Genomic DNA, 57671 nt, shown 5'->3' with positions numbered 1-57671 from the left:
TTTAACTAATCCGGTAAGGGTTGAAGTGGCTCCCGTATCTTCTACAGCCAATACCATTACACAATCACTTTACCTGGTTGATAAAAAAGATAAACGCAAATTACTGCAACACGTATTGACTGAGCTTTCTATCAAGCGTGCACTTGTCTTTACACGTACTAAGCACGGAGCTGATAAAGTGGTAAAAGAACTAAATCAGGCCGGTGTGAGTGCTGAAGCTATTCACGGTAACAAATCACAAAATGCGAGACAACGGGCGCTTACTAATTTTAAAGCCTCTGCTATTCGTGTTTTAGTGGCTACCGATATAGCAGCACGTGGTATTGATGTAGATGATTTAACACACGTGATCAATTACGAAATTCCTAATATTCCGGAAACTTATGTTCATAGAATAGGCAGAACAGGAAGAGCAGGTGCCAGCGGTATCTCTATTTCTTTTTGTGATGCTGAAGAGCAGGAGTTTATTACAGACATTCAAAAGCTGATTGGCAAGCCTATCCCCATGGCTGCGTCCAATCCATACGCTATGGTTCGCGATGGATTTACTTCACGTGCACCAAAGCCACAACGACAAAGCCCTAAGAAAACAAGTCGCAACGGAGAACAAAGATCGAATCGACCAAAAACCGGAGAGGCCAAAAAAAAGAAATGGTTCGGAGCCAAGAAAACGAACAGTAATTTTAAAAAGAGCACTTAGTGCTCTTTTTTTATTTCCGGTAGCATAAGGATTTGTAATCGCAATAATTGCAATTATTCAGGTTCTTGGTCTGCTCAAAAGAGATAGCGGGGTCAAAAAGCTCGTTCAACATTCCCTTCAAGTGGTTCTTAAAATCAGGCATCAGGGGCTGTGCATTTTGCACAAGTTCTTTTTGCATGTGTAAGCCAAATTGAAATGATCTGTCGAATAAGTTTTTGCGATTGATTAATCCGGGGACCACTTTTACTGAATTTCCTTCTGGTAACGACTCTGTGTACAACAGTGCGTACAATAAAGTTTGGAAGGCAGCCTTATTACGTTTGCCTTCTCTGTCGAATAAACTTTCAATGGTATTAAAAGTCAATTCATCACGACCTGTCTTATAATCGACAATCCGCACTACATCTTCTTTTCTATCAATTCTGTCGATAATACCTGTAATGTTAATCGAGTGTGGTGCATGATCAATCTGTGCAGTATACACAAGACCTTCGCGCTCTAAAGCTTCTATGTGAAAAGGTGCATAGGTTTTGTCTAATTCTAAAATCCTTTCGGCAAAGCGCTTAACTATTTCACGAACTACCAGTCGCTGACCTTTATACACAACTTCCCTTTTATTGCTTAGACTATAGGCTTCTCTGAAAACATCGTCAATAATGGTTAAGAGTTCAACTTCATACTTTTCAAAGTCCTTCGCTTCAACGATGGTTGATTTTTTCTTTTGCTGCAAGCGCACATAAAAACGTTCTACCACTTTATGCAGAAAATCTCCCAACACCCTATTGTCCAAATCCTCTTCAATCTCATCGGCTACTTTAATACCTGCTACATATCGAAAGTAAAACCGCAATTGACATTCGATATAAGCATTTAAAGCAGAGGGCGACAATCCCATGCGTTTACCCTGAGGCATAGTGAGCTTTATTAGCTGCTGTATGATTTCTTCATTCTTATGAATGAGAATTTCCTGCCAGGGTTTAGGTTGAATGGTATTGTGTAAGACCTGCTCTTGTATGGTAAGTCCCGATTCAAAAATAAGTTGTTGCAGGTAACGACTCATTTCTCCCTGACCTAATACATCCGTTTCAGTATTATAAAAAAGATTGACAGACTCAGCTCTTTGTATGGCCCTGTAAAAAAGATAAGCATACATGGCATCCTGGTGTGCCGCTGTGGGTAATCCGTATGCCCTTCTTACATTATGCGGAATGTAGGAACCCTTACTGCTTCCTGAAGGCAAAGAACCTTCGTTGAGTGATAGGATCATCACATGCTTATAATCAAGATTACGTGTTTCCAGTACACCCATAATCTGCAACCCCTCCAAAGGCTCGCCAGCAAACGGAATGCGTTCGGCTCTTACCAATTGTGCAAATAACCGCTGAAAGGATTTCAATTCTTTCTTTCGGTTCACCTGATCGATTATATTATCTTCAATAATCAATTGCAGACGATTGATAAAAGAATAGTAATGAAAAGCATATTCTTTATCGAGATCATTGATGGCAGCATTAGACCCAACAGCTTCTATAATTTGCTGAAAGTAAGTCAGGATATTATTCGCATCAACTTCTACAAAAATCTGTTTACAGATTGGCGGTAGATCTATAAGCCGTTCAACCGGAATAGCAACAAGATTATCCTTTATTAAAGTTTTTCTGAATGTATTGGTTTGATCATTAGTAATTGCCAGCAGATAAGGATGCTGTAATAGTGCCATCACCGGACGAAAGTGAAATGCTTCTACTTCCAAACTGAGTTGCAAATCAAAAAGTAGTTCAACAAAATTATACATGGGCGAACTAGATAAAGGAAAGCCCATAGTAATATTCAACTTACCCGCTTCTTCCGGTATACTGTTCAATACTGGCAAGAGCATTTTTTCATCTGGCAATACAATGAGGGTTTCTTCTGCTTTCCAGCCATTTTGTAAATTCTCATTAAGCAACTGTGCCATTACTTTTACCTGGCCAATGGGTTGCGCGGCACCGATAACCTGTATTGTTGTTTTATTGGTAATCTTCTCCTGAATACCTGCATGAAACTGATCCGGAAATGTTTTACCCAGTACACCGTGCTTTTTGTATTCTCTGAAAAAAGTGCCAGCCTCCTGGGCATTATTATTAACATAGTAAGTATCTGCATCCCAGAAAACTTTTGCATTAAAGTGCTCTACAAAATGTGTGAGTACTTTCTCCTCAGCAAGCGTAAGCGCATTAAAGCCGGCAAAGATCAGTTCTCTTTCTTTTACTTTATCCGATACTTCAGATTCCTCGTTGCGCATGAAAGCCTCAGCCACTTTGCGGTGTACCAGACCCTGGTAGGCGAAGCCCTGGTTTAAGAGTTGTTCTGAAAAATTAGTATAAACCGATTCTAACGATCTCCATATGCGCAAAAACTGTTCTTTATTGGCTGAAGGATGTTCATCAAAATTTCCCCAAAACTCTTTTAAGAAGTTAACCTGCTCTTCACTTAAAAATTCAAAAATGGTTTCAATCTCTTTCTGGTTACTCAGGTCCACAAAAAGCTGAGAAGCCTCCACCATATACTTGTCTACCTCCTCAAAATCACGAAGTAACATTTCTCCCCAGAAATAGAAATCACTAAAGGATTGAAGCTTATCCTCTCCTGCCCCATTATGTTCACGCATCACAGCGCTATACACAAGATGCAATTCCTTGATCAGTTTCAATTTATCAGGAACCTGATAAGGAGAGAAGCGCGCTATAAATTCCTCGATGGTCAACATCTCAGGTGCAAAGCCTGGTTGTTGCAATAAAGTCGTCAGGTGTTTTCGGAAATAGAGAATAGCTCTTCGGTTAGGAAAGACAAGCGTAACCTTATCAAGCACTTTGTGATGTGCCTGTACATGTTCAGCCAAGTCTTGTAAAAAAGTTTTCATTTTTTTATATCCCTAAACCCAATTGATTTTGTCCCTTCTTTGATGTTTCAGCTTTTACCGGAGTTACCTCACCCGTGTTTAAATACAGCACAAAGCCCTCTACTTTAATAAAATTCATGCTGAATAAAATACGCATATACGTATGCACCTGTTCCTTATCCTCTTCTCTGGGTTCGCCTGTTTTGTAATCAATTACAATGGCCTGATCATCTTTTATCATGATACGATCAATGCGTACATCACGGCTATTTGGAATTAAAATAGGTGCTTCTGTTTTTACCTCCCAGCCTTCTTCAAACCAGGCTGCTATTTGTTGATTCTCTAATAATCTATAAAACTGATTTGAGATAGCAGCCTGTTCTACCCTATTTATTAAGCCACGCTGTAAAGCCTGATTAAAAACCTGTTCAGCTTCAGACTTATACTTAATCTGTGCGAATAAAGTATGCATCAACACGCCTTTCTTTCTGCTCGCTTCATCTATGAACTTATCTGTCTTAAAGGGTGATTCAGATGAAAGACGTAAAGAAAGTCGCTGACGCCAAGCACTTACCTCATAACTTTCCAGTGAGAGAATATGATCATCCTTAGGAGCAACACTTTCATAAGACTTTTCCAGAGTACCTTCAATCCAGAGCAAAGATCCTTCGTCCCAATACTTAGATAAAGTATCATCAACAGATAACGCTTTGAATAAAAGTGCAGCTACTGTTTTTTCTTTCGCACCCTTCGGTTCAGGAGCGAAAATAATCAGTGCTTTCTCGGCTCTTGTAAAAGCTACATACAGAAGATTCAAATTATCCAAATAAGATCTCGTCCGCTCCTCTCTGTAAGCATCTGCAAAAACAGTGTCCTCAAGTTTGGAAGCGTACTTTACTGGAACAACAATACTTTTATCATCAATTTCATAATGCGCCCATAAGGTTGGTGCCATCATGCTTTTGTGATCGATATCCCATGAGCAAAAAGGAATGAACACATATTTAAACTGCAAGCCTTTCGATTTATGTATAGTGTAGATTTGCATGGCATCCACATCACCGGAAACCTGAATGGATTTTTTCTCCTTATTGTCTTCCCACCATTCTAAAAAAGATCTTATGTCGTTTCGTTCCTGTGTATAAAATTCCAACACCAGGTTTTGAAAAGTATGCAGGTAAACCAGTTCACCTTTAAATCTGCCTAAATCAAAAATTTTGATGAGCATTTCAGTAACCTCGAACAAAGGCATTTTCTTCAGTCGTGTCATCTCTTTGGTAAAGGCGACAGGAAGCTTTTTCAGAAAGACTGATTTATCACCAATAGAGAATACGTTGTGAAGGTCAATGTTCTCTTGGTGTAACCTGGCATAATCGTAACTCAGTTGTGCCCTGGCAATACTATCCTCTGAATTAATCAGAAACTGTAAAGCACTTACCAATACCGATACCGTTGGCACAGCATCCAATCGCAGCGATTCGCTGGATATGACATCATAGCGATAGGTATTTTTATCAGTCGTATTTTTATAGTTCATCAAAAACTCAGCAACCTCTACTCCTTCTCTGTTATTTCTAACTAGTAAAGCCATGTCACGAAGCGGCACACTGAGATCTTGCAAATCTTCAATTTGTTTCACCAAAGCCATCAAGGCTTCCTGTTTCCAGGTAGTATCGTCCTCAGGTTTTCTGATGAACTGCGTCTTTACATATCCGACATCATTTTTTGATGTCAACTGGGCCACATCCCGATAGGTTTCTGACAATAGCGCTTCGCCCGTTTCTGCTTTGGCATATTCGGCTATGGCCTTAAAAAAATTATTATTGAAATTGACAATAATTGGAGCACTTCTATAGTTACTGGAAAGTTCTTTTACCTTTACGCGTTCAGATCCAATATGCTGTTCAACATCTTGTTGTAGTAACTGTAAGTCGCCTCCACGCCAACGGTAAATAGATTGCTTAACATCACCAACCACCATGGCCGGGTAACCTTGATCCAGACTATTAATAAGAAGAGGCTTGAAGTTACTCCACTGCATACGTGAAGTATCCTGAAACTCATCGATTAGATAGTTTTTGTAAAACGAACCCACTTTTTCGTAGATAAAGGGTGTGTCACTATCCTGAATAATGCCTTGCAAAAATTTGGGTGCATCAGCGAGCAACATCATGTTGTTCTCCTCCTTGTACTCACGCAGCTTTCGAGAGAGATCAGCGAGTAAACCAAAAGCATAAAAATTCGCTAACACAACTTCTGCGGACAAAGCCTCCCGATAATGCTTATCGCGAAAATCAAGTAAGGAATTTAGAATGGGTATAAGTGTACTTTCAGCTTTGTCAAAAATTGATTTTGCATATACTGAATCTTTTGAGGGCCAGTTTTTAGCGTCTTGGCAGTCTTTTCTAATTCTAGGACCAGCTGCCTTTTCATCGAACTCAGTAACACTATTAAACCTTTCAATTTTGATAAACCAGGCAAATACACCCGAGTTTCCATATTTGAAATCTGATTTATCCCAACCATTTTCTCGAATAATGGAAATAGCCTGATTGCTAAACTTATTAACCGTTGCGGTAAAGCTATGCGTTTTCTTTCTTAGCAAGGTCCGCAGATTTTTAAAAAAATCAGGCGCTGCCGTTGTGCGAAGTAACTCATCCTCAATCTCTCTGAACTCTTCCTTAAAAATTTCTCTGGCGAAATCCAACAGGTTGCTGCGAACATCCCAGGGTCTATCGTTTTCTAAATTATCTTTGGCAAATTCAATCAACCACTTCGTCAATTGTTCGTTGCTACCCAGTTCATCAATAAGTTTATTGATTACCTCTACCGTCACCTGCTCCTGGTCAATCTCCAACCTGTAGTCACCCGAAAGTCCTGCTTCGCGTGTAAAGGCTCGGATTACCTTTTGAAAAAAGGCATCAATGGTACTGATTGAAAACTGCGAGTAGTTATGGAGAATATCGGCACGCAATTCATTGGTTCGTTCTTTAAAAGTGAGCGGGTCAAGGTTTAACTCTTGCATTAATTCCAAAGCCAATGAATCATTTTTGCCAAGGGCATAGGCATTCAGATATTGCAAAATGCGGGTTTTCATTTCCTGCGTAGCCTTATTGGTAAAGGTTACCGCCAGTATATGTTTGTAATAATCGGCACGAAATCGCAACGCCAGACTTAAGTAAGCCTTAGCCAACGTGCGGGTTTTACCCGAACCAGCTGATGAGCGGTAAATCGTAAAGAGCTTGTCGCGCATGTAAAGGCAAGAAAAGTATTTTCAACGACAAATACTGACACAATTTGCTATTATAGCGCTTTGGATTCTGTTTAAAATCCATAAATTGATATAGTCTATGAGTTTTATTAATCGAACCCTATCTGCTTTCTTTTATTCTTTCCCCATACAGTTGTTGCTCAACAACTTAAAGCGTAATCATTTTTTACTTCTTTTCTGGATAATATTAGTTGCGATGATTACCGGAAACATCGGGCGTTACATGGGTATACCTTATTTATTTTTAGATCCAGAGTACCTTAACAAAGTAAACTTTACAAGTTTTTTTATTGTCGGCATTACCACCGCGGGTCTTACCACAGCTTTTCATATTACCTGCTATATTACGGATGGTCATCGCTTTTCTTTTATCGGTGCCTTACCAAAACCTTTCACTAAATTTTCACTGAATAATAGCCTACTTCCTGTCATCTTTCTGGTACTCTATTTATATGAGATGATCCGGTTTCAGCTGAATAATCAGTACTCCACACCTCATCAGGTATTCATTAACATTAGTGGTTTTATAGTAGGCTTTATTGTAATGACCTTACTTTTTGCCGTTTACTTCTGGTTCACCAATAAAGACATTTTTAAATATGTAGTCTGTCGCATTGATGAAAAGATAAAATCCAATGTGCAAGTGACCAGAGCCAGTGCACTTAAGAAACTTGACATCGCAAGAAAAAAGCAAGTGCGTGTTGATAATTATTTGGACTATGATGGTCGTTTTAAAAAGACAGATGATACTGCGTTTTATGATAAGGCAACTGTTCTTCAGGTTTTTGATCAAAATCATTTCAACCTCATTATTATCCAGCTTTTCATTTTTGTTTTTGTACTCATCTTAGGCATTTTTAAAGACTTCGCTGCCTTTCAGTTACCGGTAGGTGCAAGTTTTATGATATTACTTACTATACTGATGATGATAACCGGAGCCTTCTCTTATTGGTTTGGCGGCTGGTCACTTTCAGCAGGATTGGTCATTTTTCTTTTCATTAATGAACTAACTGGTGCTGGCTTTTTCAATAAAAAATACCAGGCATTTGGTTTGGATTACAAAAAAGAAGCTGCGCCATATAATATTGAGAACCTTCGATTATTAAACGACAGTACACACATAAAAGCTGATCAGCAGTTAACATTACAAGCCTTACAAAACTGGCGCAATAAGTTTCCGGCTGACAAAAAACCAAAAATGGTTTTTGTCTGTGTAAGCGGTGGTGGTAAGCGAGCAGCGCTCTGGTCACTAAATGCATTACAGACTGCCGACAGCTTAACCAACGGTGCTTTTTTTAATCACACCATGCTTATTACTGGTGCTTCGGGTGGGTTGATTGGTGCTAGTTATTTCAGAGAATTAAAATTAAGAGAGAAGCTTGAGGAAAAAATCAATCCTTACAATGCCATACACAGACAAAAAATTTCAACTGACAACCTAAACCCACTCATTTTTAGTTTGCTGGCCAATGATTTATTTGTAGGCTTTAACAAATTTGAATATGCAGGCATAGAGTATACAAGAGACAGGGCTTATACTTTTGAAGATCAGTTAAACCAGATTACAGAAAAGCTCATGGACAAACCAGTCAAAGCTTATCTTCCATATGAATTGAATGCCACAATCCCAATGCTCATTTTAACGCCAACCGTGGTAAATGATGGAAGAAAAATCTACATCAGCGCACTTCCTGTAGCTTATATGAACAGCGATTTACTGAACTATGACAATTATAATAACACTAAGATTAGTGGTGTTGATTTTATGACTTTGTTTAAAAATCAACAAGGTGATAGTTTGCGTTTCTTATCTGCACTAAGGATGAGTGCTACTTTCCCTTACATCACACCCACAACAACACTTCCTACAGAACCACCGATTGAAATGATGGACGCAGGTATATCTGACAATTTTGGATTGAGTGATGCTATGCGTTTTCTATATGCTTTTCATGGATGGATTGAAGAAAATACATCAGGTGTTGTAATTGTATCTATCAGAGATTCGCCTAAGGTTAGCAGCATAAAGGAAAAAGTTGGCCAAACTATTCTTGATAGTTTCTCGCAACCTATTAGTAGTGTTTATAATAACTTTGAAAATTTTCAGGATATCACGAGCGACAATCTTTTTGGTTATACCAAAACCTGGTTTAGGCAACCCATCGATCGTATTGATGTTGAGTATCAGGCAGAAACTTATGTAGATATATTAAATGAAATGGATAGTCTGCGGCAAACGAATGCCCGCGCCTCACTCAGCTGGCGACTAACTATGCGTGAAAAAATAGGACTAATAGAAAATATAAACACACGAAAGAATAAAGATGAGATATTGAAATTGAGGGAGTTGCTGAGGTAAGTTGGTTGTTGGTTGTTGGTTGTTGGTTGTTGGTTGTTGGAAAATATTTTTTTCAATTTAAATATGAAGCTAAAAACAAATTTTATACAAGACGTAAACAATAATCTTTCTTTTTTCTTATTTTCTAACAACGAACAGCCAGTTTCGATCATCCAGCTTCGAACTTCGAAACTCCTGCCTCGAACCTCTATCCCTTGTGCCTTTTCACGCCTCTCACTGCCTCGGCTGTCCAGGGATCTTCCGGCCAATGGTGCCTTGGGTAGCGCATTCTTAATTCTTTTCTTACTTCGTGATAGGTGTTCTGCCAAAAGCTTTTTAAATCCTGGGTGACCTGCACGGGTTTATAACCGGGAGAAAGTAGATGCAACATTATTTTACTTCTTCCTTCATTTACAGTAGGTGTTTCAAGTAAGCCGAACATTTCTTGTAGACGGACTTCCATCACTGGTGGGCGACCATCAGCAAAATATTGGAGTTTAATATCTGAGCCACTTGGAACTGATAGTTTAGCAGGCGCCAACTCACTTAAGCGGTTTGATAATTCCCACGGCAATATGCTTTGAAGCATCATCAGTAAATCAAGCTTTAGTAAATCTGATTTTTTGTAAATGTTATTTAAGTACGGAGTAAGCCATTCAGGTAATTTTTCTAACAAAGCTTGCTCTGATACGTTCGGCCACCCTTCTTTCTCTCTCCATTGTTGTAAACATAAAACCCGCGATTGCCATTGCTCATGGATTTCATCAAAACCCAAATATTTCAAACCCTTTGCCTGAATAGTTTCTATTAGAATTTGCTGGGTTTGTTCTGTTGAAGGTTTTGCTGCTGGTTTTTTATCGATGACAACATTACCAATTCGCCATGTTGTAAAGGCTGCCACCATTTCTCGTTCATCATCCCAAATAGCCACTTCTTGTTCCTTTGCCAATGGTTTCAGCGATTTTTCATCCACCGCTGCGGCTAAAAATATTTTACCTTCTTTCTGTCCTGCATCTACCTGAGCAGTACACAACCAGGCCTCGCGCATCAAAGGATCATTGGCAGGTAATTTTACCACGCGGCCGTTGGCCATCTTGTATCGCTCGCCATGTTTTTCTAACTGTTGAGCTAAGCGCTCCGGATAGGCAGACAACAATAACTCTCCTAAATGATGATTCAGATTATCTTCATTATACGCTTCTGCTTTTAAAGCCTTGCGCCATTGTGCTGATAGTTTTTCTATGCGTGTAATAATATTTCTATCAGCAAAATAGCGACCTCCTTTTCTGAATTTTTGAAGTGCTTCGACACGTAGAGCCACGTCTACACCTGATTCTTTTTGTAAAGGATCTCGTTCTTCCAATACAGCTGCCAGATCACAAACCAAAGAAAGCATCGCTTTATTCTTTGGAATGATTGTCAACATATGAGCAATGCGTGGGTGTGTTGGCAAGGACAACATTTGTTTGCCTTGTTGCGTAATTATATTGTTATCGATAGCTCCAAGCTGCTGCAATAATTCTTTAGCCTGACTCCATGCGCCAACAGGTGGAGAAGTGATCCATGTTAATTCATCAATCTCCTTAATGCCCCATTGCATCAACTCTAATGCAAGTGATGATAAATCTGCTTCAAGTATTTCAGGTTTACGCTGCGGTACCAGTGCCAGGTTTTCAGCCCACAGTCTGTAACATACACCCGGCCCCAAACGCCCGGCTCTTCCTCTTCGTTGATCTGCTGAATCTTTTGTTATACGTATAGTTTCCAATCGTGTTAAACCACTTCGGATATCAAAACGTGGCACGCGTGCATAACCACAATCAATCACCACCTTAACACCTTCGATAGTTAAAGAGGTTTCGGCTATCGAAGTTGACAACACAATTTTTCTGATGCTCTCACGATTTGGTAAGAGTGCTTCTTCTTGCTGCTTGTATGGCAAATCTGCATACAAAGTGTGCAGCCGAATATTTAAGTTTAATTGCTCTAAATCATCTGCAACACGCTGAATCTCTCCAGCCCCGGGAAGAAACACCAATACATCTCCTTCCTCTTCGTCAATTACTTTTCGAATGGCAGAAACTACGCGCTTATTTAACCACTCCTCTTCTTTTTGTACAAGGTATTGTGTTTTAATAGGAAACTGTTTTCCCTCGCTGGTCAGCACAGGCACTTCATTACCCAATACTTTTTTTAAACCTTCTGCATCCAGCGTTGCAGACATAATTAAAATTCGCAAATCGGGTCTTAACACATTTTGCACTTGCAAGCATAAAGCAAGTGCCAAGTCGGCTTGCAAACTACGTTCATGAAATTCATCAAATATTACTAGCCCAACACCTTCCAAAGCATTATCACTTTGAATCATCCGGGTTAAAATCCCTTCTGTTACTACTTCCAGTTTTGTTTGCTGACTTACTTTAGTATCGAAGCGAACGCGATAACCAATCTTCTCCCCCACGTCTTGTTGCTGCATAGAGGCCATACGCTGCGCCACTGATTTTGCAGCCAGTCTTCGTGGCTCAAGCATGATTATTTTTTGTGCTGCAAGCCAATCCTCATCTAATAACTCAATCGGTACAACGGTTGATTTACCCGCACCAGGAGGCGCTTGTAAGATCACAATCTTATCAGATTGTAGTTTTTCGCGCAAAGCAGGAATAATATCAGCAACCGGATAGTTCATGATTGCTGCGAAGAAACAACTACTTTAATTAAAAGAAAAAGAAGCCACACAAAATTCATTACAGTTTAGCGCTGTCATCCACTTTTCGTGTTTAAGTGAAGAAGCTATTCAAGTCTGGAAAGCGTTTTTTACCCCCGTATCAACCTCGTGCTTTCCCGTTACTTTTCAATAGCCCAATGAATCTGAGTGAGCTTCTTTTAACCCCTAGTTTTAATTGAGAAAATTCCAGCCGATTGAAATCAAAAACACCCTGCTTTTAGCCTCGTCTCCATTGGCAGCATTATTAATATCCTTCACACCAATGTTATAACGCGCATCGAGACTTAAACCAAAAGGAAAATCATAACCAGCACCTGCAGAAACCGCGAAATCATTTGATTCATATTGATCTTTGATATCTCGCTTGATAGTAGTGCCTAAAGCGTTTGTAGTACGTTCACCATCCAACAAGAAACCAAACTGCGGCCCTACCTGAAAATTAAGTCCCATCACAGGGTAAAACTTTACCATCAGAGGTATGGTTAGATAAGTGAAGTCTTCGTTTCCTGAGTAACCCGGTCCGGAGAAATCACCGCGCTGAGTATATAAAAGTAACTCAGGCTGAATGGCTACTTTATTAAATTTACTTCTTACAAAAATACCAGCATGGTAACCTGTCTTTGAATTATAGCTCGCTTCAGGATCATCAATTTTTATTTCACTTAAGTTTAGACCTCCCTTTAAACCAAAAGCAGCTTCCTGAGCAAAGGCAGAAGTTCCAATAAATACTAAGCCAACAATCGCAATCAAATTCAATTTTCTCATGTATAAGAATGTTTGGTTTAATATATATACGGCCATTTTTGAGGTTTAGTCTTCATTAACATGGAAATCATCGGTAAACCGCAAAATCAGGCTGTAAAATACAATGTCGTTTAGTTAAGCCTTTTTTATAGCCTCACCTCCAATCCTCTCCAGAGGAGAGGATGAATATGGAAGCTCAACTAAACGACATCGACCATAAAATACCCAAATAAGCCCCCTAACCATTGTTAGCTTAATCCTGACCTAATCCGTATTTTTGACCTTTAAAATTGATATTTCATGAGTACTGCAACCATTAATCCTCCAAAGGCCGACAAAAAACAAAGCATGGCAGGACATAGCGCCCCAGAACCCTACAAGCCTGTAAATAAAGTGCGTATTGTAACCGCTGCAAGTCTTTTTGATGGACACGATGCTGCTATTAACATCATGCGTAGGATTATTCAAACCACTGGAGTAGAGGTAATTCATTTGGGGCACGATCGCAGTGTAGAGGAAGTAGTGAACACTGCCATTCAGGAAGATGCACAAGCCATTGCGATGACCAGCTATCAGGGTGGACACAATGAGTACTTTAAATACATGTACGACTTGCTGAAAGAAAAAGGTGCGGGTCATATCAAAATATTTGGTGGTGGTGGTGGTGTAATTCTACCCGATGAAATTAAAGAGTTGATGGATTATGGCATCACACGCATCTACTCACCTGATGATGGACGATCGATGGGTTTGCAGGGTATGATTAATGATCTGGTGAAGCAAAGCGATTATCCAACCGGCAAAATAATTGACAAAGGAGAATTGACAGTTGACAATCATGTATTGATCGCTCAATATATTTCAGCAGCTGAGAACTACTTTGATGACCACAAAAAAGCATTCGAAGAAATTAATAAGAAAGCCGCTAACTCAAAAGCACCGGTACTCGGTATCACCGGAACAGGTGGGGCAGGTAAATCATCTATGGTAGATGAATTGGTGCGCAGGTTCTTAGTAGATTTTCAAGACCCCGAGAAAAACGGGGCAGGCAAAAAAATTGGCTTGATTTCTGTCGATCCTTCGAAACGTAAAACAGGTGGTGCCTTGTTGGGCGATCGTATTCGCATGAATGCCATTAACAATTCACGTGTGTACATGCGCTCATTGGCCACACGCCAGAGCAACCTCGCTTTATCAGCTTATGTAAAAGAGGCTATTCAAGTGCTGAAAGCTGCTGGCTTCGATCTTATTATTTTAGAAACATCAGGCATAGGACAAAGCGATACAGAGATTTTAGATCACAGCGATGTGTCGTTGTATGTAATGACACCAGAGTATGGTGCTGCCACACAGCTCGAAAAAATTGACATGCTCGATTTTGCCGATGTGATTGCCTTAAACAAATTTGACAAACGTGGTGCCTTAGATGCTTTGCGCGATGTAAAAAAACAATATCAACGCAACCACCAGCTATGGGATAAAAAGCCTGAAGACATGCCCGTATTCGGAACCATCGCTTCTCAGTTCAATGATCCGGGAACCAACCAACTTTATAAGCACATTATTGATAAAGTAGCTGAGAAAACTGGTGCTACGCTTACTTCTACTTTTGCTATCACACGCGAAATGTCGGAGAAGATTTTTGTAATCCCTCCGCACCGCACACGCTATCTTAGCGAAATTTCTGAAAACAATCGCAAGTACGATCAATGGGTGAATGAGCAGGCGGAAGTGGCCGAAAAATTATATGCCATCAACAAGACCCTGCACACGCTTTCCAACGTTGACGATGCCATTATCAAAGTTTTGCAAGCAGAGTTTGATCGTATCAAATTAAATCTCGATCCTAAAAACTGGAAGCTAATTGAAGAATGGCCTAACGTTATTAAAAAATATAAAGAGCCAGTATTCAAGTTTAAAGTGCGCGATAAAGAAATTGGCATTCAAACACATAGCGAATCATTATCGCATCAACAAATTCCTAAAATTGCTTTACCAAAATATTCAAGCTGGGGCGATTTACTAAAATGGACTTTACAGGAAAATGTTCCAGGTGAGTTTCCCTATACAGCAGGCATTTATCCATTCAAGCGCGAAGGCGAAGACCCTACCCGTATGTTTGCCGGTGAAGGCGGCCCCGAAAGAACCAATAGACGTTTCCATTATGTAAGTGCCTCGATGCCAGCCAAACGTTTGTCGACTGCTTTTGACTCTGTTACACTCTATGGCAACGACCCTGACTACAGACCAGATATTTATGGAAAGATTGGTAACTCAGGTGTAAGTATTTGTTGCTTAGATGATGCCAAAAAATTATACAGTGGCTTCAACTTAGCAGATCCAAAGACTTCAGTATCCATGACCATTAATGGTCCTGCTCCAATGTTACTAGGTTATTTCATGAATGCTGCTATTGATCAGCAATGTGAGATTTACATTAAACAGAATGGGTTAGAGAAAGAGGTAAAAGAAAAAATTGAAAATATCTATAAAGTAAAAGGAACAGAACGTCCGAGTTATCAGGGTGCCTTACCAAAAGGAAATGATGGTTTAGGATTAATGTTATTGGGAGTTACTGGCGATCAGGTGTTGCCTAAAGAAGTATACGAAAAAATAAAAGCAGAGACACTTACGCAAGTACGTGGCACAGTGCAGGCTGATATTTTAAAAGAAGACCAGGCGCAGAACACTTGTATATTCTCTACTGAATTTGCGCTACGCTTAATGGGAGATGTACAGCAGTATTTTATTGATAAGAATGTTCGTAATTTCTACTCTGTTTCTATTTCCGGTTACCACATTGCAGAAGCTGGTGCTAATCCGATTACACAATTAGCTTTCACACTGGCCAACGGCTTTACTTATGTAGAGTATTACTTAAGTCGTGGTATGGATATTAATGCTTTCGCACCAAACCTTTCTTTCTTCTTCAGCAATGGTATTGATCCTGAGTACGCAGTAATTGGTCGTGTAGCCAGGAGGTTATGGGCAAAAGCCATGAAGAATAAATATGGCGCTGATGCTCGCAGTCAGATGTTGAAATACCATATTCAAACTTCCGGTCGTTCATTACACGCGCAGGAGATTGACTTCAACGATATCCGCACAACTTTACAAGCGCTGTACGCGATTTACGACAATTGTAATTCGTTACACACCAATGCCTATGATGAGGCCATTACTACACCAACAGAAGAAAGTGTGCGCAGGGCCATGGCCATACAGCTTATTATTAATAAAGAATTAGGCTTAGCTAAAAATGAAAATCCTTTACAAGGTTCGTTCATCATTGAAGAGCTTACTGATCTTGTTGAAGAAGCCGTGTTAACTGAGTTTGATCGTATTACAGAGCGAGGTGGAGTATTAGGTGCAATGGAGACTATGTACCAACGTGGTAAAATTCAAGAGGAGAGTTTGTATTACGAGACACTTAAGCATACGGGTGAATTCCCTATAATTGGTGTAAATACTTTTCTGAGCAGTAAAGGTTCACCTACCACTATTCCGCAAGAAGTAATCCGTGCCACCACAGAAGAGAAGGAATATCAGATTAAGATGTTAAATATTCTGCATCAATTCCATGGGGAGAAAGCAAATATATTATTGAACGAAATCCAGGAATCAGCTGTACAGAACAAAAATATCTTTGAAGGATTGATGGAAGCTTGTAAAGTTTGCTCGCTTGGACAGATAACAAAAGCTTTGTTTGAAGTTGGGGGACAGTATAGGAGGAATATGTAGGGTTTTCTGAAAAACCCTACATATGTTTTGAAGGTATAAAGAGTGGTGTTTTTTAGGCTTGAATTAATCAAGTGCAAGGTAAAATGTCTAAAGCATTAAGCGAAGCAAGCTTATTTTAGTACAAGCCAATCGCTACTCACTGGGTTTACAACTCATTTTTCACCATACTTTAATGAGTTTAACTTGTATTGCAACAAATTCTCTAGGGTGAATTGTTTATTGTGTCTCATCTATAAATGGGGAATTACTAAACCAATTCCTTCAGAGTTCACCTGAAGATGAAAACCTCGCCATCGGGCTAATGGCTATTTAGTCCATACCCTAAATAAAAGGCTTTTCCCTTCAAGTTATTCGCTATGCATTTCATCAACAAAAAACCCTTTAGGTATACTAAAGGGTTTTTTGTTAAAAAGGAAGTTATTTATAACTTCTGAAAATAATAAATCCAGTCTCCACCATCAAAGTTAAGATTAATGGTAAGTGTGGTTGCATCATTGCATTCGTCAATTGTAAAAGTTCCTGAGGAATTCGTTAAATCGCTATCACAAGGTGCCTGATTGGGGAAGTACACTGTGCCTTCGGCAACATCAAATATCATATACGCATCACAACCACTATCATACAAATTATCGAACGTAAAACGCGTTGGATCCTCTGAATCCTGAAGTAGATGTATTACGTAAGGTCCATAATCACAACTACCTGTAGTAACACCCAAGCCACAATAAAACTCTGTTGCATTCCAGTCACCTTGAAAATACTCCAAATATGGGTCCTCGGTATCTTCGCAATTACTTGCGATTGTAACGATATGAATATTGTTTCCTGTTGAGCTCATTTGTACTCTAATTGTCTCATTTGGTTCAAATTTATTATCATCGAGGATTCTTAATTGAACACCCTCCGCAGTAACACCTATAAATTCATAATCCTCTCCTTCAACGGCAGTTCCACCAAGTTCAAATTCAACACCTTCCACAAAAGAAGGGTTGGCATTTCTAAATGCGATGGTCACTATGCCTGTGCCATCTGCCTCATAGTAAGAAGATCCAATTGCAGCAAAATCCGTTGAGTATCCCGCTGCTCCATCTTCATCATCACAACTACTCATAATGACAATTGGTAGTGCGAGCGTGAGTAGAAGTCTATTTAAAAGTTTATTTTTTTTCATTGTTGCATAAGTTAAAGGTTACTTTAATTTAAACTAAGCAGTAAGACAATTTGATTGTCTCACTGCTTATATAATCTTAATTGGGAAGCCAATAAAGAATGTCCCCTTCCAAAAGAGTTACATAAATATTATGGACGTGGCCCAACATATTTTAATTTCAAGTTGGAAATTATCCTATTGTTAGGTGCCGCTCCCCAATCAAAATTTAACGTGAAAATTTTTTCAATCGGATCATAGCTATTTATTGCACCTGCAGTATTCTTCATTGAGGCATTTCCGCTTGTTACAGTAACTTCATTTGTCCCCTCATCAACGGATAGCTTTGTTGCAGGAACCCCTCCAACTCCGCTTCCATCTTTCCATAAAGGTGCAAAGCCATTGGTGTTTCCATTAATAGTTTCAAGATCCATTGTCAAGCCATCATCATAATCGCCTCCTAGTACCGGATCTGGGCCAGCGGCCGAATTTCTAAATATATTCCCTTCAATAATCTCATACACACCATCGTATTTGTTTTTTACTACAACTGCAAGTAATGCAACACTGAAATGAGCACTTAAAATACCAGACGAAGCTGATACAATTCTTAAAGGAAGCGCAAAGTTCTTTGTCAAGTCAAATTGATCTGGATGCACAGTAATTGAAATATTGGCCTTTGTTTGTCCCTTTGGAATGGTGACTGTAAAATCATCAAAAGAAAAGTAATTATCAGGCATAATTTCATAGATACCGCCATGCAATTCATCCACCATCTGCTTGTTGTATTCTTGCAGTGCTAGTGGATCGATTGCTAATGTTAACACGATATCATTTGGATTTCCATTAGGGCCTGAAAAGCTTATCACCTGTTCAAATTCATAGGCTGGTTGAATTTCTGTAACATTGGTCCACACAGGATAGATAGCCCCTGAAGGGTTAGATGGCACTGAGGGGTCGTAAAATTCGATAATATTATTAGACCCTGAAGGATCAAGCGCATACTTATTATCATCCAGACATCCAGCAAGTAGTATACTCAAGAATGCCGCGGAAATTTTAAATAAATTCGTTTTCATAAATATTTTATTAAAACTGATTGCCATTAATTAATATCCCAAAAAATCCTCTCGGAAGTAAAATCCACTACACGATAATTTGACGCATTGAAAGATTGCTCTGATGACGGATACAAAATTCGGGTTGGTAAACGGTCAGCTCTGCTGGTCACATTTGATTTGTTTGATGCAATATCAAATGGCGGTGCTCCACCTGCTACCGTAGAGGGAAATCCTGTTCTTCGATATTCGTTCCATGCTTCATCTGATGTTATCATATTCATCGCTATATACTTCTGCGTAATAATTGCTTCAAGTCTTTGGGTGTTATCGGCAGCGGCCTCAATCTCAACCAATCTGTTTCCAGCATTATTGTTAGTGTATGCTGTAACTAAAGGAGCGGGTGCTTGTACCAAACCTCCATTTTCATCTTCATATAAGTAAGCAAAAGATGCAGTAATACCCTCATAATAAGTTTCTATGTAGTCACCAGCAATGAAACCATTTAGTTCAGCCTCTGCCTGTAAAAAGCGAGCTTCCGCTAGAAGCATGAGAGGTCTGCCCATACCAGGCCCTTTCAACACACCAGTTCCAGCAAGACCAGCCTGGTTTGAAGCCCATGTAACCTGGCCCGCCACGATAGTTGGATTACCAACTTCATTGCCCAATTGATTAATAGGTGTAGTTGGGAAATTTACAAACATTGTCTCTCCTCTTCCACTATCAGAAATTTTCGTTCCATTGTAAAAGGAAAAGCTAAATGTTGTTGGCACTCTAGAGGAGTTCGCTAATGCATCCGCGGTTGTCCTTCCCCAAGTAGCCCAGGTCGGATTTGGTCTGTTCTTCTCATAGCCAGGATTAACAACTGCATCATCTTCAAGAAAAGCTGAACCTGCTGGTGTATTATCTGATGCAACAAAGTTCAAATCCAGTCCTGCAAATCCCCCAGCGTCACCTAAGCGTACTAGAATTCTTAGCTTAAGAGTATTGGCGTAACGCTTCCAATCTAACATTTGCTCACCAATGGATCTTTCAGTTGCTGTACGGCTACCAAACAACGGATCGGAGGCTCTGGTTAATCTCAATGGGAATTCCGCGTTATCGATAATATCCATTGCCTCATCCAATTTCACCAAAAGATTCTGATAAATTGATGCAGCATCATCATACACCGGGGCATTAATACCCTCTTCTCCTTTAAGGGATTGACTATAAGGAATGTCACCGAATGCATCTACAAGTCTCTGATAATTTACGACAGTCATGATCTTTGCGGCCGCATTGTAAAAAGCAAGCTCATCAATTCCTTCTGTTTCACTTATCACATAATTTAAATCAGCCAAAGGATCTTGATAGGTATTAACCCAAAGATTATTGTAATCTGTAGGCTGCAAATTGTAGTTTAATAGATTACCAAAACCAGAAAAACCGCCTGCATTGGCAATAAATCCACCGAAATGACCTCCATAACTATTAAACTGATTTGCAATACTCGCTGAAGCTGTAATCGCCTGAGGCAACACGAGCTGTACATCAGCGGATATCGGAGAATTCGGATTGTCATTAATATCAAGAAAGTCATCACAAGAAGAAGCAGCAAAAAGAATTGAAAAGACTCCTGCCCAAATTTTTATATTCATTTTTTTCATCGCAGATCAATTAAAACGTTAATGAAAGAGTGCCGCCAATATAGCGTGCAGGTGGAGTAAGATTAATATTAGTAAATCCCACAGCATTGCTGTCTGAACCATTGGCGCTGAATTCTGGATCAGTGTACAGATTAGTTTTAGGTGTCCATATAAAGAGGTTTCTTCCCTGTACACTTACAGAGACTGCTTTGATGTATTTTGTTGGGGACAACCATGAAACCGGGAAATCATATCTTAAGGAAATTTCACGAATTTTCCAGAAGCCAGCGGAGTGAGTATAGTTTTCGCCAACACCTGTGTTACGAGATCCATCTGTCCAAAAATCAGCCCCACCTGTTGCAGTCGTAACGTTGGTATTATTAATGAATGTACCGGGGTTTTCAGAATCTTCATATACTGAATTTGGAATTACGAAGCGTTCACGATCATACCATGTAGTACGCACACCCGCTCCTGAAAAGTCAAAGGCTGTTGAGATAGCATTATAGATATAGTGACCGTTGCGATATTCGGCAACAGCAGCCAATCTGAAACCTCGATACTTAATTTCTGCTGATAACCCAAGAATATGAGGAGGTGTTGTAATGCCTACATCATGAAAAGTACCATCGTTTGATGGATATCCAGTAATTGGATCTACAATAATTTTTCCTTCAGGTGTTCTCTTGTATTCTGTAACCTGCAACAACGGGAATGGAGATCCAACTTTTGCCACAATTTGAGCACTTGTGTTTCCTCCAGGAAGTATCATTAAGTCAGATTGATCTGACAATGACACTACATTGTTTCTGTTTAAAGTATAGGTCGCTTGTACGGAAACACTCAAACCAGATGAAGTGGTAATAGGCGTGGCTCGAATATACGTTTCAATACCCTTATTCTCAACCTCTCCAATGTTTGTTCTCAGGGTGGAGTAGCCAGTTGAACTTGGAACCTGAACAGGAATAGTCTGATCAACTGTATTACTTTTATAAACCGTCATACCAATACTTGCGGAATATTTTGATAAATCAAGATCAAAACCTGCCTCAATACTAGTTGTAATTTCGGGTTGCAAATCAGGCGAAACCAATGTGTTGCCTAAAGAGAAACCACCACCAGTAGAATAGGGATAACCGTAAGCTTGGCTGAAGATCGTGTTCAATCCATAGGCATCAATGTTAACCTGACCAACTTGTGAATATCCACCTCTTACTTTAAGAGCATCTACCCAAATTGAATTATCTAAAACAGACAATGCCTCTGAGAGAATTAATGATGCATCCACCGCTGGATAAAAGAAAGATCTATTTTCCTTAGTCAAAACTGATCTCCAGTCATTTCTACCCGTGAAATGTAAGAAGGCAAAATCCTTATAGCCTAAACGCATGTCACCATAAATCCCTAGTTGAGAAGAATTTAAATTGACATTATCATCATTAAAAAGAGATCCACCACCAAGGTTAGTTAATGTATTGTTAATGTTATAAACACCACTTATAACAAGGCCGTTGGCTGATATGTAAACACTTTTATATGAGTTCTCACGCGATTGAACACCACTCACAAGAGTTAAGGAAAATGTATTAGATAGTTTTGCTTTATATTCTGCATAAAGGTCTCCAACTAACTGATTTGAAAAGTATCCTTCATCAACCACAGAACCTGGAATATCCGTTTTGGAACTTCCTGAAATAGACTTTGTGTAATCTGAAAAGGTGAATTTACCTGATGTTGTTTTACTAAAAACATTTCTTGTACTCAATCCAAGGCGAGATGTAATGGTTAGTTGCTCAATGGGATTCCATTTAAGCTCTAAGGCACCTTGAAAATAACTGTTTTTGGTTGCTGTTCTGTTATTCGCTAAAGTGAAATAGGGATTGTCATAATATTCATTGTAATATCCGTTTGGATTTGCAAATGGATTATTTTGCCAATCTTTATATTTTGTAATATCAACTTGAGCGGGTGACATTAATACATTGGTATAAGCAAAACCTGCTGCAGAACTGATATCATAGTCATTAGCAATATAGTTGGTTGAGATACCTACTCTAACCGCCTCTCCAATCTTTCTATCAGTATTTACTCTGAAACTGTACCGCTTATATTTATCCCAAGGCACTGTGGATTGCTGGGCAAAATACTGAGCCGCGGCATAGATACTTGACTTATCATCACCTGATGATATACTGAAGTCAGTTTGATTTTGAGAACCTGTTTCCCAAAAATCTGTTCTGGCATCGGTAGATGAGTAGGCAACTTGTTGAATGGATCCATCCTGAATAGGCTTCCCAATATCCCTTATTGCCCCATCAAATCGAGGTCCGTATTGCTGATTCTCATATGGAGTATAAGTTGGTGGAGAGTCTGGTGTCGTTCCGGAGCCAAACTTTTTCTGAAGTTGAGGTAAATAACTTACATTCTCGAAGGTAGTTGTACTTGATATCTTGATCTCTGTCTTTCCTGCTTTGCCACGCTTTGTTGTTACAATCAAAGCACCATTTGATGCATCCGATCCATAAAGTGCAGCGGCACCAGCACCATTAAGCACCTGGATATCTTCAATATCTTCTGGATTAAGGTTTCCAAGTACGCTACTTGGTGTGATTACATTATCCAGCACTAGAAGTGCCTGATTATTACCTAATAAGGAGCGTTGACCTCGTAGTACTACTCTATAATTCGGATTAACACCACTACTGACGGCACTAATCAAAAGCCCAGGAACCTTACCTGAAAGACCCGCCATCGCATTTGAAGCCTTACCTTGAGTGATGTCTGTTGCTTTCACAGTTGTTGCTTGGTTACCCAACTCACGTCTTTGAACAGTTAACCCCCCTGCAGTAACCACAACTTCTGAAAGTTGGGTGACATCCAGTGCAAGAGAAACATCTAATACTGCTCTTTCCCCAACCATTACCTCAGCTGTTTGCAGACCAATAAAAGAAAACACTAAGTATGCCCCTGTAGTTGGGATACTTAATTTAAAGTTACCTTCAGCATCGGTAACCGTGCCATTTGTCGTTCCTTTAACGACTACATTTACACCAGGTAAAGCACTGCCATCTTCCGCAGATGTAACTTTACCTGAGACTGTTCGCTCTTGTGCGTAGGCTGTTGCTACTAACACAAAAGTGCTAATACACACTAGTAAAAATCTCCTCATAGATTTGGTTTTAGGTTTATCAAATAATTCTAAAGAGGAAAATTTAGTATGTGCAAAAAATAGAATCGAATTTTAAGCTTTATAGAATGCAAATAAGACTAATTAGAATGCAAACACTGCTAAAAACCAAATTATTGCACAGAGCCTGAGGCAGAGACCAGCAGCTCTGATCTGCAGTTAAAGAATAATTACTAGTTAAATCACCTCACACTATGTTCTTTAACTGGTGCAAGCCAATTACGTAACTAACCAAACATAACTATGACATGCCAAAGTATCGGCTAACAAAGCCTAAGCACGATGTTATTTAAAAATATAGTTAACAGAAAAGCCCTCTTCTGAAAATATGAAGCACGGTTAAGGCTCAAAAAAAATGCCCTGTTGCAGGGCATGATTACTATAAACGACAGGCTACTTCCAACGGTGAAAATATCACCCTGATATAGACAATTATTTTATCTGAATGCGATTCTGTAAAACACTCCTTTACTTTGATTCACCCAAATCAGCATTGATTATTGACACCAGGTTTATAACTTCATCAACTTTGTTAAGCTTTATCTTATTTTTTTTAAGTACTTCGTTAAGCCTAGCATAATCTTTGAAAATGTAATACAGATCGTCTTTCGATTTTAACAGTTGTGCAGGTTTATCAAGCTGTTTAATGTAGATCTTATCTTTCTTCTTTACAAATCTCGCATTTTTAGATTCTGAGTAACTATTGGTAGCTCTTACAGCCTCTTCAAAAACCACGACCTCTTTTTGCAATACTGTAAACGGGTTGCCCTCAAGACTCTTAACAAAAAAACCTGAGTGCACTTCACCTTCATCTGTATAGAGTGTATTCACATACACCTTATCATCAAATCTTATTTCTTTTATAGTACTTACTTCAGCTACCATAAATATTTGCTTTTTATCTCTGTACTCAACAGTATTGTTGTAGAGATTAATTCTTACTGGAACATCGGTAATTGCTTTCTCATTGTTTAGCACCAATGTAGCCTCAATAAAAGACTCATCATTATAGGGATAGCCATCGTAGGCAGGGGCACCTCCACTTTGTGCAGTTAAGTTATTCTTAATAGTTAACAGATCACTGATTTTAGTATCAGCATGGCTTAGGCCTTGCGAAAACGAAAAAAAGGGGGTAAGAAGAACAATTAAAAGAAAGTGTTTCATTTGTTTTGATGTAAATGGTAGTAAAAAAAAAGGATTTGATATATAACTATATACCAAATCCTTTTTAAATAAAATAGTTTAGTTAGCCTTATCCATTAGAAGGGTTGGGTTGCAAATTCTCATTTGCATTTAGCTCTTCCTGAGGAATTGGCATTTGAAACATAGGAGATGATGCAGGAAGAGTTCTTGACTCTGCCGGGATAGAAACACCTGTACCATCTGAATAATCACCAAACGCTGATCTTGTTATGGGAAGATTCTGACGCTTTAAGTCAAACAATCTATGTCCTTCAAACGCTAACTCCAATCTCCTTTCAAGTGCAACAGCTGCATCTAATGCATTACCCGTTTCAGCAGGATCAACAAAGCCGGTGTAACGGTTAGTACGTACCATGTTTAAAGCTGTTAAAGCCGCACCATCTTGATCCAAAGCAGCATGCGCTTCAGCTTTATTCAGATAAACTTCAGCTGCTCGTAATATTTTCATATCAACAACAGCTTGGTTACTACCAGGACGCTGATACCACTTAACAATATGGTTAAAATTAAATCCTCCGAATGCACTTGTTGAAAAATAGGCATCACGTCTAACATCATTTACACCGTAAAGTTGATAAAGTGAATAGTCAGGAACATATTCTGAACGAACCCCCGTAGGGCCTGTCTGATTATATACCACGCCTACAGTTACACGATCATTGTCTGTATTTCTTGCTTTAAAAATGACATCATCCTCAGTTTCATCAGTCCAGATATCAGCAAATGAAGCTATCGGAGCAACAGTAATGCCTTCTGCAATTGCATCATCAGCTGCATCAATTGTTGCCTGATAGTCTCCGATATAGAGATATAAACGTGATTGTAAAGCGTATACACCAGCTTTATTAAGGAAACCAGGATCACTTTCACTTGCAATAAGCGGCACTGCTGCAATTAAATCTTGCTCGATGTTAGTAAAAGTATCAGCCACGCTTGGTCTGGAAGGTTTTTCTGATGATGATGTTGTAGTAACATACGGAATACCTAAATCAGACGCAGCAGCAAATTGAGGAGCAGCAGAATAAACACGTGCTAAGTCGAAATGAGCTAACGCTCTTAGTGCAAGTGCCTGTCCTTCAATGTTATTCTTGAAATCTCCATCAGGTAATTTATTGATGTTTTCAAGAACGTGGTTAGCACGCAGAATGGTATTATAACCTGCAGACCAAAAACCTACCAAAGCAATATTTCCATTGTAGTTAAAAAAGAAATAATCCTGGAAAGAGTTTCTTCCCTGCGAACAGATTATGGTATTATCTGAAATTACATCTGGTATCAGATAAAAATTACCACCATAGTAGTTACCATTTCTTAAGCTGGCATAGACACCACGGATTGCATTGCTGAAATCATCGTTGGTTACAAATGCATTTTCTACACCAATTGAATTGAATGGATCTAGCTGTAATTCGTCTTCACAGGCGGTGAGTGCACCGGCCAGCAGAAGTATGGATAATAAGTATTTTTTCATAAGAATGAGTTTGGCTGATTATAATTTAATGTTAACACCACAAGTCAAACCCTTTGTATTGGGGTATGTAAACAAGGTAAACTCACCCAACAATGTAAGGTTTGATTCATCAGAACCTCTACCCACCTCTGGATCTCCAGAAAAGTGAGGATTGTATGTCCACAAGTTTGTTGCCTGAACATAAACCTCAACGGCTTGAAGCTTAGCTTTTCTCACCAGTGTTGAAGGGAGAGAGTAACTTAACTGAACGTTTCTTAATCTTATGAAATCACCTTTTTGAAGATAACGATCTGAATCATTAATTACATTAGTTACTGCAGGTCTTGGCAGTACACCAACATCTCCAGGGTTCTTCCAGAAATTTAAAGCATCAACACGTTGATTTCCTCTTCCGCTTGAACCACCATCTGCCATCATGACGGCTTCATTTTGGTAATTATATATGTAGTTACCTCCTTGATAGTAGAATGTTGTGGTTAATCTAATGCCTTTGTAGTCAGCATTAATACCAAAGTTTCCGAAATAAGTAGGTAGCGGGCTCTTATCTTTCAAAAGCACTGCGTCATCACCATTCCAAACATTGGTAACCTGTCCTTCACCTGTTAAATATAAAGGATCTCCATTTGCTGCATCAACACCAGCATATCTTACTAAATAGTAAGAGTTTAGTTTTTCACCTTCTCTTAAAACTGAAATTCCAGAATTACCGTTAATGATATCCTCACCACCATTTTGTAAGTTCAATACCTTGTTAGAGTTAGTAGAGAACGAACCATTCAGTGTAAGGTTAAAATTAGTTGCTCTGATCAAATCATAAGACAATTCCAATTCAATACCAGTGTTTTGTATTTCACCGATGTTTTCAAGTCTCGAATTAAAACCAGTAGTCCTTGATATTGGTCTGTTAAACAACAGATCTGAAGTATTTCTGGAGTAGTAATCGATGGCACCAGAAAGTTTGTTATCCAAAATACCGAAGTCAATACCTACTCCATAGTTAAAGTTTGATTCCCACTTAAGGTCTCTGTTTTCAAGCTGAGTTGGGACTGATGTATTTTGATTATTATAACCACCAAAACCAAAAAGTCCTACCGCTGCATAAAACTGATCAGGAACGTTACCGCTGGTACCTACTGATGCTCTTAGCTTTAATTGCTCAATTAGGTCAATGCCCGATAAGAAAGATTCTTCATGGGCATTCCAACCAGCACTAGCTGACCAAAATGTACCGAACTTGTTATCCGCACCAAATCTTGAGGAACCGTCTCTTCTCAAACTGGCTGTTGCAAAGTACTTTTCGTTCATGTTATAAGAAACCTGACCGAATTGAGACCACAAGGACCACTGTGTTCTTGCTGTGTTTCCAGAAACAATTGCTGACGCATTGTTCTGTGTAACAAACTTCTTAGATGGGAAACCTTTGCTTGATAAAGTGAATGATTGCAAATCTCTCTTGATAAATTCAGTTCCGACTAATACATCAATGTTGTGCAAATCAGCTACTTTAAAGTTATAGTTGGCTGTATTTGTCCAGTTATATTGAAATCTGTCATGTCCATTATCTGTTTTGCTACCAGGAGCTAATGGATCACCCACGTAACCATCTAACACAGAACCTGGTTGTACATAATAGTCTCTTCTGTAAACCTGATAATTAGCACCTATAGTAGATTTTAAGGTCAGTCCATCCATTGGTTTATACTGAATAAAATAGCTACCAATTGTATTAAGTGTTCTCAAATTTTCAGGATTGTTTTTCAAAGCCTCTGAAATACTAAAGCCCTGACGTGTCAGGTTGTACACAGGATCGCCATTAGAATCCAGAATAGGATCACCGGTTGCAGGATTTAAGACAAACTCAGGCTCCCATGGCAGATATGAGTAAACTGCATTGAAAGGATTTTGAACATTGTTTCTGTCGCGAACGTCTTTAGAAGTAGTATTACTTACAGTCAGTGTGTTACCAATTGTTAATTTTTTAGTTACATCAAACTCAGCATTAATACGACCAGTAAGGCGATTAAAGTCAGAGCTTATTACAATACCTTCTTCATTGTAAGTACCAAAAGAGAAGAAATATCTTGACTTATCTGTATTACCAGAGAAAGACAGGTCATGCTGTTGTACAGTACCTTTTCTTAACAGTACTTCAGACCAATCAGTTTCAGGTGCTGCAAGGCTTGATCTCAACGCATCAACCTGAGCCTGAGTTTTGTAACCTACTTCTAATTCGTATTGAAGCTTTTGCTCCTTATTCATCAAATCGAAGTTGTCTTTGATTCTTTCTTTAGTACCATATTGGTATCTGTAGGTAATTTGTGGTTTTGTTTGTTTTGAGCCACGCTTTGTAGTTACCAATACAACACCATTTGATGCTCTGGCTCCGTAGATAGAAGTTGAAGCAGCATCTTTAAGAATCGAAATTTCTTCAATATCGTTAGGGTTAATTGCATTGTACTCAGAAGCTTCCATCTGGTTACCATCAATAATGAATAATGGTTCGTTTGAAGCGTTAACTGATCCGATACCTCTGATACGAATATAAGCTTGTGCACCTGGCTGACCATTCTGGTTTGTTACAATAACACCAGGGCTTTTACCTTGCAGCAGGTTGTCTATACCACCAATTGGTTGGGATTGGATCCCCTCACCTTTAACAGTAGTAATTGCTGAGGTTAGATTGCTCTTTTTAACTGCAGAATAACCAGTTACAACAATTTCAGAAAGCTGAGTAATGTCAGCTGCCATTTGAACATCAATAGTAGATCTTGTTCCTACACCAATTTCAGAGGTAGTAAGACCAATAAATGAAAAAACCAAGGTTCCGCCCTCTGCAGGCACAGAAATCTTGTAATTACCGTCAACATCTGTAACGGTACCAGCGGTGGTTCCCTTTAACACCACGTTTACCCCTGGTAAAGAACTGCCGTCTTCGGCAGATGTAACCTTACCCGTAACTGTCCGCTCTTGTGCAAAGGCCGAAGTGACCAACACAAGAGAAGCAGTAAGCAATAGTAAAACTCTCCTCATAGATTTAGTTTTAAGTTTAGATTATGTAAAGCTCAAAAATATAACAAAACGTTCAAGCGCCATAACCATTTAAAACAAAATATGGTATAGAGAAAATATTAAAATACCGAATAAAAGATTATAAAACCCTGAATTCTATCCTTCTATTGAGTTTTTGCCCCATTTCGGTGGAATTTGGGGCTATTGGATTGGAGGAGCCATATCCTTTGTAAAATACCCTCTTTTGGGGGATTCCTTTTTTTATCAAATAGGCGGCAACTGTGCTGGCGCGCCTCTCTGACAGTTGCCGATTGTACCCATCGCTGCCGGTTGCGTCCGTATGACCTCCTATTTCGATTGATGCTTTTGTGTCATTAAGTAAGAATCTCACTACCTTATCCAGCTCGGGAAGGGAGTTGGGGGTGAGGTCGTACTTGTCAAACTCAAAGAAGATATTGTTGAGAACTGTTATCGAGCCGGCTTTCACTTTTTCCAATGCTATATTTATGATAATCGGTTCTATTGATTGTTCATTGATAAAATCAAAACTTAAACTCTTGAACAAATAATCCTTTCTATTAATATAGAGTGCGTAATTGGCACCTTTTGCCAACACCATTAAGTAGGCTCCACTAATGGAATCCGATGTGGTAAAAGCCTCAAGCGTATCCTTATCTATATTAATGAGTTCTACTGAAGCTAGTAATGGTTTACCACTTTCCTTATCTGTTATAATGCCTTTAACAAAATTTGTTTGCCGCGGACGTTGAGGTTCCGGTACTACTACTTCATACAATTTGCTGAAGGACTGACCATTTTCTCCCAAAGACTCGTGAGAATAAAATGCTTTCTCTCCATCGGCAGTAATAAATAGTGAGAACTGATCTTCATGATTATTAATAGGTGCCCCCATATTAACCGGAGCTGACCACTTACCGCCAGTGCTTCTTTCTGAATAGTGTATATCGTAACCGCCAAAACCGGTGAGTCCGTTGGTCGCAAAATAAAACGTTGAATTGTTTACGTGGATGAAGGGTGATATCTCATCATATACCGTGTTAATTTCTTTACCCAAATTTCTTGCCTTGGTCCAATTACCCTTTGCGTCAAGTGTACTTATCCAAATATCTCTCCTGCCCACTCCTCCTTTTCTGTCTGAAACAAAATATAGTGTGCGACCATCTGCTGATAAACTTGGTTGAGACTCCCAATCAGAAGAGTTTACCATTTGCCCAAGGTTTTTGGGTTCAGACCATTGCTCTCCAACTTTATTGCTTTCATATAGGTCACAACTACCCCAGCCATCGCGACCAACACAAGAAGTGAATATTAGTTTTCTTCCATCCGCTGAAATGGCACTGGTGCCTTCATTTAATCCTGAATTAATATTTGCTGAAATGGAAACAGGCGCAAGCCATCTGCCTCGCTCATCTTTTTTTGATATAACAATATCTTCATCGTCTGTATTACTATTACCTTCTCTCCTTGTATAAATAAGCATTTGCTGATCCGCAGTGAGTACGGGAAAATATTGCATTACGAAACAATTAACTGTATCGCTAAGCGCCTGCTGCTTGAAATCTTTTGCCAGCTGTTGATTCTTCTTTGCGTATTCTGCGTTATCGATAATTTTTCTTGCATTATCGAAGCGGGCCTTGTTCTGAAAAGAAGGTACTTCTGCTTGGATATATTGAGTCAACAATGTTGCAGCATCTTCATAATTTCCAGAAAGAAAATAGGCTTCGCCTAACTCATACCAAAAAGCTCTGTTAAGACGCTCGTCCTTTTCAATAGCCATTCCTTTCTCAAAATACTGAATTGATTTGGGGTACTGCTTGAATGATTTAAAAGTTTGTCCAAGACGAAAATAGGCCTCAATAAAATTTTTGTCTTTTTCAATAGCCTGCTCTAGCATTTCAATAGCTTGCTTGTACTGACCACGCACCCGGAAATTATCTGCTGTATTGTAAAATTCTATTGCCTTCTTCGATTTTGTATGAAGAGCAGGTTGTGCATTTAGCTGAGTAAGGCTAATTAAAAAAACAAAAAAAATGAGTAAGCAACGCATGTGTAAATCTAAAAAACAATATTATCGATAGCAATCTCTTCACTATCAAAACGTAGCATAGCATTAAAGATTTTACAGGCTTCAAAGTCTTTTATATCATTTCGTGAAATTTCCTCCTCCTGAATTTTTTCAAACTCAAGTAATTGTTGACGCATTGTACCCTTCAATAAAGGCTGCCAAGGTGTATACCATTTATTCTCCCTTTTAAAAGCAATGTTTGCGTACGAGGTATCTGTAACCATACCTCTTTTTAAGATTAGCACATCATCGCATGCATCGCGAAGTGTAAAAAGATGATCAAGTAATTTTCGGTCGCTATACTTAAATTCGTAATTGATACGATTGTGTTCTACAATTTTTAAACTTTTAACTTCGCGAGGTTTATATTCAGTCAGTTCTATTGTTCTGCTTAAATCATCATAAATAAGTTTACATTTAAATAAACCATTTGCTTCTAATGGAATATTGCTTAACTCCTCTTCTAAATCAAAGGGCTCATCTATTCCATAGAGTGCATGCAAAGAACGTTTCATCCGTTGCTCGTGGTAAACCAGGTTCTGAAATTTACCATCCTCTACCCGTATGCTTTCAAATAACAGGGACATAAATTTTAGCTAAGGCTTCTTTATACTCTTGTTCGCAATCACTTTGTGTTGTAATGCCTCCTCCACTTCTGTAGAAGAGTTTTCCATCGTTTGCTTCAATGCAGCGAATCATTACTGCACTATCAAGATTCGTGCCGTCAAAGAAACCCATTACTCCAGTGTAAAAACCTCTATGTTCACCTTCTGCTTGCTCAATTATCTCTACTGTTTTTTTCTTGGGTGCTCCACTAATTGAGCCTGCCGGGAGTAAACGCCATATCAAGCTACCTAATCTATCTGAATAACCGAGTGGCAGATCGCCCGTAATTTCAGAGCTTACCTGCAACAAAATTCTCTCTTGTGTCTTAATTCTATCAATAAAACGAAATCGCTTCACTTCAACATTATCAGCAACTATACTAAGATCATTACGAATCAAATCCACAATAGTAACATGCTCCGCGAATTCTTTTCCATCAGCTAAAATTTTTTGTTCAGCATTTTCAACAGAAGCATCAATTGTTCCCTTCATCGGATAAGAAAATATTTTACCATCTCTAATCTTCACAAATGATTCTGGGGAGTACACCACTAACTTATTTTTGTACCAAAGTTTGTATGGTGCTGATGCTAAATTATAAATTTCCTCAAGACTTAGCTTAGTTTCAATCGCTGTTTTAATGGTAAGGTTAGTCAGAAATGAATCGCCATAAGTCAAGTGATTAGCTACAACTTGAAATTTTTCATTGTATTCATCCAGGCTAATTGGGTTGGTTTTTAGATGCAATTCTTCAACCTGTAGTTCCGAAGTCTTACTGTTTGAATATTCAGGAAATGTAACTTTTATCTCACTTTCATCCAATTCACTGAGTTTGAATGCATGGGGGCGCTTCATCTCAAAATCAATCATAAAAAAAAATGGAGTATGCGCTGCGCCCCATTCGTTTACTTGATCGATAAAATGTTGTGGTGTCATGATCCAAATCTGCAAGGCAGTCTTATGGAATGTTCATGTACTTATGGACTTGTAGTGAAACCTGCCATTGAGGGTTTGACTTCACATACTCAATAATTAGCGGTAGCATTTCTTTTTCTTTAGACCACTCTGGTTGTAAGAATAACTGACAACCTTGCCTAACCAAAGCTGCATGTTCCTCTGCCCAGAAAAAATCTGTCTTGTTGTAAATGACTACTTTCAGCTCATCTGCATTCGCGTAAATAGAAGGATGAGGCGCTTTGAATTTTTTAGGAGAAAAACACACCCAATCCCAATAGCCTGTAAGCGGATAAGCACCAGATGTTTCAATATTTGTAAGCAGGCCTTCTGCCCGTAGTGCCTCTGTTAATGGTGTAAGCTCATACATCACAGGTTCGCCACCGGTTACAACTGCTATTTTACTGCCACTTTTTGCGGCACGCTTTGCTATTTCTTTAACAGAAACTTGTGGATGAGCTTCAGCATCCCATGATTCTTTAACATCACACCATACACAACCCACATCGCAACCACCCAGGCGAATAAAATAGGCAGCATGACCTTGATAGAATCCTTCACCTTGTATGGTGTAGAAGTCTTCCATTAAGGGAAGTTCGGTTGTCGATATCGGAATTTTAATACTCAATAGAAATTTGAAACTTCAAATTTGAAATTAATTAAGGATTTCTGTTTTCGGTTGCACGTAGTGTATTTAGCAACAATGACGCGATAGTCATGGGACCAACACCACCAGGTACTGGTGTTATATAGGAAGCCTTTGCTGCTACAGCTTTAAAATCAACATCGCCCTTTAAGGCAAATCCATTTTTAAACTGAGGCCCTTCAACACGTGTTGTACCTATGTCAATAACAACAGCACCTTCTTTTACCATATCTGCTGTTATCAAACCCGGTTTACCCACAGCTGTTATCAAAATATCGGCACTGCGTGTATATGTGTTAATGTCCTTTGTGTATTTATGACAAATCGTAACTGTTGCATGGCCTTGCTCTGTTAGCATCATACTAAGCGGTGCGCCTGTTAAACGACTAGCGCCAACTACAACGGCATGTTTTCCTTCTGTTTCAATATTGTATCTGCGTAATAACTCCATTACACCAAAAGGTGTGGCAGGCATGATTAAAGGATTTTTAGAAACTATGCTGCCAAAATTGTGATTGGTAAAACCATCCACATCTTTATCGGAACGAATCTTTTCAGTTATTTTTTCAACTGAAATATGTGCCGGAAGTGGTAACTGAACAATAAAACCATCAACATCGTCATCGTTGTTAACATGGTCGATGTGCTTCATTAATTTTTCTTCGCTTATCGTATCTGCGAAGCGCATCATAGTGTAGTGAAACCCAACTGCCTTACAGGCTTTTACTTTATGATCTACATAGGTTTGGCTGGCACCATCATCGCCAACTAAAATGATAGCAAGATGTGGCACTTTTTTATTCTGAGCTTTACGTTCAGCAACCTTCTTCAAAATCTCATTCTTTATATCGGAAGAGATTTTACGACCATCGATTAGTGTGTATGTTGTTGTTTCTGTCATTGGCTACAACTTTTTAAGAGCTTACTATTTTTTCCTTTCCCCAACTACAAGGATTGTATTTCGGCCTGTGAGGACACAGACCGAGGTGAAGGTTGGGAATTAACGTTACTCAATCTTCAAAATCGCCATAAAAGCTTCTTGTGGCACCTCTACCGTACCAATCTGGCGCATACGCTTCTTACCCTTCTTCTGCTTTTCTAACAATTTACGTTTTCGGGAAATATCACCACCGTAACATTTTGCAATTACGTTTTTACGAATAGCACTAATGTTTTCACGAGACACAATTTTTTGTCCAATCGCAGCTTGAATAGCAATCTCAAACATCTGACGAGGGATCAATTCTTTCAATTTCTCGCAAAGCTTTCTCCCCCACTCTTGTGATTTGCCGCGGTGAACAATAGCACTTAGCGCATCTACCTTTTCGCCATTTAACATGATATCAAGTTTTACCATGTCTGATTCGCGGAAACCTATTAGGTGATAATCTAATGAAGCATAACCGCGGGAGATTGACTTAAGCTTATCAAAGAAATCAAATACAATCTCTGATAGAGGCATTTCAAAACTCATTTCTACACGATCTGTTGTCAGGTAGTTTTGATTAAGGATAATACCACGCTTATCCATACACAAGCCAATGATAGCCCCAATGTATTCTGCTTTACTAATTATCTGTGCTTTGATGTATGGCTCTTCAATGTAATCCATTTTAGTAGGATCAGGCATTTCTGATGGAGCATTGATATCAACTTGCGTACCATCGGTTAAGTAAGCCTTGAATTGTACAGACGGAACGGTAGTAATTACCGTCATGTTAAATTCGCGCTCTAAACGCTCTTGAATAATCTCCATGTGGAGCATACCCAAAAATCCACAACGGAAACCAAAGCCAAGTGCGGCTGAAGTTTCTAATTCCCAAACAAGAGATGCATCATTCAACTGCAACTTCTCCATAGAAGCACGCAGTTCTTCAAACTCTGTTGTATCAACGGGATAGATACCGGCAAACACCATTGGTTTTACTTCCTGAAAGCCACCCAATGATGCTCCCGGATTTATCGCATTGGTGATAGTATCCCCTACATGAACTTCCTTGGCTACTTTTATACCTGATATTAAGTAACCTACATTACCTGCACTGATTTCGTTGCAAGGTTGTTGATTAAGTCTTAGGATACCGATCTCATCGGCACCATACTCTTGCCCTGTGCTTACAAACTTTACTTTTTCTCCCTTCCTAATCGTGCCATTCACCACACGGAAAATAACTTCAATACCTCTGAATGAATTGAAAACAGAGTCGAAAATCATTGCTTGCAATGGCGCCTTAGGATCTCCCTTTGGTGCTTTAATACGATGAACCACTGCTTTAAGTATATCTTCAATACCAATACCTTCTTTACCACTGGCGTGGATCACGTCTTCGCGTTTACAACCAATCATTTCCACAATTTCATCCGTTACTTCTTCGGGCATGGCATGTGGAAGATCGATTTTGTTTAACACCGGAATAATCTCCAGGTCATTTTCTAGGGCCAGGTATAAGTTGGAAATTGTTTGGGCTTCAATGCCCTGACTAGCATCAACGATTAAAAGCGCTCCCTCGCAGGCCGCTATTGAACGAGACACTTCATAAGAAAAGTCAACGTGACCAGGGGTGTCAATCAGGTTTAGGACATAGTCTTTACCATCCAGTTTATAGTTCATTTGGATAGCGTGCGACTTGATTGTAATACCTTTTTCACGTTCCAAGTCCATGTTATCAAGCACTTGTGCCTGCATTTCACGGTCTGTGACTGTCCCTGTAAACTCTAATAAACGGTCAGCTAAAGTGCTTTTACCGTGGTCAATATGGGCTATTATGCAGAAATTGCGGATGTTTTCCATTGCTCCCTTCAAAAACGATTTTTCGGACTGCAAAAATAGCTAAAGAAGGGCTTTTCAGACGATTTTGTCTGGCTTATATTTTTATGTGTAGTATGGCCTTAAATTCTAGTCCATTACTCTTTAGTGCCAACGTAAAACCATGGAGTTTTACAATCTGATCGCAAATCCAAAGCCCCATGCCTAAACCAGAACTGAGTTCACCTGATTTGTTGAATTCCTGAAGAAAAACTGTTGGATCTGGAATGGGGTTACTGATGGGATTACTGACTTCAATCAAAATGTCATCCCCTTCTTTAGTGAGTCGGAGAACAACTGTTGAATGACGCGGGGAATATTTAATAGCGTTTTCTACCAGATTTACTATGATGGTTTCCATCTTATCGGCATCTACATTAACCTCAAAGTTTTCCACACCATCATCAATCATTAGTTGAACAAGCGTTTTGTAAGCATCGCTGGTATATTTGATCTTTTTTAATGAAGCGTAAATCAACTCATCTAAACCTTCTTTTGATTTTCTGATACTCAACACCTCCGCCTTAAGCTCACTAATAAGAAGGAAGTCATGGATGACACGCTCTAAACGCTCCACCTCTTGCAATAAAGAATTTATTCGAGTTGGTGCGGCTTCGCTATTTGCTATGGTTAATTCGGCTTTCATCACAGCAAGTGGCGTTCTCAACTCATGTGCCGCTGAGGCAAAGAAATTTGTTTGTGCGTTGGCCGACTGGCGAATGCGTTCTAACATACTATTGATTGATTCAGCTAGCAGCCTGCTCTCATCGTTTGTTTGTGGTAATGGAATCAGGTTAATGTCTTTAGATGAATTAACAAAAGAAGAAGCCAATGCAATTTTCTTTATGGGTTTTAAAATCCAGCCTGAAACAAAATACACCAGAACGCCAGCTGAAGCGATGGCCATAATTATAGCCGCAAATAAATAAAACTGAAGTGAGTTGAGTTGTTCTTGGAATACTGTTCCACTTCGACCAAGTGACAATATAAGACTAGCATCTTGCTGCTCGAGTGCTCTGCGCACATTTACAATTTCAAGAGTATCGGTGTAGGTGATGTCTTGCCAAAACTCCAGCATGTCCAATTCTGGAAAATCGGGAGAGCTAAATATCGTTTCAAACTGAATTGATTTCTGAAACTGTAGCTTCATAACAAAGCCTTCCGCAGGAATTGGAATAGTGATTGGATCAAGTCGGACCTGACCTAACAACTTTTCTGCTTCAACATTAAGCTCTCTTTTATTTGTCTCTACTAAAGCAGCTTCGACTTTCTTGTACACAAGCCAATGCACCGGCAAAATCACAATTAGAAAAACCAGAAAGAAGAGGATGGCGGTTTTTGCTCTAATGCTTTTAAAGAAGTTCAAAGTCATTGTCGAATCAATTCTCCTTCAATATAATAACCCATACCCACTTTGGTGCGAATAATTGTGTCCGCCAACTTTTTCCTGAGTTGCGATAGATGAACTTCGATAACATTACTACTCATATCGAAGTTTACCTCCCAAACTTTCTCAGCAATTTCAGTTTTTGATAAAACCCTATTGCAATTAATTAAAAGTAGCTCAAGCAACATGAACTCGCGCTTGGTGAGCATCAACTCATTTTTCTGAAGCATCACTTTTCGACTAATTAAGTCCATCTCCAAATCGCCAACTCGGTAATAGGTGTAATTACGACTTCCCGGTTTGCGCGTAACAGCACGGATGCGTGCCAAAAACTCACCGAAGTCGAAGGGTTTTTTAATATAATCGATAGCTCCCTTATCAAGTCCTTCAATTACACGTTCTGAATTATTTAACGCGCTGATGATAATTACAGGAACCTGAACATTAAACCTTTTGAGATTATCCAACACTTCAAAACCACTTTGACCCGGCAGCATTACGTCAAGCACTACTAAATCGTATTGGTTTACGGATGCCATTTCCAAACCCTCACTACCATTAAAAGCAACATCTACCAAATACCCCTGCTGAACTAAACCATTTCGCAGATGTTCATTGAGTCGTGGCTCATCTTCTATCAATAGAATTTTTAACATAATATTTAAGGCAACTGGTTTAATAAATATGTTTTGTCACCAATCTCTATTTTATAAGGCGAAACAATACGATAGTTCTTCTTATACACTTCACCATTTTTTTTAATCCTCTCTTCACCTGAGATTTTAATTGGTAGTCCACGCTTCAATAATGAACCAATCTGCTTTTCAAAACGGCTATCAAATTCTATATAAAATTCATTATCAACAATAAAGTTAATAATGCTTCCCCTATCCGACCTCACAATTTCTTTGATCTTGCCTTCAAGATACACCCATTGATGATCATGTTTCCCATCTGCACCACCAAAAAAACCACGCTCTTCAATGTATAAAGTATCCTTGCCTTGTATAATGGCATGCAATTCGGGAGCCATACTATCATCTGGTTGGCCCTTTCCTCTTTCTGCACTATGATAAATTATTAGGGGCTCTTCGGGCTTGAGAAATTTTTGGACTTTTGCCGCATGGGTGGCTGGAAATGAGACTGCAAAATCACCTTTTGCACTGCTAAACTTGACTCCAATACAAACGTGATTCTGTTTAAAAAGATATGACTTTAACATTCCCTCACTTTTTACAATTTCATAAGCATAAAATAATTCAGTAAAGGAAAGTGGATAAGCGTATCCATCACCCCTCACTATCTCCTCCCCAACAAATGAAAACTTATCGTTGACGTTATAATATTTAAATGGATTAAAAAATCTCCCGATCAAACCGAGAAAAGCTACATTTCCATTATCAAGCTTTACAGCTGATCTAAACTCATCTCTAACATAAAAACTTTGAATTGTTTCTTCCAAAAAAACCGTGGAAGTAACTTTTTTGGGCTTTTCATTACTTTCGATGAACTTTTTCCATTCTCCTTTCCACCAAATTTCCTGAATGGTCTGTTTGTTGAAAAACCAATAATAGGCATCACTCTGTTTCCTATGCGTCACATCATCTTCTATAATATCCAATCGTATCAGGGCTTTAAACTTTAAGGTGCTACCAACTTTAAAGTCGTTAAGCATGAATTGACCATATTGGGGATAGAAGTGAAAGCGGCTTTCTTTGCCATTAATCTCAACACGTATATGCTCATAGGCAAAAGAATAGCCCACTTCATAGGAAAGTAATTTACCTTCAAATTCGCGCGGCTCCCATTTAACCTGCGCTGAAGTACATAGGTACATGGCAGAAAAAATAAGCGTTAGGTGAATTTTAAACTGTTTCATGTTTAAACTATGTGTTGGTTTACACTACAACATTAAGCAACCCACCTAAAAACTTACTTAAGTGTAGATTAAGTTTTCTTAATAAGGATTTTGAATTTTTCATCTTTCATTTTTATGATTAATTTTAATTATTAAACTTTAACTTATATGAAAACAAAACTCTCGTTGTATTCAATTATTATTTGTTGTCTACTTGTGCTTGATGGTCACTCACAAGGTGGCTGGTTAAACGATTTTGAGCTCGCTCAGACAGTAGCCAAAGCCGGCAATAAACTTATTCTCGTTGATTTCTGGGCTACTTGGTGTGGACCATGTAAAAAAATGGATGCAGAAGTATGGAGTACAGCAGAAGCGCAAAAAATAAAACAAAACTTTGTTCCGTTAAAGATAGACATCGATAATGAAAGAGCACTGGCCTCTAAATACAACATACGTTCAATCCCCAATTTAATTCTTATGGATTATAAGGGAGAAGTTATACACAGTTACGTGGGTTACAGTTCAAAAACTGATTTAATGAATTTTATTGAAAACATACCCGCAGATGCTTCTGCATTGAATAGTAAAATAGATTTAGATGAAAAACAGGAACTTAGCTATACGCAAACTATCAATATTGCGCTTGCCTATCAGGATTTGAGCAAGGCTGTTAAGTATACTTCTCTAAAATTTTCATTCCTTCAGGAGAGCGATAAATTTCTTAAAAAAGCTACTAAAAAAACCGCTAACGAAGTTGAATTAAATGAGATTAAACTTTGGTCATCGTTAAATAGTGTAATAAGAGGCAAATCTAAAAAAGTAATTTCAAGTCTTACTGAGGAAAAAAGTAAATATGAAAGCACCCCTAATGAACCACTTTTAAATTTTGTTCTTCTATGCGCTTATAAGGACATTGGTGATAAGGTTGCTTATGATGCAACACTTGCATCGTTAAAGTCTAAGCCTGAAGGTGAGCGTTTCGCGAAATTAGTAGACTAAGAATCAATAATAAATTTTTATTATAAAAAAGGCTGCCTCAAAAATGAGACAGCCTTTTTTGTTAAACAAATTCTAACTTAATTAATCTTAAAAATTCCTTTTACTCCTATTTTGCATTCTTCACATACTTCTCTAACCAAGTATCCATTTCCCATAACATATGCAACAAACTTTCTTTTGCCTGGTAGCCATGACTTTCGTAAGGCAATAGCACAAATCGCGCTGTAGCGCCATGCCCTTTCAATGCATTGTAAAAGCGTTCTGTTTGCACAGGGAAGGTGCCTGAGTTGTTATCCGCTTCACCATGAATCAATAAAATGGGTTCTTTAATTTTATCTGCAAATGAGAAAGGGCTCATGTCGAAATACACTTGTGGCGCTTCCCAATAGGTTCTCTCTTCTGCCTGAAAACCAAAAGGTGTTAACGTTCTGTTGTACGCGCCACTACGTGCAATACCGGCTTTAAATAAATCAGAGTGCGCCAATAAATTACCTGTCATAAAAGCACCATAAGAATGCCCACCTGCTGCAACTCGGTTCGGGTCTACTACGCCCAATGAAGCACCATAATCAATAGCCGCTTTTGCACTCGCCACTAATTGCTTGATGTAAGTATCGTTAGGTTCTTTATCGCCTTCACCGATAATTGGAATAGAAGCATTGTCTAAAATAGCATAACCCCGCGACACCCAGTAAATAGCACTACCCCAACCAATACGTGGGAAAGTGTAAGGGGAACCCTTCACCTGACCTGCATTGGCAGACGATTTAAACTCTGCCGGATAAGCCCATAAGAAAGTTGGCAACGGACCATCTTCCTTTTTATAATTGGCAGGAAGGTATAAGTTGGCGGTAAGATCAACTCCATCATCACGCTTATACTTTAGTACTTGTTTCTTAACCTCCTTAATTGAAGGGTAAGGATGCGCAAAAGTAGTAAGCTGTGTTACGGTCTTACCTGAACGTATATAGTAATTAGGATTTTCTGTCAGAGATTCGCGTGAAGTAATGAAAATATTTTTCTTTGGATCCAACACTGTACTTACGCTTTCATAGTAAGGTGCAATACATCTCCACAATCTTGTTTTTTTACCAGATGTAAGTTCCATTTTATCAAGAAAGGGCATGTCACCTTCGGGAGATGAACCATCGCCAGATAACCAAATTGCATTTTCACGAATCATCATTACTGACCTGCCATAGCTATTCCACTCTGTCATTACATTGCCCGGATCGGTGTACACATCTTCGTTAGAACGATCTTCAATTAATTTAACAGCTTTGGTACTCGGGTTAAGTTGATGTGTTCTTGTTTTGCGGTCAGCCCACCAGTTTTCGTATACCCATGCCGTATTGGCATTACCCCAGGTAATACCACCATAACGAAGCGTTAGCTTGATCAATTCATTAGGTGTATTGGTAAAAGGTGCTGCCTGCTCAAAAACTTTATCTCGAATATCAGCTTTGGCTTTAGGATCGCCACCATCCTGTGCTTCAGCCCAATATAAAGTTGCAGGAACATCGCTTCGCCAGTTGTGTGCACGTGGTCCAGTAGCCACTGAGTTAAAACCTGTAGGCAAATTATCAACCAACGGAAGATCAACAATAGCCTTCACTAAACTTCCTTGTTTATCGATAACATTTACCTGCTGCGGAAAACGACTGAAGGGAACGATATACGAGTAAGGCTTATGAAGATTTCTGGTTAGTAAATAGTTGCCATCAGGTGAAGGATTAACCGATGTGTAGACCGCAGGTTGGCCAAGCAAAGTCTCTGCACCAGTAATATTTTTTAAAACTATTTGAGAGGTTGCATAATAATCAAATGCAGTTTCATCATAAGTATTTTTCAACAAATCCTGATACGTTCTGTTTGGTGCTTTCTTACCAAGGTTCTCTTCAATAGTTGGTCCTGCCGGCACTCTTGATTTTTCTGTAAGTGCTTTTCTTCCATCGGGCACAGCTGTGAATACAATATGTTGTGAATCTGACAACCAGCTGTAAGCATTCCCAAAAATGGCATTGACACGTTTCTCACTTAGTTTACTCGCAGTGAAAGTACTCAGGTCAATCATCCATAGTTCAATGCGATCTGCACTATTTTGCAAGAAAGCCATCTTTTTTCCGTCAGGAGAAAAAGATGGTGATGACATTAAAAGAGGTGAAGGCAATGCTTTAACCTCGTATTCTTTTTTATCGCTAAGGTTTTTAAACTTAATGCCGATTAGGTAACGCTGACGGCTTTGGCCGTTGTTGCCCGGATCAATGCGTAATCCAGCCAACCGAAGTTCAGGTCGTGACAATTCTTCTATGGTTGGATAATCTGAACGATCCAATAATACCATCCATTTTTTATCTGGAGAAAAAGTAACAGCGGGCGTTAATGGTGCCTCTAATAATTGCGCTAGCGCATCGGGCGGTCTTTGATAAGCTGTGTTATCCTGAGCTTGTGCAAAGGATATCACTGCAAACAAAATAAGGTAGATTATTTTTTTCATTTTATGTTGGTTGACATTAGTTTACTAAAAGTAAAAAGCCCTGTTCTTGCAGGGCTTTTGTTTTTACTAACGGTTTATGATTTCACTGTTCGGTAAAATCAAAGGCCGTTATGCGATTAAGTGCTATTCGTTATTCGTGTCTTCTTCTTCAACTGCAGGAACTTCTTCAGTTAGTGCTGGCTCAGGTGTGGGAGTACTTTCCACTATCTGTTTCAATGAGGCCAAACCTTCTTCATATTGCTTACCAAGCATTCCTTCTAAAACAAAAGCATTGAAAAGCTTTGTCATTGATGCGTTGCCATAACCTGTTTCACTTACATCACTGTCATAAGTCCAAACTACTTTAGTTCCTTCGGGCACCTCTTCTAAAACAAACTCTGCAAATATCTGACCTTCCATGCCGTCAAAGGCCATAGCATTTTTTACACGCTTATTTTCTTCGTATTCAACTGTCCATTGGGATCCCTTCCCTGTTTCAGGGCCATCCCAACTCATTTTAGCACCAATGCCTACTTCAGGTCCTTCAATCACTTGCTTTGCTTCAGGATCCATTTTCGCCCAGGGCGACCATTTGTTGAAATTTTCGAAAGATGCTAACTGCTGAAAGACTGCTGCCGGAGGTGCGTTAACAACAATGCTCCGTTCCATATGCGCACTTGGCGACATAACTGAGACTGCTATCACGGCTATTAGCAGCAATGAAAGGATAGCAATGCCTATTATTTTTAAAATTTTCATGGTTAAAGGGGATTGGTTAGACCTCTAATGTAATAAAAGATTAGTGCTTTTAAAACATTGATTATCTGAATATTAATTTGAATATTTCATAAACTAACCTCAATAATCTATGAGCTTTTTTTCAAATCCAAATCGCATTCCAGAGAGCTACGGATTACGCATTGCCGCGGGTCTGATTGGCTTTTTTGTACTCATGTTTGTTTTAGGCTTCGGCCATGTAGTGGAGTTGCGACTTCTCAACCTTTTCATTTTAGCAGGCGGTATTTACTTTGCATTAAAGAAATTTAAAGCAACTCACGGTGCCTCTATTCATTACTTTAGAGCATTGGCAACCGGAGTGGCTACAGCAGCCATTGGTTCCTTTATTTTCGGTGCCTTTCTCTTTTTCTTCCTTTATATCGATGTGGGATTCATGGAGTGGATTATCGAAAACGAACCTATGGGGCGATACATGAATCCTTATATCGCTTCTTTTATTGTGGTTTTGGAAGGTGTATTCTCTGGGCTACTTGTAACTTTTGTACTTATCAACTACATCAGCACCGAAGTGGATAATGTAACATCCTGATTTAATCACTGACTTGTTAAAGAGGCAATCCTTAGCAAGCATAAATTCTTGGCATCTCCGATTTACGGAGATATACCCGCCAAAATTTAAGGGTATTGGAATAAATCCCGCGAGAGTTTATGTTTTTAGGTTGCCTCTTTTTTGTTTTCATTATCTTGCCGGCCTTAACTATTCTAACATGCGTTACGAGGCAATCAGCAAGGAGCTATTTATTAACAACCGCAAAAGATTAATAAAAGAACTTAAGGAACAGTCTATTGTGGTGGTAAATGCCAATGATATACAACCTACCAATAGCGATGGGTCAATGCGCTTTCGTCAAAATAGCGATCTTTTTTACTTAACAGGAATAGACCAGGAAGAAACTATATTGGTGCTGTGCCCGGGGTTCCCCGATAAAAAATACCGTGAGGTTTTACTCATTCGTGAAACCAACGAAACCATTGCCACTTGGGAAGGGCATAAATACACTAAAGAGGAAGCCCGTGCTGCATCGGGTATTGAAACCGTTTTATGGACTTCAGAATTCTATAAACTCTTAAATACTATGATGGTGATGGGCGACACACAAAATGCCTATCTCAATACCAACGATCACTACCGCGCTGATGTTGTGGTGGAAACAAGAGAGATGCGTTTTGTAAAATGGTGCATGGAGAAATACCCATTACATAATTATGAGCGTCTTGCTCCGATTATGCACCACCTTCGCAGCATTAAATCTATACACGAAATTGAGGCCATGCAAAAGGCCTGCAATATAACTGAAGCAGCTTTTAGAAGAATACTGAAATTTGTAAAGCCTGGCATTGCTGAATATGAAGTAGAAGCTGAATTCATCCATGAATTTATTCGCCAGCGCTCCAGGGGCTTTGCTTACGAACCCATTATTGCTTCAGGGGCTGATTCCTGTGTATTGCATTACATCGACAACAGCAAAGTATGTAAAGATGGGGATATACTTTTGTTAGATGTAGGTGCAGAGTATGCCAACTATAATGCTGACATGACACGCACCATTCCTGTAAATGGAAAGTTTACTAAAAGACAAAAGGAAGTTTACAATGCTGTGCTACGCGTTCAACGCGAGGCCATGAAAATACTAAAAGCCGGAGTTGTCTACTTTGATTATCATAAAGAAGTACAGAAGATTACAGAAGCAGAGCTTATCAAGTTAAAATTGATTGACAAAACAGATGTAAAAAATCAGCATCCAGATAAACCCCTGTTTGCAAAATACTTTATGCATGGTACCGGCCACCAGCTTGGTTTGGATGTTCATGATGTGGGGAATATGTATCACAAAATGCAGGTAGGGCAAGTTTGGACAGTAGAACCTGGCATATACATTAAAGAAGAAGGCTTGGGTATTCGCATAGAGAATAATGTGGTGATTACTAAAACCGGCTTAAAGGACTTAATGAAAAATATTCCGATTGAAGCGGAGGAGATTGAGGACTTGATGAATTGATTTGAAGATTCGGTGATTTGAAAATTTGAAGATGAACCCATGAGCAGTATACTAAACTCTGATAAAGCACCCGAACCTGTTGGACTGTATCCCCACGCCAGAAAAGTAGGCAATCTGCTTTTCTTATCAGGTGTGGGTCCGCGTAAAAAAGGATCGAAGGAAATTCCAGGTGTAACCTTAGATGAAAACAAAAACATTGTTGCTTACAATATTGAGGAGCAATGCCATTCTGTTTTTCAAAATGTGCGCTACATTTTAGAAGCTTCGGGCTCGCGTTGGGAAAATCTGGTGGACGTTACGGTTTTTCTTACCAACATGAAAGATGACTTCGTCACCTACAATAAAATTTACGCTGAATACTTTAAAGACAATTTACCCTGCCGCACAACAGTAGAAATAAATTGTTTGCCTACCCCAATAGCCATTGAGTTGAAGTGTATTGCGACTATAGATTAATTTGAAATTCTATACTGAAAAACTTTCTCCGCATCCACAGGTGCGTGAAGCATTTGGGTTTATGAACTGAAAACCTTTTCCATTTAGTCCGTCTGTAAAATCGAGGGTTGTGCCAAGTAAGTACAGGAGGCTTTTTTTATCAACTAAAATTTTAACGCCTTTGTCTTCAAACACCTGATCGGCTGGGTTAATGCTATCATCAAAACCTAAATCATACATTAAGCCTGAACAGCCTCCTCCTTTTACAGACACGCGAATGTTGTGTGCTTCGTTTCTCCCTTCTTCATTACGAAGTGCTGTTATTCTCTCTTTTGCCTTATCCGTTACGCTAATCATAATTCAACATTTTTAAAATTCAACATTCCAAATTTGGAATTTGAGATTTGTAATTCTTTAGGAGACCGGATTTAACACCACGCTAAAAACAGTCAGCGTGTTCATGTCTCTTCCGTAATATAATTTCTGTAATGCATCCATTACATTGCTAGCCCTGAAATAAGAGGTGTGCAATTCTTTGTCACCTTTAGCTACCCATTGTATTGTGTAAGAAAGCTCCTTTTCTTTATAGTCCTTAACATACAGCAGCATTTTTTTTAACGCGTCCAGTTTATCAACACCAGTTTGGCTATGGAAAAGAAATGCTTGATTGTGTTTCGGGTTGATTGTGATCAAGTCAAGCTTGGTTTTCCCTTCTTGCACTGAAAATTCAAAAACAAGGTCAGCCGTACGCACCCCCAGATAACTCTTAATTTCTTGCTGGATGCGGGCAGATTCTACGTGCATCTCACTGGCTGTTTCTATCATGTTGGCTAATTTCTATTCAAAAACTTGACCTTAACCTAAAAAGTTTCGGTTCTTACGTACAAAATTAACAATTATGGAAAAACTTGAGCATATCGGCATAGCTGTAAAAAATCTGGAGGAAGCCAATGCCTTGTTTGCCCGCTTATTAGGCCGAAAACACTATAAAATCGAGGAAGTTGAATCCGAAGGGGTCCGAACTTCTTTTTTTGAAGTTGGTGGTGTTAAGATAGAATTGCTGGAGGCCACCAGACCAGATTCGCCCATTGCCAAGTTTATTGAGAAAAAAGGCGAAGGCATACACCACCTGGCTTTTGAAGTACTGGAGATTGACAAAACGCTAAACCAGTATCGCGATAATGGATTTGAGTTGATTAATCTGCAGCCAAAAGCTGGCGCTGACAACAAGCGCATTGCCTTCCTTCACCCTAAATCAACGCAAGGGGTATTGGTAGAACTCTGCCAGGAGAAGTCTAAGGAGTAGCACCTTGTTTCTGTCTGCCGTAAAAGACATCGTTGTAGTACTTTAGTTTCTTTTTTCCTGTGCGTGTTTCGTAGTATGGTTTGGGGCCACAAGCACTCAACATCGAAATTAACAGCAAACAAATTACCAGCAGCTTTTTCATATCCTTCACTTTTTGTCTTGTTATAATTCATGGTCCAGTGTCTTTACCTAACCATGAGCAGGTTATTAACCACAAATTTATTACTGGTTATATACTTGTGTTAAATGGACTATGCCTCTAATAGACTTTAGTTTCTTAATTTTGCGTGGCGAACTGTCTTAACAATCGGCAGAGAGCATTTACCTATGGATAAAAAGCGCCTGGAAATAAGCGACTTAGGGGAGTTTGGACTCATCGACAGAATAGCTACCAACTTCGATTTAAAAAACAGAAGTAGTATAAAAGGGATTGGAGATGATGCCGCAGTTATTGATGTGGGTGATGATTACTTATTGGTTTCTACGGATGTATTGGTTGAAGGTATACACTTTGACCTGGCTTACACACCACTTCACCATTTAGGGTATAAAGCGGTATCAGTTAATGTGTCTGACATTGCTGCTATGAATGGCAAAACAGAGCAAATTACAGTAAGCATTGCGTTGAGTAACCGATTTTCTGTTGATGCAGTTGACGCCTTATATGAAGGCATTAAAGCAGCTTGTGATAGCTTTACTGTCGACCTTGTGGGTGGGGACACTACTTCATCACGTGCAGGCCTTATGATTTCCATCACAGCGATTGGCCGAATTAAAAAAGATAAAGTTGCCTATAGAAGTGGCGCAAAGCCTAATGATATTATTTGTGTTACCGGGGATCTGGGTGGCTCGTTTTTAGGATTACAGATATTAGAACGCGAAAAGGAAGTATACCTCAGCAATCCTGAAATGCAACCTGAAATTGAAAAATACGAATACATGGTCGGCCGCTTACTTAAAACTGAAGCCAGAACAGATATTGTTTCTGATCTTGCTGATGCTGGTGTTGTGCCTACTGCTATGATTGATATTTCTGATGGCTTGGCTTCTGAGTTATTTCATATCAGCAAGGCGTCCAATGTGGGTATCCATATTTTTGAAGATAAAATTCCTATTGATCATCAGACTTACGATGCTGCTATTGAATTTAAACTCGATCCGATTACTTGCGCATTGAATGGTGGAGAAGATTATGAATTACTTTTTACCATTGCACAAGCTGATTATGAAAAGTTGAAAAACCATGCTGATATACACATGATTGGCTATACTAATGACAAGCCAACGGAGAAAATAATGGTGAGCAAGCAGGGCACTGTAGTTCCCTTGCGTGCGCAAGGCTGGAATCATTTTAATGGATAAATATTAGATTCACATGCTATCATACTGCGGGGAAGGTAATCGTAAAAATTGAGCCTATACCTTCTTCGCTTTCAATTTTTAAAGTGCCTTGTTGAAGCGCAACAAATTGTTGGCATAGCACAAGACCAAGACCTGTGCCCTTTTCATTTGATGTCCCTTTCTTAATGGTAGGGTGAGCTTCGGTTAATAGTTTATTGATATACTCTTTATTCATCCCCACACCTTCGTCCTTTACGACAATACTTACTTCAGTTGATTGACGATAGGCACTCAACACTATTTTTTTTCCATCGGGTGTAAACTTAATGGCATTGGAGACCAGGTTACGTAAAATAACGTAGAGCATATTTTCATCGGCAGTAACAAAAAGATTGTCTTCAATTTGAGTTCTAAGAATTATACTTTTTCTGGTCAACGCCAATTGATTCAAATCACATACTTTTTTAACCAGATCATTGACGGATATCTTACCAGGTGTACATTGAATACCTCCCATCTGAGATAAAGACCAGAATAAGGTATTGTCTATCAGATCAAGCGAGTTGGCAACAGAAGCTCTGATGAGTTCAGCATGTTTTTTTATTTCTTCTCTGGAAAAATTTTCTCCGTTGTCAATCAGTAAACCCAAAAAACCTTTGAGGGTAGTAAGCGGAGAACGTAGGTCGTGGGATAATATCGAGAAAATCAAATCCTTTTTCTCATTCAGGTTTGCTAACTGCTCGCGGGATTGTTCTATTTCTCTTGTTCTGATTCTTAATAGCTCTTCCAGTTTTTCTTTGTCCTTCTTCTCACGTTCACCACGAATTTTAAAACTCATCACAGCTACACTTAACACTATAAACGATAATATCAATCTAAACCACCATGTCATCCAAAAGGGTGGTTTAATGAAAATAATTAATGAACGTATGCGCTGCTCTCCAGCCGGGTTCGTAATTCTTACTTTAAAAGTGTATCTACCCGGACTTAGTTGACTGTAGTTTGTTTTACCAACTGCGTTAGATTTTTGCCAACCCTCATCGAAACCTTCTAATTTATATTCCGCTATAAACCTGCTTGGCTTACGATAGTCAGTCACACCAAACCTGACTGTAAAAGATGTTTCATCACTGTCGAGTTTAATTACACTATCCATCAGTGTAAACTTATCTAACTCAACAACTTCATTTCCCTTACGAAGTGTCAGTGAGTAGATTACCGGATTAAGGGGAGCTGTTTGCTTAATCGCCCTTAAAGGGTCTATGATGTTAATGCCGTTAATCCCGCCTACCACTATCGATCCGTTACTTAATTTTAAGTTGCACATACGATTAAACTCTTCTGCCTGCACACCTTCACTCACCTGATATGTTGTAAAGCGTTTGCCAGGATCAAGTCTGCTTAATCCACGGTTGGTCGTTATCCAGACATTTCCAAAATCATCAGGTACTGTAGCATAAACAGTGTTATCAACCAGACCTGAAGTATTATTAATATTTCGTTCAATTGAAATTTTCCCCTCGTTTTCTGTGACTTCAAATATTCCATAGTTCATTGTAGATAGCCAGATTTTTCCATTGACTTCTTCAATATTCAAAATCAAGAAGTTAGCAGTGTCTTTAGGAAGTCTGTAGTAAGTCAGTTCATCCGTTTTAGTATTCAGGATTGATACAGCACTGTTTGAACCAACCCAAAATCTATTCTGCTTATCGACATGCATTACGCTTACATTATTTCTTGTTGGTAGTTTATATGCCTTAAATGCATGGGTTGTTAAATCAAACTTAAACATGAGCCCTACCACAATACCATAAAGCAAATTATCTCTGATCAGCAAATGCCTGACGCGCTTACCCTGCAGGTAGGGCAATGAAGGTTGGTGATAGGCAAAACTTTTAGTGTGTTTATTATAAGTGAGTAATCCTGCAGATGTACCAACCAGTATGGTTGATGAATTTAATTTTGCAAAAGCAAAGGGTACTATGGATTCATGTTCAGGAAAATCTTTTCCTTTAATGGCAATTCTTTCAATACTATTTTTTTCACGATCAATTAGATTAATGAATCCACCATCTGTACCAACCCACAGAAGACCCTCATCCTCAAAAACACTTCTCACCATATTATCGCTTAGCGAGTTAACATTGTTGGGTTGATGTGCATAGTGAATGAACTTTCGTTGTTCTCTGTCAAAGAAATTAACAGCGCCATTGGTCCCAACCCATACCAGGCCGGTTTTATCTTCAAGGATAGCATAGCAGTTGTTACCTCCAAGTGTATTTTCCTGGTAAATATCTTGTTGTAATAATTTTGTGGTTTGATTTACCGGATCAAAAATGGCTAGACCTTCAGCTTTGGTTAGCATCCATATCAAATCTGTTTTATCCTGATAGATTGCATTTATTCTGCTGTAAAAGGGGCGACTGTCAGGCAAAAATTCCCTTACCAGCTCACCACTATCAATATCAAAAACCATTACGCCCTCCTTCTCAGTGCCAACCCAAAGTTTTTGATCCTTATCTAAGAATAATGCTGAGGCACGCATTGTATGAGGAAAAATTCTTTTAGGAGATTTGATTTCTATATCCTTGTTTTTCTTACCATTTACATAAAGAGAAACTTTTCCAACTAAACCAACCCAAAGACTATCACCTTTAGTAATTAATGGCAGTGCACCAAGTGATCTTGCAATATCAGCAAATCCTTTGAGCTCATTTCCTGCCAATTCAAACAGTCCATTTGCAGTGGCCACCCAAATACGGCCATCAGCTGTTTGCGCTATATCATGAATGGTTTCCTCTTTTGTTGTAAGTGTAACTATGGTATTATTCTGATATGAAAATGCCAAAAGGCCCATCATGCGTGTGCCTATGATCAGTCGATTATTAACGAAGTCCCAATGCACCGAAGTAATCTGTCTTTCTTCAAGTGATAGTCCCGAATCAGACCGATAAGGGTAGTGCTTAAACTCTTCTCCATTAAAACGAAACAGGCCACTGCTGGTGCCAAACCAGATTAGTCCAAATTCATCCTGTTCAAGACTTGCTACAAAAGTGGACTTGATAACTCCCGGTATTGTATAATGATCAAAAAAAACTGATGATTCATTACGTTGAGCTATCAGCGTAATAGTTCCAAAGAAAAAAAAGAATGCAAAAAATTTGCTCCTCATAATTAATCTTCGGGGTAGGGAATAAATACGAAGTTGGTAAACTCTTTATCTATAACAAATAAACAGCAGAACTCATCCGGATCTTTATACGCAGAAAAAAAGTTATCTTTTTTATCTTCTTCTACTAATCCACGTTGCAGGTATTCATCTAAAAATGAAATGTAATATGTCCACTTTAAGCCAATTAAATTCCTATCGATTAGCAATTGCCCTATTGGTTGGTCAGTCTGACAAATAGGGAAAATTGGATATTCAAAGCCACTTTTACGCAATTGGTAGGATGCTTCCTTTAAAGTGTCAGCCACGCGTACAAAGTCCTGAGAAATAGTACCTAAATATTTGCCGTTCAACTCCGGATCATTATTCATAATTCTCTGTCTAAGCCATTTAAATAATCAACCATACTCAACTTAGTTAAGCAAGCTAATAATTCCCTATTTTTAGTAAAAATAATAATAGCATGAAGAACCTTTTTATTTTCAGTGTTTTACTGATTCCCATACTAGCGTACAGTCAGGCCTCAACAGAGGCTGAAATCTCCGCATCATATCAAGTAAGGAAGCAAATGGCAGAAACATCTCTGCTCAAAAATTTTCCTGCGCGTAATGTGGGGCCCACCATTCAGGGTGGCCGCATTGTAGATATTGATGTTAACCTCAAGAATACAAAAGAGTTTTATCTTGGCTATGCTTCTGGTGGAATTTTCAAAACTGTTAACAACGGTATCAGTTTCGAGCCGATCTTTGACCACAATGATGCTTTAGGAATTGGCGATCTTGTTTTATCGCAACAAAATACTAATACCCTATACGTTGGCACTGGTGAAAAAAACAGCAGCCGCTCCAGCTATGCCGGATCTGGCGTCTACAAAACAACTGATGGTGGCAAAACCTGGACGAACCTGGGGCTTACCAATACACAACACATTAGTCGGATAGTGCTCGATCCCAATAACGATAACATTGTCTATGTTGCAGCGTTAGGCTCGCTCTATTCAAAAAATAAAGAAAGGGGTATCTTTAAATCTATTGATGGCGGTAAAACCTGGAAACATACTTTATATTTAAGTGACAGTGTTGGTGTAATCGATCTGGTTATCAACCCCCAAAATCCTAAACAACTTATTGCCGCTTCGTGGGATCGTTCACGCCAGGCTTCAAATTTTAAAGGCAATGGTGAAGGCTCTGCTATTTACCGCTCAGAAGACGGTGGTGAAACGTGGTCTAAATCAATTGCAGGATTTCCGGAAGGAAAACAGGTCGGCAGAATTGGGTTAGATGTATGTTTAAATAGTCCTAATGTTATTTACGCCATACACGATAATCAGGGAGAAATACCTGATGCATCAGCAAAAAAGACTACGGATAAAACAGACGCACTCACTTTTGAGAATTTTAAAAGTATGAGTAATGAAGACTTACTCAAGCTTGATGATAAAAAGCTTGAGACATTCCTGAGAGAAAATGGTTTCCCCAGAAAATATAACAGCACTGTGGTAAAAGCAGATGTAAAAGCAAATAAGTACACGGGTAAAGCTATCGCTGAATATTTTGGTGCCGATGCAAATGCTAATTTGTTTAACACTAAAATCATTGGCGCAGAGGTTTACAGATCAGACGACAGCGGTAGTACCTGGAAAAAAATGAACAGCTATGATCTTGATGGTGTATTCTATACTTACGGGTACTATTTCGCAGAGATTAAAGTGACACCCAGCAATCCTGATGTGGTTTATATCTACGGTGTCCCCATGTTAAAATCTAAAAATGGTGGTGTAACCTGGCACAGACTTGATACACTCAGAGGTGTACAAAGCATACATGTAGATCATCATTCAGTTTGGGTAAATCCTCAAGATCCACAACATGTTCTGTTAGGTAACGATGGTGGACTTTATCAAAGCTACGATGAAGGTGCTAACTGGAGTCACATCAACAACATGTCTGTAGGGCAATTTTATACTGTAAGTGCTGATATGGAAACACCCTACAATATTTATGGTGGCCTGCAGGATAATGGTGTATTAAAAGGATCAAGTAAATCAATTCCAAATCAAACGGAACATTGGGAAGAAATTTCAGGCGGAGATGGTATGTATGTAGTTCCTGATCCTCGAAACAGCCGTTTAGTATACACAGGGTATCAGTTTGGCAACTACACAAGAATAGATAATGGCAAAAGAACCCGCATCACCCCACCTCATAATATAGGCGAGGCTCCTTATCGTTGGAATTGGAGAACTCCTCTGATGTTGAGTAAGCACAATCCTGATATACTCTACATGACCTCACAGTTTGTGCATAGAAGTATGAATAAAGGCGAAAACTTTGAAACGATCAGCCCGGACCTTACTAAAAATGTTAAGCAAGGAAACGTTCCACTTTCTACCATTGCCTCTTTTACTGAGTCGGGATTAAAGTTTGGATTACTCTATGCCGGTAGTGATGATGGAAATCTTTGGGTAAGCAAAAATGCCGGAGGATCATGGGAAAACATAACGACTGGGCTACCTGCAAACAAATGGATCAGTTCCGTTTTCGCTTCACCACACGATGAGGCTACCGTTTTTGTTTCATTGAATGGATATAGAGAAGATGATTTTAAAACATACTTATTTCAAAGCAATGACTATGGTAAAACCTGGAAAGGGATAAAAGGAAATCTTCCAGAGTCTGTGGCTAACGTAATTATTCAGGACCCTGTAAATGCAAGTCTTTTATTTTGTGGTTTAGATAATGGTACTTATGCAAGTCTTGATGGTGGCAGCACGTGGCATTTCTTTAACAATATGCTAAATGTTGCATCTTATGATATGATGGTGCATCCGCGGGAAAATGAATTAATCGTTGGTACACATGGGCGCAGTGTTTATGTTGCTGATGTAAAACCTTTGCAGCAATTAAAAGGAAATGTTAAAGATAAAGCGGTAGTGGCTTTTGCTGCCGAAAGTACCAGACATAGCGAAAGATGGGGTCAAAAAGCATTTGCCTGGGATAAGGTCTATGAGCCTAAAGTCACGGTACTATATTATTGTAGTAAAGCAAATACAAACTTGTCCGTTGAAATTTTAGACGAGAAGAATAATGTTGTACGGAAGATAAACACAATAGGTGCACAGGGCTTTAACAATTTTAACTGGGATCTTAAGATTCAAAAAACAGAAACTGCTGTTAAGGGTAAATCGAAAAAAGCAGCGCCAACAAATCCTGAATTAATTTTCGCAGGCAAGGGTAAATACAAAATCAAGTTTAATGCAGGCACTGAAAGTAGCGAAACTGCAATTGAAGTAAGATAATTATTTATAAACATAAGGTCGTGTGGCATCTAGCTGCACGACCTTTTTTATAGTCCTTTTTCTACTCTAAACTTTTTTGCCTCTTCAATTAAGTCAGGAAAAAAGAGTTGAAACTCAGCTTTAAACTCCTCATAGAATTCTTCCAAATCCTTTACAGATTCTTCCATTCTGGAAACAAAAGTTGTTCGCCTCGCCATGCCACTTAACGCGCGATGTATACCCTCTATTTTGGCATAATTCACAAGCCAGTTTCCACTAACGATATGTGGGAGAAGAAAATAGACGGGTTCTGGCAAGACGTAAGTCCGACTTTGTAAAACCTGATAACAAGCATTTGCATAGTCAGGTAGTAGATTAGTATGGTAGTCGCCCCAGTTTTTTGCAAGATAGTGATCATAATAAATGTCGATAATCACCCCTGAATAATGCCTGTATTTTGGCCAAAGCCTTTTTTTACTGCTCGCCACTACAGGGTGGGAATCCGTGAAAGCATCAATAATTCTATGTAATTCTATGCCTCCAACCACCTTTTCAGGCATGTGCTGGTAATGCGGTCTGCCTTTAACAAAATCCCCGATAAAGTTTCCTGTCATAACATCAGGATCAGATCCGGATAAATACAAGTGCGCCAGGAAGTTCATTCACACTAAAGGTATTGGTTATTTCTCATTTACTTGTTAGGTTGAAGGTCATTTAGCTAAACCTAAACTTATGGCTTTACTCGCCCAAATGAAATTACTCATAAACCTGGCACGCATAGACGGTGAAGTGGCAGGTAAAGAGCGTGCTTATATTCGCAATATTGGCCTGGCCAACGATCTGGATGGCAACGAGATTGAAAAACTTTTCGACCAAAGACACGATCTGATTGTACCTGATGATCTTTCTGATGACCAGAAATTTGAATACATCTTCAGTCTGGTTCAACTTATGAAAATTGATGAACGCATGTACAAAGAAGAGATTATGTTCTGCTCAAAAATTGCATCACGCCTAGGTTATGACGAACAGGTTATGTTCGATCTTATGCTGCATGTGAAAGCTGCTGCAATGGGCGATGACGAAATGACCGCATTAAAAAAACTGACAAAAAAATATCTCTAGTCTTACCTGCCAATAAATTAATTCAACATGAAGAAACTACTATTCACCGTATGTGCAATGCTTGCACTATTTACAGTTCAGGCTCAGAAAACATATTTGCATTGCGGAACCTTAATTGACGGAAAGTCTAATGAAGCGCAATCGCAGATGACCATTGTTGTAGAAGGCAACAAAATAATAGCTATAGAAAAAGGTTTTAGCAAAGCAGGCTCTTCTGATAAGCTTATTGACCTGAGTAAAAAAACTGTAATGCCGGGCCTGATTGACATGCACGTGCACATGGAAAGTGAAACCAATAAAGATCAGGCATTGCAACGCTTTACTTCAAGCGAAGCTGACATTGCTTTCCGATCTACAGTTTATGCTAAGAAAACTTTAATGGCTGGCTTCACCACTGTGCGCGACCTTGGTGGATCGGGTGTTAACATCTCGCTTCGTAATGCTATTGCTTCAGGTATGGTGCAAGGTCCACGCATTATTACTGCAGGCAAATCCATTGCAACAACAGGAGGTCATGCCGACCCAACTAACGGATACAGAAAAGATTTAATGGGTGATCCGGGACCTAAAGATGGTGTTATTAATTCTCCTGAAGAAGCAAGACAAGCTGTACGTCAGCGTTATAAAGACGGTGCTGATGTGATTAAAATTACAGCCACTGGCGGTGTGTTGAGCATTGCAAAAGATGGTTCAGGTCCACAATTTACCGATGAAGAGTTGAAAGCCATTATTGAAACCGCTAATGATTACGGTATGCATACTGCCGCTCACGCCCATGGCGCAGAAGGCATGAAGCGTGCTGTTATTGCAGGCATAACTACCATTGAACATGGCACTAAAATGGATGATGAAATCATGAACCTGATGAAGCAAAAAGGCACTTATTATGTACCCACTATATCGGCTGGCAAGTATGTAGCGCAACAGGCAAAAGTAATGGGCTACTACCATCCATTAGTAGTTCCTAAAGCTTTAGAAATTGGCCCGCAAATACAGGCAACATTTGGCAAAGCGTACAAGGCGGGTGTAAAAATTGCCTTTGGTACTGATGCGGGTGTATTCCCACATGGTGAAAACGGTAAAGAATTTACTTTCATGGTTGAGGCCGGTATGCCTGCAATGGAGGCCATTAAATCTGCAACTGTAGTAAATGCAGGAGTGTTAGGAATGGCCGATAAGGTTGGAACTTTAGAGAATGGTAAACTAGCCGATATTGTTGCTACAGATGAAAACCCATTGAAGAACATTAAAACAATGGAAAGCGTAAGTTTTGTAATGAAGGATGGTGTAGTCTACAAG

General features: G+C 39.1%; 40 protein-coding genes (2 of these 40 only partly in view). 12 read left to right on the top strand and 28 right to left on the bottom strand.

All coding sequences use genetic code 11. The features are described from left to right. A protein-coding gene (locus tag SanaruYs_RS12445; protein ID WP_127122887.1) for a DEAD/DEAH box helicase crosses the window boundary here: on the top strand, positions 1 to 700 show its 3' portion. Its footprint begins 602 nt before the window's first position; 700 of the gene's 1302 nt are visible here — the last part of the coding sequence; its start codon lies off the left edge, out of view; the stop codon is at positions 698 to 700. A 10-nt stretch (positions 701 to 710) separates the two neighbouring features. Here the strand turns inward: SanaruYs_RS12445 and SanaruYs_RS12440 are convergent, their stop codons facing one another. Together SanaruYs_RS12440 and SanaruYs_RS12435 are read right to left on the bottom strand one after the other, a co-directional pair. Beyond that, on the bottom strand, positions 711 to 3602 hold the full coding sequence (locus SanaruYs_RS12440) for a PD-(D/E)XK nuclease family protein (RefSeq protein WP_127122886.1): 2892 nt from the start codon (positions 3600 to 3602) through the stop codon (positions 711 to 713). Positions 3603 to 3606: 4 nt separating this feature from the next. Continuing rightward, on the bottom strand, positions 3607 to 6834 hold the full coding sequence (locus SanaruYs_RS12435; RefSeq protein WP_127122885.1) for a UvrD-helicase domain-containing protein: 3228 nt from the start codon (positions 6832 to 6834) through the stop codon (positions 3607 to 3609). A gap of 97 nt (positions 6835 to 6931) precedes the next feature. On the opposite strand from SanaruYs_RS12435, the gene SanaruYs_RS12430 reads away from it, so the two are divergent. Next, entirely contained in the window at positions 6932 to 9211 is a 2280-nt protein-coding gene (locus SanaruYs_RS12430) for a patatin-like phospholipase family protein (RefSeq protein WP_127122884.1), read from the top strand. Between the two features lie 187 nt (positions 9212 to 9398). Here SanaruYs_RS12430 and hrpB read toward each other — a convergent pair whose 3' ends face one another. Beyond that, a complete protein-coding gene (gene hrpB / locus SanaruYs_RS12425; RefSeq protein ID WP_127122883.1) occupies positions 9399 to 11876 on the bottom strand; it encodes an ATP-dependent helicase HrpB in 2478 nt (825 codons plus the stop codon). A 210-nt stretch (positions 11877 to 12086) separates the two neighbouring features. Further along, positions 12087 to 12680, bottom strand: coding sequence for a porin family protein (locus SanaruYs_RS12420; RefSeq protein ID WP_160118655.1), 594 nt, complete (start codon positions 12678 to 12680; stop codon positions 12087 to 12089). Between the two features lie 327 nt (positions 12681 to 13007). Here SanaruYs_RS12420 and SanaruYs_RS12415 point away from each other — a divergent pair, with 327 nt between their 5' ends. Further along, a complete protein-coding gene (locus SanaruYs_RS12415; RefSeq protein ID WP_127123045.1) occupies positions 13008 to 16400 on the top strand; it encodes a methylmalonyl-CoA mutase family protein in 3393 nt (1130 codons plus the stop codon). Between the two features lie 421 nt (positions 16401 to 16821). On the opposite strand, the gene SanaruYs_RS12410 is transcribed toward SanaruYs_RS12415, so the two are convergent. The 16 genes from SanaruYs_RS12410 to SanaruYs_RS12335 form a co-directional block, all read right to left on the bottom strand. Next, the gene (locus tag SanaruYs_RS12410; protein ID WP_127122881.1) at positions 16822 to 17571 is read right to left on the bottom strand and encodes a hypothetical protein; all 750 of its coding nucleotides are present in this window, start codon (positions 17569 to 17571) and stop codon (positions 16822 to 16824) included. Positions 17572 to 17699: 128 nt separating this feature from the next. Continuing rightward, on the bottom strand, positions 17700 to 18626 hold the full coding sequence (locus tag SanaruYs_RS12405) for a DUF1735 domain-containing protein (RefSeq protein ID WP_160118654.1): 927 nt from the start codon (positions 18624 to 18626) through the stop codon (positions 17700 to 17702). Positions 18627 to 18652: 26 nt separating this feature from the next. Then, a complete protein-coding gene (locus tag SanaruYs_RS12400; RefSeq protein ID WP_160118653.1) occupies positions 18653 to 20245 on the bottom strand; it encodes a SusD/RagB family nutrient-binding outer membrane lipoprotein in 1593 nt (530 codons plus the stop codon). 19 nt (positions 20246 to 20264) lie between these two features. Beyond that, the gene (locus tag SanaruYs_RS12395) at positions 20265 to 23402 is read right to left on the bottom strand and encodes a SusC/RagA family TonB-linked outer membrane protein (RefSeq protein ID WP_127122878.1); all 3138 of its coding nucleotides are present in this window, start codon (positions 23400 to 23402) and stop codon (positions 20265 to 20267) included. A gap of 486 nt (positions 23403 to 23888) precedes the next feature. Continuing rightward, positions 23889 to 24584: a hypothetical protein gene (locus tag SanaruYs_RS12390; protein ID WP_127122877.1), complete on the bottom strand. Its 696-nt coding sequence runs from the start codon at positions 24582 to 24584 to the stop codon at positions 23889 to 23891. An 88-nt stretch (positions 24585 to 24672) separates the two neighbouring features. Next, complete coding sequence (locus tag SanaruYs_RS12385) at positions 24673 to 26094, bottom strand: RagB/SusD family nutrient uptake outer membrane protein (protein WP_127122876.1); 1422 nt, start codon at positions 26092 to 26094, stop codon at positions 24673 to 24675. 18 nt (positions 26095 to 26112) lie between these two features. Further along, entirely contained in the window at positions 26113 to 29124 is a 3012-nt protein-coding gene (locus SanaruYs_RS12380) for a SusC/RagA family TonB-linked outer membrane protein (RefSeq protein WP_127122875.1), read from the bottom strand. Between the two features lie 118 nt (positions 29125 to 29242). Next, complete coding sequence (locus SanaruYs_RS12375; RefSeq protein ID WP_127122874.1) at positions 29243 to 31171, bottom strand: OmpA family protein; 1929 nt, start codon at positions 31169 to 31171, stop codon at positions 29243 to 29245. Positions 31172 to 31179: 8 nt separating this feature from the next. Then, complete coding sequence (locus tag SanaruYs_RS12370; RefSeq protein WP_127122873.1) at positions 31180 to 31776, bottom strand: aminotransferase class IV; 597 nt, start codon at positions 31774 to 31776, stop codon at positions 31180 to 31182. Then, a complete protein-coding gene (locus tag SanaruYs_RS12365) occupies positions 31760 to 32731 on the bottom strand; it encodes an aminodeoxychorismate synthase component I (RefSeq protein ID WP_127122872.1) in 972 nt (323 codons plus the stop codon). The genes SanaruYs_RS12370 and SanaruYs_RS12365 overlap by 17 nt, the downstream gene beginning before the upstream one ends. A gap of 22 nt (positions 32732 to 32753) precedes the next feature. After that, entirely contained in the window at positions 32754 to 33335 is a 582-nt protein-coding gene (locus tag SanaruYs_RS12360) for a 7-carboxy-7-deazaguanine synthase QueE (RefSeq protein WP_127122871.1), read from the bottom strand. A gap of 73 nt (positions 33336 to 33408) precedes the next feature. Further along, complete coding sequence (locus SanaruYs_RS12355; RefSeq protein ID WP_127122870.1) at positions 33409 to 34296, bottom strand: bifunctional 5,10-methylenetetrahydrofolate dehydrogenase/5,10-methenyltetrahydrofolate cyclohydrolase; 888 nt, start codon at positions 34294 to 34296, stop codon at positions 33409 to 33411. Between the two features lie 105 nt (positions 34297 to 34401). Further along, positions 34402 to 36186, bottom strand: a complete 1785-nt coding sequence (gene lepA / locus SanaruYs_RS12350; protein WP_127122869.1) for a translation elongation factor 4 — start codon at positions 36184 to 36186, stop codon at positions 34402 to 34404. Between the two features lie 73 nt (positions 36187 to 36259). After that, entirely contained in the window at positions 36260 to 37573 is a 1314-nt protein-coding gene (locus SanaruYs_RS12345) for a HAMP domain-containing sensor histidine kinase (RefSeq protein WP_127122868.1), read from the bottom strand. Continuing rightward, positions 37570 to 38244: a response regulator transcription factor gene (locus SanaruYs_RS12340; protein WP_127122867.1), complete on the bottom strand. Its 675-nt coding sequence runs from the start codon at positions 38242 to 38244 to the stop codon at positions 37570 to 37572. Before SanaruYs_RS12340 ends, SanaruYs_RS12345 begins: the two co-directional genes overlap by 4 nt. Positions 38245 to 38249: 5 nt before the next feature. Further along, positions 38250 to 39467 (bottom strand): hypothetical protein, encoded by a 1218-nt coding sequence (locus tag SanaruYs_RS12335; RefSeq protein ID WP_127122866.1) that lies wholly within the window; start codon positions 39465 to 39467, stop codon positions 38250 to 38252. A 147-nt stretch (positions 39468 to 39614) separates the two neighbouring features. Here SanaruYs_RS12335 and SanaruYs_RS12330 point away from each other — a divergent pair, with 147 nt between their 5' ends. Beyond that, complete coding sequence (locus SanaruYs_RS12330) at positions 39615 to 40445, top strand: thioredoxin family protein (protein WP_127122865.1); 831 nt, start codon at positions 39615 to 39617, stop codon at positions 40443 to 40445. A 106-nt stretch (positions 40446 to 40551) separates the two neighbouring features. On the opposite strand, the gene SanaruYs_RS12325 is transcribed toward SanaruYs_RS12330, so the two are convergent. Next, a complete protein-coding gene (locus tag SanaruYs_RS12325) occupies positions 40552 to 42942 on the bottom strand; it encodes a S9 family peptidase (protein WP_127122864.1) in 2391 nt (796 codons plus the stop codon). 123 nt (positions 42943 to 43065) lie between these two features. Continuing rightward, positions 43066 to 43680, bottom strand: coding sequence for an SRPBCC family protein (locus SanaruYs_RS12320; RefSeq protein WP_127122863.1), 615 nt, complete (start codon positions 43678 to 43680; stop codon positions 43066 to 43068). Positions 43681 to 43789: 109 nt separating this feature from the next. Between SanaruYs_RS12320 and SanaruYs_RS12315 the strand changes: the two genes are divergently transcribed. The 3 genes from SanaruYs_RS12315 (at position 43790) to SanaruYs_RS12305 (ending at position 46175) form a co-directional block, all read left to right on the top strand. Next, a complete protein-coding gene (locus SanaruYs_RS12315; protein WP_127122862.1) occupies positions 43790 to 44248 on the top strand; it encodes a DUF4199 family protein in 459 nt (152 codons plus the stop codon). Positions 44249 to 44426: 178 nt separating this feature from the next. Next, positions 44427 to 45719, top strand: a complete 1293-nt coding sequence (locus SanaruYs_RS12310) for an aminopeptidase P family protein (protein WP_127122861.1) — start codon at positions 44427 to 44429, stop codon at positions 45717 to 45719. Between the two features lie 39 nt (positions 45720 to 45758). Next, a complete protein-coding gene (locus SanaruYs_RS12305) occupies positions 45759 to 46175 on the top strand; it encodes a RidA family protein (RefSeq protein WP_127122860.1) in 417 nt (138 codons plus the stop codon). A gap of 9 nt (positions 46176 to 46184) precedes the next feature. Here SanaruYs_RS12305 and SanaruYs_RS12300 read toward each other — a convergent pair whose 3' ends face one another. After that, the gene (locus tag SanaruYs_RS12300; RefSeq protein ID WP_127122859.1) at positions 46185 to 46511 is read right to left on the bottom strand and encodes a HesB/IscA family protein; all 327 of its coding nucleotides are present in this window, start codon (positions 46509 to 46511) and stop codon (positions 46185 to 46187) included. A gap of 57 nt (positions 46512 to 46568) precedes the next feature. After that, positions 46569 to 46979: a hypothetical protein gene (locus tag SanaruYs_RS12295; protein ID WP_246011905.1), complete on the bottom strand. Its 411-nt coding sequence runs from the start codon at positions 46977 to 46979 to the stop codon at positions 46569 to 46571. A 73-nt stretch (positions 46980 to 47052) separates the two neighbouring features. Here SanaruYs_RS12295 and mce point away from each other — a divergent pair, with 73 nt between their 5' ends. Then, complete coding sequence (mce, locus tag SanaruYs_RS12290) at positions 47053 to 47460, top strand: methylmalonyl-CoA epimerase (RefSeq protein WP_127122858.1); 408 nt, start codon at positions 47053 to 47055, stop codon at positions 47458 to 47460. Here the strand turns inward: mce and SanaruYs_RS20110 are convergent. Next, positions 47450 to 47602 (bottom strand): hypothetical protein, encoded by a 153-nt coding sequence (locus tag SanaruYs_RS20110; RefSeq protein WP_160118652.1) that lies wholly within the window; start codon positions 47600 to 47602, stop codon positions 47450 to 47452. The genes mce and SanaruYs_RS20110 overlap by 11 nt on opposite strands. Before the next feature lie 185 nt (positions 47603 to 47787). Here SanaruYs_RS20110 and thiL point away from each other — a divergent pair, with 185 nt between their 5' ends. Next, a complete protein-coding gene (thiL, locus tag SanaruYs_RS12285) occupies positions 47788 to 48822 on the top strand; it encodes a thiamine-phosphate kinase (RefSeq protein ID WP_127122857.1) in 1035 nt (344 codons plus the stop codon). A 19-nt stretch (positions 48823 to 48841) separates the two neighbouring features. On the opposite strand, the gene SanaruYs_RS12280 is transcribed toward thiL, so the two are convergent. Beyond that, the gene (locus SanaruYs_RS12280) at positions 48842 to 51973 is read right to left on the bottom strand and encodes a sensor histidine kinase (protein WP_127122856.1); all 3132 of its coding nucleotides are present in this window, start codon (positions 51971 to 51973) and stop codon (positions 48842 to 48844) included. A 2-nt stretch (positions 51974 to 51975) separates the two neighbouring features. After that, positions 51976 to 52341: a hypothetical protein gene (locus SanaruYs_RS12275; protein WP_127122855.1), complete on the bottom strand. Its 366-nt coding sequence runs from the start codon at positions 52339 to 52341 to the stop codon at positions 51976 to 51978. Positions 52342 to 52433: 92 nt separating this feature from the next. Between SanaruYs_RS12275 and SanaruYs_RS12270 the strand changes: the two genes are divergently transcribed. Next, positions 52434 to 55268, top strand: a complete 2835-nt coding sequence (locus SanaruYs_RS12270; protein WP_127122854.1) for a VPS10 domain-containing protein — start codon at positions 52434 to 52436, stop codon at positions 55266 to 55268. Between the two features lie 47 nt (positions 55269 to 55315). Here SanaruYs_RS12270 and SanaruYs_RS12265 read toward each other — a convergent pair whose 3' ends face one another. Beyond that, positions 55316 to 55909: an acyl carrier protein phosphodiesterase gene (locus SanaruYs_RS12265; protein ID WP_127122853.1), complete on the bottom strand. Its 594-nt coding sequence runs from the start codon at positions 55907 to 55909 to the stop codon at positions 55316 to 55318. Between the two features lie 88 nt (positions 55910 to 55997). On the opposite strand from SanaruYs_RS12265, the gene SanaruYs_RS12260 reads away from it, so the two are divergent. Both SanaruYs_RS12260 and SanaruYs_RS12255 read left to right on the top strand, forming a co-directional pair. Then, positions 55998 to 56372: a TerB family tellurite resistance protein gene (locus SanaruYs_RS12260; RefSeq protein ID WP_127122852.1), complete on the top strand. Its 375-nt coding sequence runs from the start codon at positions 55998 to 56000 to the stop codon at positions 56370 to 56372. Positions 56373 to 56399: 27 nt separating this feature from the next. Then, a protein-coding gene (locus SanaruYs_RS12255) for an amidohydrolase family protein (RefSeq protein ID WP_127122851.1) crosses the window boundary here: on the top strand, positions 56400 to 57671 show its 5' portion. Its footprint extends 6 nt past the window's final position; 1272 of the gene's 1278 nt are visible here — the first part of the coding sequence; the start codon lies at positions 56400 to 56402; its stop codon lies off the right edge, out of view.

The organism is Chryseotalea sanaruensis, from assembly GCF_003990915.1.
GTDB classification, from domain to species: Bacteria; Bacteroidota; Bacteroidia; order Cytophagales; family Cyclobacteriaceae; genus Chryseotalea; species Chryseotalea sanaruensis.
The sequence above is the reverse complement of the archived record's forward strand: the minus strand, read 5'-3'. Positions and strand labels throughout refer to the sequence as shown.

What these genes read in the sequence shown, in the direction of transcription:
- SanaruYs_RS12440 (WP_127122886.1), bottom strand. Translation starts at nt 3,602, where the DNA reads ATGAAAACTTTTTTACAAGACTTGGCTGAACATGTACAGGCACATCAC.
- SanaruYs_RS12435 (WP_127122885.1), bottom strand. Translation starts at nt 6,834, where the DNA reads ATGCGCGACAAGCTCTTTACGATTTACCGCTCATCAGCTGGTTCGGGT.
- SanaruYs_RS12430 (WP_127122884.1), top strand. Translation starts at nt 6,932, where the DNA reads ATGAGTTTTATTAATCGAACCCTATCTGCTTTCTTTTATTCTTTCCCC.
- hrpB (WP_127122883.1), bottom strand. Translation starts at nt 11,876, where the DNA reads ATGAACTATCCGGTTGCTGATATTATTCCTGCTTTGCGCGAAAAACTA.
- SanaruYs_RS12420 (WP_160118655.1), bottom strand. Translation starts at nt 12,680, where the DNA reads ATGAGAAAATTGAATTTGATTGCGATTGTTGGCTTAGTATTTATTGGA.
- SanaruYs_RS12415 (WP_127123045.1), top strand. Translation starts at nt 13,008, where the DNA reads ATGGCAGGACATAGCGCCCCAGAACCCTACAAGCCTGTAAATAAAGTG.
- SanaruYs_RS12410 (WP_127122881.1), bottom strand. Translation starts at nt 17,571, where the DNA reads ATGAAAAAAAATAAACTTTTAAATAGACTTCTACTCACGCTCGCACTA.
- SanaruYs_RS12405 (WP_160118654.1), bottom strand. Translation starts at nt 18,626, where the DNA reads ATGAAAACGAATTTATTTAAAATTTCCGCGGCATTCTTGAGTATACTA.
- SanaruYs_RS12400 (WP_160118653.1), bottom strand. Translation starts at nt 20,245, where the DNA reads ATGAATATAAAAATTTGGGCAGGAGTCTTTTCAATTCTTTTTGCTGCT.
- SanaruYs_RS12395 (WP_127122878.1), bottom strand. Translation starts at nt 23,402, where the DNA reads ATGAGGAGATTTTTACTAGTGTGTATTAGCACTTTTGTGTTAGTAGCA.
- SanaruYs_RS12390 (WP_127122877.1), bottom strand. Translation starts at nt 24,584, where the DNA reads ATGAAACACTTTCTTTTAATTGTTCTTCTTACCCCCTTTTTTTCGTTT.
- SanaruYs_RS12385 (WP_127122876.1), bottom strand. Translation starts at nt 26,094, where the DNA reads ATGAAAAAATACTTATTATCCATACTTCTGCTGGCCGGTGCACTCACC.
- SanaruYs_RS12380 (WP_127122875.1), bottom strand. Translation starts at nt 29,124, where the DNA reads ATGAGGAGAGTTTTACTATTGCTTACTGCTTCTCTTGTGTTGGTCACT.
- SanaruYs_RS12375 (WP_127122874.1), bottom strand. Translation starts at nt 31,171, where the DNA reads ATGCGTTGCTTACTCATTTTTTTTGTTTTTTTAATTAGCCTTACTCAG.
- SanaruYs_RS12370 (WP_127122873.1), bottom strand. Translation starts at nt 31,776, where the DNA reads ATGTCCCTGTTATTTGAAAGCATACGGGTAGAGGATGGTAAATTTCAG.
- SanaruYs_RS12365 (WP_127122872.1), bottom strand. Translation starts at nt 32,731, where the DNA reads ATGACACCACAACATTTTATCGATCAAGTAAACGAATGGGGCGCAGCG.
- SanaruYs_RS12360 (WP_127122871.1), bottom strand. Translation starts at nt 33,335, where the DNA reads ATGGAAGACTTCTACACCATACAAGGTGAAGGATTCTATCAAGGTCAT.
- SanaruYs_RS12355 (WP_127122870.1), bottom strand. Translation starts at nt 34,296, where the DNA reads ATGACAGAAACAACAACATACACACTAATCGATGGTCGTAAAATCTCT.
- lepA (WP_127122869.1), bottom strand. Translation starts at nt 36,186, where the DNA reads ATGGAAAACATCCGCAATTTCTGCATAATAGCCCATATTGACCACGGT.
- SanaruYs_RS12345 (WP_127122868.1), bottom strand. Translation starts at nt 37,573, where the DNA reads ATGACTTTGAACTTCTTTAAAAGCATTAGAGCAAAAACCGCCATCCTC.
- SanaruYs_RS12340 (WP_127122867.1), bottom strand. Translation starts at nt 38,244, where the DNA reads ATGTTAAAAATTCTATTGATAGAAGATGAGCCACGACTCAATGAACAT.
- SanaruYs_RS12335 (WP_127122866.1), bottom strand. Translation starts at nt 39,467, where the DNA reads ATGAAACAGTTTAAAATTCACCTAACGCTTATTTTTTCTGCCATGTAC.
- SanaruYs_RS12330 (WP_127122865.1), top strand. Translation starts at nt 39,615, where the DNA reads ATGAAAACAAAACTCTCGTTGTATTCAATTATTATTTGTTGTCTACTT.
- SanaruYs_RS12325 (WP_127122864.1), bottom strand. Translation starts at nt 42,942, where the DNA reads ATGAAAAAAATAATCTACCTTATTTTGTTTGCAGTGATATCCTTTGCA.
- SanaruYs_RS12320 (WP_127122863.1), bottom strand. Translation starts at nt 43,680, where the DNA reads ATGAAAATTTTAAAAATAATAGGCATTGCTATCCTTTCATTGCTGCTA.
- SanaruYs_RS12315 (WP_127122862.1), top strand. Translation starts at nt 43,790, where the DNA reads ATGAGCTTTTTTTCAAATCCAAATCGCATTCCAGAGAGCTACGGATTA.
- SanaruYs_RS12310 (WP_127122861.1), top strand. Translation starts at nt 44,427, where the DNA reads ATGCGTTACGAGGCAATCAGCAAGGAGCTATTTATTAACAACCGCAAA.
- SanaruYs_RS12305 (WP_127122860.1), top strand. Translation starts at nt 45,759, where the DNA reads ATGAGCAGTATACTAAACTCTGATAAAGCACCCGAACCTGTTGGACTG.
- SanaruYs_RS12300 (WP_127122859.1), bottom strand. Translation starts at nt 46,511, where the DNA reads ATGATTAGCGTAACGGATAAGGCAAAAGAGAGAATAACAGCACTTCGT.
- SanaruYs_RS12295 (WP_246011905.1), bottom strand. Translation starts at nt 46,979, where the DNA reads ATGATAGAAACAGCCAGTGAGATGCACGTAGAATCTGCCCGCATCCAG.
- mce (WP_127122858.1), top strand. Translation starts at nt 47,053, where the DNA reads ATGGAAAAACTTGAGCATATCGGCATAGCTGTAAAAAATCTGGAGGAA.
- SanaruYs_RS20110 (WP_160118652.1), bottom strand. Translation starts at nt 47,602, where the DNA reads ATGAAAAAGCTGCTGGTAATTTGTTTGCTGTTAATTTCGATGTTGAGT.
- thiL (WP_127122857.1), top strand. Translation starts at nt 47,788, where the DNA reads ATGGATAAAAAGCGCCTGGAAATAAGCGACTTAGGGGAGTTTGGACTC.
- SanaruYs_RS12280 (WP_127122856.1), bottom strand. Translation starts at nt 51,973, where the DNA reads ATGAGGAGCAAATTTTTTGCATTCTTTTTTTTCTTTGGAACTATTACG.
- SanaruYs_RS12275 (WP_127122855.1), bottom strand. Translation starts at nt 52,341, where the DNA reads ATGAATAATGATCCGGAGTTGAACGGCAAATATTTAGGTACTATTTCT.
- SanaruYs_RS12270 (WP_127122854.1), top strand. Translation starts at nt 52,434, where the DNA reads ATGAAGAACCTTTTTATTTTCAGTGTTTTACTGATTCCCATACTAGCG.
- SanaruYs_RS12265 (WP_127122853.1), bottom strand. Translation starts at nt 55,909, where the DNA reads ATGAACTTCCTGGCGCACTTGTATTTATCCGGATCTGATCCTGATGTT.
- SanaruYs_RS12260 (WP_127122852.1), top strand. Translation starts at nt 55,998, where the DNA reads ATGAAATTACTCATAAACCTGGCACGCATAGACGGTGAAGTGGCAGGT.